The sequence below is a fragment of the Roseibium sp. genome (assembly GCF_965232425.1).
In the GTDB taxonomy this organism is placed as follows: Bacteria; Pseudomonadota; Alphaproteobacteria; order Rhizobiales; family Stappiaceae; genus Roseibium.
Window position 1 is genome coordinate 1375780 of the sequence record NZ_OZ246971.1, and the last position, 57671, is coordinate 1433450.

The 57671-nt window shown below is 60.5% G+C and carries 50 protein-coding genes (2 of these 50 only partly in view); 19 read left to right on the forward strand and 31 right to left on the reverse strand.

The window, feature by feature from the left end:
* Both ACO08A_RS06305 and cobA read right to left on the reverse strand, forming a co-directional pair.
* On the reverse strand, nt 1-238 hold the 5' end (the start) of the coding sequence (locus ACO08A_RS06305) for a cobyrinate a,c-diamide synthase (RefSeq protein WP_422040324.1). 1076 nt of this gene lie to the left of the window's left edge; the window shows 238 of its 1314 coding nt (coding positions 1-238); its start codon is at nt 236-238; its stop codon lies off the left edge, out of view.
* Entirely contained in the window at nt 228-1094 is an 867-nt protein-coding gene (cobA, locus tag ACO08A_RS06310) for a uroporphyrinogen-III C-methyltransferase (RefSeq protein WP_422040325.1), read from the reverse strand. Before cobA ends, ACO08A_RS06305 begins: the two co-directional genes overlap by 11 nt.
* 130 nt (nt 1095-1224) lie before the next feature.
* Between cobA and ACO08A_RS06315 the strand changes: the two genes are divergently transcribed.
* Nucleotides 1225-2322 carry a cobalt-precorrin-5B (C(1))-methyltransferase gene (locus ACO08A_RS06315; RefSeq protein WP_422040326.1) on the forward strand — a complete coding sequence of 366 codons (1098 nt, stop codon included), beginning with the start codon at nt 1225-1227 and terminating at the stop codon, nt 2320-2322.
* Complete coding sequence (locus ACO08A_RS06320) at nt 2309-3070, forward strand: cobalt-precorrin-6A reductase (RefSeq protein WP_422040327.1); 762 nt, start codon at nt 2309-2311, stop codon at nt 3068-3070. Before ACO08A_RS06315 ends, ACO08A_RS06320 begins: the two co-directional genes overlap by 14 nt.
* 9 nt (nt 3071-3079) lie before the next feature.
* Here ACO08A_RS06320 and ACO08A_RS06325 read toward each other — a convergent pair whose 3' ends face one another.
* Nucleotides 3080-3781 (reverse strand): WecB/TagA/CpsF family glycosyltransferase, encoded by a 702-nt coding sequence (locus tag ACO08A_RS06325; RefSeq protein ID WP_422040328.1) that lies wholly within the window; start codon nt 3779-3781, stop codon nt 3080-3082.
* A gap of 414 nt (nt 3782-4195) precedes the next feature.
* Here ACO08A_RS06325 and ACO08A_RS06330 point away from each other — a divergent pair, with 414 nt between their 5' ends.
* A complete protein-coding gene (locus ACO08A_RS06330; RefSeq protein ID WP_422040329.1) occupies nt 4196-6271 on the forward strand; it encodes a GumC family protein in 2076 nt (691 codons plus the stop codon).
* A complete protein-coding gene (locus ACO08A_RS06335; RefSeq protein WP_422040330.1) occupies nt 6249-7514 on the forward strand; it encodes a UDP-phosphate alpha N-acetylglucosaminyltransferase in 1266 nt (421 codons plus the stop codon). The genes ACO08A_RS06330 and ACO08A_RS06335 overlap by 23 nt, the downstream gene beginning before the upstream one ends.
* Nucleotides 7515-7545: 31 nt before the next feature.
* Here ACO08A_RS06335 and ACO08A_RS06340 read toward each other — a convergent pair whose 3' ends face one another.
* Nucleotides 7546-8712: a glycosyltransferase family 4 protein gene (locus ACO08A_RS06340; protein ID WP_422040331.1), complete on the reverse strand. Its 1167-nt coding sequence runs from the start codon at nt 8710-8712 to the stop codon at nt 7546-7548.
* A gap of 183 nt (nt 8713-8895) precedes the next feature.
* Between ACO08A_RS06340 and ACO08A_RS06345 the strand changes: the two genes are divergently transcribed.
* Nucleotides 8896-9942 carry a glycoside hydrolase family 5 protein gene (locus ACO08A_RS06345; RefSeq protein WP_422040332.1) on the forward strand — a complete coding sequence of 349 codons (1047 nt, stop codon included), beginning with the start codon at nt 8896-8898 and terminating at the stop codon, nt 9940-9942.
* Nucleotides 9943-10165: 223 nt separating this feature from the next.
* Here ACO08A_RS06345 and ectB read toward each other — a convergent pair whose 3' ends face one another.
* Both ectB and ACO08A_RS06355 read right to left on the reverse strand, forming a co-directional pair.
* The gene (gene ectB, locus ACO08A_RS06350; RefSeq protein ID WP_422040333.1) at nt 10166-11485 is read right to left on the reverse strand and encodes a diaminobutyrate--2-oxoglutarate transaminase; all 1320 of its coding nucleotides are present in this window, start codon (nt 11483-11485) and stop codon (nt 10166-10168) included.
* Between the two features lie 215 nt (nt 11486-11700).
* Nucleotides 11701-12606 (reverse strand): ATP-grasp fold amidoligase family protein, encoded by a 906-nt coding sequence (locus tag ACO08A_RS06355; RefSeq protein WP_422040334.1) that lies wholly within the window; start codon nt 12604-12606, stop codon nt 11701-11703.
* 168 nt (nt 12607-12774) lie between these two features.
* Between ACO08A_RS06355 and ACO08A_RS06360 the strand changes: the two genes are divergently transcribed.
* The 3 genes from ACO08A_RS06360 (at nt 12775) to ACO08A_RS06370 (ending at nt 16889) form a co-directional block, all read left to right on the forward strand.
* The gene (locus ACO08A_RS06360; RefSeq protein ID WP_422040335.1) at nt 12775-13893 is read left to right on the forward strand and encodes a hypothetical protein; all 1119 of its coding nucleotides are present in this window, start codon (nt 12775-12777) and stop codon (nt 13891-13893) included.
* Nucleotides 13894-13961: 68 nt separating this feature from the next.
* A complete protein-coding gene (locus tag ACO08A_RS06365) occupies nt 13962-15491 on the forward strand; it encodes a lipopolysaccharide biosynthesis protein (RefSeq protein WP_422040336.1) in 1530 nt (509 codons plus the stop codon).
* A gap of 204 nt (nt 15492-15695) precedes the next feature.
* The gene (locus ACO08A_RS06370; protein WP_422040337.1) at nt 15696-16889 is read left to right on the forward strand and encodes a hypothetical protein; all 1194 of its coding nucleotides are present in this window, start codon (nt 15696-15698) and stop codon (nt 16887-16889) included.
* Nucleotides 16890-17002: 113 nt separating this feature from the next.
* On the opposite strand, the gene ACO08A_RS06375 is transcribed toward ACO08A_RS06370, so the two are convergent.
* The 10 genes from ACO08A_RS06375 to ACO08A_RS06420 all read right to left on the reverse strand — a co-directional run bounded on the left by ACO08A_RS06375 (nt 17003) and on the right by ACO08A_RS06420 (nt 27415).
* Nucleotides 17003-17620, reverse strand: coding sequence for a VPLPA-CTERM sorting domain-containing protein (locus ACO08A_RS06375; RefSeq protein WP_422040338.1), 618 nt, complete (start codon nt 17618-17620; stop codon nt 17003-17005).
* A 352-nt stretch (nt 17621-17972) separates the two neighbouring features.
* Nucleotides 17973-19427 (reverse strand): aspartate aminotransferase family protein, encoded by a 1455-nt coding sequence (locus ACO08A_RS06380; protein WP_422041719.1) that lies wholly within the window; start codon nt 19425-19427, stop codon nt 17973-17975.
* Nucleotides 19428-19439: 12 nt separating this feature from the next.
* Nucleotides 19440-20453 (reverse strand): NAD-dependent epimerase/dehydratase family protein, encoded by a 1014-nt coding sequence (locus tag ACO08A_RS06385; RefSeq protein WP_422040339.1) that lies wholly within the window; start codon nt 20451-20453, stop codon nt 19440-19442.
* Entirely contained in the window at nt 20450-20887 is a 438-nt protein-coding gene (locus tag ACO08A_RS06390; protein ID WP_422040340.1) for an EamA family transporter, read from the reverse strand. Before ACO08A_RS06390 ends, ACO08A_RS06385 begins: the two co-directional genes overlap by 4 nt.
* A 169-nt stretch (nt 20888-21056) precedes the next feature.
* Nucleotides 21057-22358 (reverse strand): FAD-binding protein, encoded by a 1302-nt coding sequence (locus ACO08A_RS06395; RefSeq protein WP_422040341.1) that lies wholly within the window; start codon nt 22356-22358, stop codon nt 21057-21059.
* A gap of 5 nt (nt 22359-22363) precedes the next feature.
* Entirely contained in the window at nt 22364-23800 is a 1437-nt protein-coding gene (locus ACO08A_RS06400; protein WP_422040342.1) for a UbiA family prenyltransferase, read from the reverse strand.
* A gap of 292 nt (nt 23801-24092) precedes the next feature.
* Nucleotides 24093-24890, reverse strand: coding sequence for a hypothetical protein (locus ACO08A_RS06405; protein WP_422040343.1), 798 nt, complete (start codon nt 24888-24890; stop codon nt 24093-24095).
* On the reverse strand, nt 24887-25939 hold the full coding sequence (locus tag ACO08A_RS06410; protein WP_422040344.1) for a glycosyltransferase family 4 protein: 1053 nt from the start codon (nt 25937-25939) through the stop codon (nt 24887-24889). The genes ACO08A_RS06405 and ACO08A_RS06410 overlap by 4 nt, the downstream gene beginning before the upstream one ends.
* A 6-nt stretch (nt 25940-25945) precedes the next feature.
* A complete protein-coding gene (locus tag ACO08A_RS06415) occupies nt 25946-26344 on the reverse strand; it encodes a 6-pyruvoyl trahydropterin synthase family protein (protein WP_421981277.1) in 399 nt (132 codons plus the stop codon).
* A 57-nt stretch (nt 26345-26401) separates the two neighbouring features.
* A complete protein-coding gene (locus tag ACO08A_RS06420) occupies nt 26402-27415 on the reverse strand; it encodes a zinc-dependent alcohol dehydrogenase (protein WP_422040345.1) in 1014 nt (337 codons plus the stop codon).
* A gap of 98 nt (nt 27416-27513) precedes the next feature.
* Here ACO08A_RS06420 and mdoH point away from each other — a divergent pair, with 98 nt between their 5' ends.
* The gene (mdoH, locus tag ACO08A_RS06425; protein WP_422040346.1) at nt 27514-29337 is read left to right on the forward strand and encodes a glucans biosynthesis glucosyltransferase MdoH; all 1824 of its coding nucleotides are present in this window, start codon (nt 27514-27516) and stop codon (nt 29335-29337) included.
* 61 nt (nt 29338-29398) lie between these two features.
* Here mdoH and ptsN read toward each other — a convergent pair whose 3' ends face one another.
* From ptsN to ACO08A_RS06485, 12 genes are all read right to left on the reverse strand, one after another.
* On the reverse strand, nt 29399-29866 hold the full coding sequence (gene ptsN, locus ACO08A_RS06430; RefSeq protein ID WP_422040347.1) for a PTS IIA-like nitrogen regulatory protein PtsN: 468 nt from the start codon (nt 29864-29866) through the stop codon (nt 29399-29401).
* A gap of 61 nt (nt 29867-29927) precedes the next feature.
* Nucleotides 29928-30515: a ribosome hibernation-promoting factor, HPF/YfiA family gene (gene hpf, locus ACO08A_RS06435; RefSeq protein WP_306144390.1), complete on the reverse strand. Its 588-nt coding sequence runs from the start codon at nt 30513-30515 to the stop codon at nt 29928-29930.
* A gap of 310 nt (nt 30516-30825) precedes the next feature.
* Complete coding sequence (gene rpoN, locus ACO08A_RS06440; RefSeq protein ID WP_422040348.1) at nt 30826-32376, reverse strand: RNA polymerase factor sigma-54; 1551 nt, start codon at nt 32374-32376, stop codon at nt 30826-30828.
* A gap of 88 nt (nt 32377-32464) precedes the next feature.
* On the reverse strand, nt 32465-33220 hold the full coding sequence (lptB, locus tag ACO08A_RS06445) for an LPS export ABC transporter ATP-binding protein (RefSeq protein WP_422041720.1): 756 nt from the start codon (nt 33218-33220) through the stop codon (nt 32465-32467).
* 120 nt (nt 33221-33340) lie between these two features.
* Nucleotides 33341-33910, reverse strand: coding sequence for an LptA/OstA family protein (locus tag ACO08A_RS06450; RefSeq protein WP_422040349.1), 570 nt, complete (start codon nt 33908-33910; stop codon nt 33341-33343).
* A gap of 3 nt (nt 33911-33913) precedes the next feature.
* The gene (gene lptC, locus ACO08A_RS06455; RefSeq protein ID WP_422040350.1) at nt 33914-34564 is read right to left on the reverse strand and encodes an LPS export ABC transporter periplasmic protein LptC; all 651 of its coding nucleotides are present in this window, start codon (nt 34562-34564) and stop codon (nt 33914-33916) included.
* A 48-nt stretch (nt 34565-34612) separates the two neighbouring features.
* Nucleotides 34613-35233: a ribonuclease D gene (locus tag ACO08A_RS06460; protein WP_422040351.1), complete on the reverse strand. Its 621-nt coding sequence runs from the start codon at nt 35231-35233 to the stop codon at nt 34613-34615.
* Between the two features lie 139 nt (nt 35234-35372).
* Nucleotides 35373-35837, reverse strand: coding sequence for a c-type cytochrome (locus ACO08A_RS06465; RefSeq protein ID WP_422040352.1), 465 nt, complete (start codon nt 35835-35837; stop codon nt 35373-35375).
* 16 nt (nt 35838-35853) lie between these two features.
* Nucleotides 35854-36285 (reverse strand): c-type cytochrome, encoded by a 432-nt coding sequence (locus tag ACO08A_RS06470; protein WP_422040353.1) that lies wholly within the window; start codon nt 36283-36285, stop codon nt 35854-35856.
* Nucleotides 36282-36704 carry a Cu(I)-responsive transcriptional regulator gene (cueR, locus tag ACO08A_RS06475; protein ID WP_422040354.1) on the reverse strand — a complete coding sequence of 141 codons (423 nt, stop codon included), beginning with the start codon at nt 36702-36704 and terminating at the stop codon, nt 36282-36284. Before cueR ends, ACO08A_RS06470 begins: the two co-directional genes overlap by 4 nt.
* Before the next feature lie 9 nt (nt 36705-36713).
* Nucleotides 36714-39071 (reverse strand): heavy metal translocating P-type ATPase, encoded by a 2358-nt coding sequence (locus ACO08A_RS06480; RefSeq protein WP_422040355.1) that lies wholly within the window; start codon nt 39069-39071, stop codon nt 36714-36716.
* Between the two features lie 127 nt (nt 39072-39198).
* Nucleotides 39199-39855, reverse strand: a complete 657-nt coding sequence (locus ACO08A_RS06485; protein WP_422040356.1) for a GntR family transcriptional regulator — start codon at nt 39853-39855, stop codon at nt 39199-39201.
* Nucleotides 39856-39997: 142 nt separating this feature from the next.
* On the opposite strand from ACO08A_RS06485, the gene dctP reads away from it, so the two are divergent.
* From dctP to ACO08A_RS06515, 6 genes are all read left to right on the forward strand, one after another.
* Nucleotides 39998-40984, forward strand: a complete 987-nt coding sequence (dctP, locus tag ACO08A_RS06490) for a TRAP transporter substrate-binding protein DctP (RefSeq protein ID WP_421981263.1) — start codon at nt 39998-40000, stop codon at nt 40982-40984.
* A 67-nt stretch (nt 40985-41051) separates the two neighbouring features.
* The gene (locus ACO08A_RS06495; RefSeq protein WP_422040357.1) at nt 41052-41594 is read left to right on the forward strand and encodes a TRAP transporter small permease; all 543 of its coding nucleotides are present in this window, start codon (nt 41052-41054) and stop codon (nt 41592-41594) included.
* A 5-nt stretch (nt 41595-41599) separates the two neighbouring features.
* Nucleotides 41600-42916 (forward strand): TRAP transporter large permease, encoded by a 1317-nt coding sequence (locus ACO08A_RS06500; RefSeq protein WP_422040358.1) that lies wholly within the window; start codon nt 41600-41602, stop codon nt 42914-42916.
* Nucleotides 42913-44193: a malonyl-CoA decarboxylase domain-containing protein gene (locus ACO08A_RS06505; protein ID WP_422040359.1), complete on the forward strand. Its 1281-nt coding sequence runs from the start codon at nt 42913-42915 to the stop codon at nt 44191-44193. The genes ACO08A_RS06500 and ACO08A_RS06505 overlap by 4 nt, the downstream gene beginning before the upstream one ends.
* Nucleotides 44174-45691 carry a malonate--CoA ligase gene (locus tag ACO08A_RS06510; RefSeq protein WP_422040360.1) on the forward strand — a complete coding sequence of 506 codons (1518 nt, stop codon included), beginning with the start codon at nt 44174-44176 and terminating at the stop codon, nt 45689-45691. Before ACO08A_RS06505 ends, ACO08A_RS06510 begins: the two co-directional genes overlap by 20 nt.
* 277 nt (nt 45692-45968) lie before the next feature.
* Complete coding sequence (locus ACO08A_RS06515) at nt 45969-47489, forward strand: ABC-F family ATP-binding cassette domain-containing protein (protein ID WP_422040361.1); 1521 nt, start codon at nt 45969-45971, stop codon at nt 47487-47489.
* A gap of 3 nt (nt 47490-47492) precedes the next feature.
* Here ACO08A_RS06515 and ACO08A_RS06520 read toward each other — a convergent pair whose 3' ends face one another.
* Nucleotides 47493-48155, reverse strand: a complete 663-nt coding sequence (locus tag ACO08A_RS06520) for a L,D-transpeptidase (RefSeq protein ID WP_421981257.1) — start codon at nt 48153-48155, stop codon at nt 47493-47495.
* Nucleotides 48156-48737: 582 nt separating this feature from the next.
* Between ACO08A_RS06520 and ACO08A_RS06525 the strand changes: the two genes are divergently transcribed.
* Genes ACO08A_RS06525 through ACO08A_RS06540 form a run of 4 tightly spaced genes read left to right on the forward strand, consistent with a single transcriptional unit; the run spans nt 48738 to nt 55250 of the window.
* Nucleotides 48738-51614 (forward strand): peroxidase family protein, encoded by a 2877-nt coding sequence (locus tag ACO08A_RS06525; RefSeq protein ID WP_422040362.1) that lies wholly within the window; start codon nt 48738-48740, stop codon nt 51612-51614.
* Between the two features lie 12 nt (nt 51615-51626).
* Nucleotides 51627-53270 carry a c-type cytochrome gene (locus tag ACO08A_RS06530; protein ID WP_422040363.1) on the forward strand — a complete coding sequence of 548 codons (1644 nt, stop codon included), beginning with the start codon at nt 51627-51629 and terminating at the stop codon, nt 53268-53270.
* An 8-nt stretch (nt 53271-53278) separates the two neighbouring features.
* Nucleotides 53279-53884, forward strand: coding sequence for a hypothetical protein (locus ACO08A_RS06535; protein ID WP_422040364.1), 606 nt, complete (start codon nt 53279-53281; stop codon nt 53882-53884).
* The gene (locus tag ACO08A_RS06540) at nt 53868-55250 is read left to right on the forward strand and encodes a hypothetical protein (RefSeq protein WP_422040365.1); all 1383 of its coding nucleotides are present in this window, start codon (nt 53868-53870) and stop codon (nt 55248-55250) included. Before ACO08A_RS06535 ends, ACO08A_RS06540 begins: the two co-directional genes overlap by 17 nt.
* A gap of 35 nt (nt 55251-55285) precedes the next feature.
* Here ACO08A_RS06540 and ACO08A_RS06545 read toward each other — a convergent pair whose 3' ends face one another.
* Both ACO08A_RS06545 and ACO08A_RS06550 read right to left on the reverse strand, forming a co-directional pair.
* Nucleotides 55286-55453: a hypothetical protein gene (locus ACO08A_RS06545; protein ID WP_422040366.1), complete on the reverse strand. Its 168-nt coding sequence runs from the start codon at nt 55451-55453 to the stop codon at nt 55286-55288.
* Nucleotides 55454-55712: 259 nt separating this feature from the next.
* A protein-coding gene (locus ACO08A_RS06550) for a M10 family metallopeptidase C-terminal domain-containing protein (RefSeq protein ID WP_422040367.1) crosses the window boundary here: on the reverse strand, nt 55713-57671 show its 3' portion. The gene runs 2592 nt beyond the window's last position; the window shows 1959 of its 4551 coding nt (coding positions 2593-4551); its start codon lies beyond the right edge, outside the window; its stop codon occupies nt 55713-55715.

The window sequence follows — 57671 nt, forward strand, 5'->3', positions numbered from 1 at the left end:
AAGACAGCGTCGCCGCGTCCATCGCCCAGGCATCGAGATTGAGACAGGGGGTGCCGCTCGCAGCTTCATGAAAGCGCGGGTCGATGTAGTCAGGGCCGGATTTCGCGGAGACGACGGAGCGCCCGGCATTCCTGAGCGCCCTGATCAGGGACAGGGTCAGCGTGGTCTTGCCGGTCCCGGAGGACGGAGCCGCGATCAGGACGCCCCGGGCTGCTCCGGCATCAGGTTCAGCCGGCATCTGCCGAGCGGCTTTCGGACCTGAGGCCGAGCGGATCGGAATTCAGCACCTTGCCCGACATCGCACCCAGCCAATCGAGGCCGTCGCGCAGACGAACGACTTCGCCGACACAGACAATGGCCGGTGGCTGAATCCCGGCGGATCTCGCCTCTTCGGCACAGCGTCCCAAAGTGGTTTCGAGAACCTGTTGCCCGGCCAGGGACGCGTTGCACACGATGCCCACCGGCTCGTGCTCAGAACGTCCGGACGACATGAGTTTGCCGGCGATCGTCTCCAGATGCTTCATCGCCATGTACATCACGATGACGGGCGATCCCCTGGCGACGCCATCCCAGTTGACGGCATCCGGTGTCAGTCCGGTCTGGTCATGTCCGGTCAGGAACGTCACGGTCTGGTTGCAGTCGCGATGGGTTGCGGGAATCCCGGCATAGGCCAGGCCGCCGATCCCGGCGGTAACGCCCGGTATGATCCGGAACGGGACACCGGCCTCGACCAGGCCGAGGGCTTCCTCGCCGCCGCGCCCGAAGACAAACGGATCGCCGCCCTTGAGACGCAGGACGCGCTTGCCCGAGCGGGCATAGTCGATCAGCTTCAACGTGATGTCGCGCTGTTTCGGGCTCGGTTTGCCGCCGCGTTTTCCGGCATAGTCGGTGATGGTGCCCGGCCTGACCCAATCGAGGATGCTCTTGTCGACAAGCGCGTCGTAGACGACGACGTCTGCCTGACGCAAACCGTTCACCGCATGCAGCGTCAACAGCCCCGGATCTCCCGGGCCCGCACCCGCAAGCCATACCCAGCCGGATTCGAATTCCGGAAGCCCTTTTGGCAGAGTGTTGTTCAGTTCGGACACGCTCATTGTTCCTGTGTATCCGGCAAATCATCGCTCGCCAAGCAAATCAGCGATAGAAATCGAAAGGAATGCGACATTTCAGTCAATTACGCGGCCGGGGCGCGCGCCGCTTCAAGACTTCGGCTATAGAAGGATCATGTCGAAGACCGAGCCGAAAGAACTCAGACGAGGCTGGACCACCGGCGCCTGCGCAACGGCGGCGGCGAAGGCCGCGTTTACCGCGCTTCATTCCGGCACCTTTCCCGATCCGGTGGACATCACCCTGCCCAAGGGGGGAACAACGGATTTCGTTCTGACACGGCACGGCGTCTCGAACGGTTCGGCCTTCGCCACGATCACCAAGGATGCGGGCGACGATCCGGACGTTACCCATGGCGCGCTGATCACCTCCACCGTGCGTTTGCTGGCCGCAGGTGAAGGTGTCCGGTTCAAGGCAGGCGAAGGAGTTGGAACGGTTACACGGCCGGGCTTGCCGATCCCCCCCGGCGAGCCCGCCATAAACCCCGTGCCGCGCCGGATGATCGAAACGGCGATATCGGAGGCCGCAGCCGGGCTGGATGCCGCACCGGATGCAGAGGTCGAAATCTCGATCGAAGGCGGCGCGGAACTCGCGCTGAAGACCATGAACCCGCGGCTCGGCATTGTCGGCGGATTGTCGGTTCTCGGTACGACGGGCATCGTGCGCCCGTTTTCCTGTGCCGCGTGGATTGCCTCGATCCACCGCGGCATCGACGTGGCCCGTGCCATCGGCCTGAAACACGTCGTCGGTGCAACCGGAGCGGCGTCGGAAGACGCCGTCCGGAGCCGTTACATGCTCGACGAAACAGCTTACCTCGACATGGGTGACTTTGCCGGGGGCCTGCTCAAGTACCTGCGCAGTCACCCGGTTGAAAGGCTGACACTTTCCGGTGGCTTCGCGAAATTCTCGAAGCTTGCCAACGGAGCGCTGGACCTTCATTCCGGGCGTAGCTCCGTCGATTTCGTTTTCTTGCAGGATCTTCTCGAAGAGGCGGGGGCCTCCCCATCGCTCGTCACGGCAGCGGCGGCCGCGAACACTGCGAAGGAAGTTCTGGACAGATCCCGTGAGGAAAAGCTCGATCTCAGCAGCCTCCTGGCAAGACGCACGAAAAGAGAGGTTCGCGAGATCCTCAGGGATGCCCCGATTTCGCTGGAAGTCCTGGTCACGGACCGCGACGGCAGGATCCTCGGAGAATGTGGCTTTGACGAGGGCTGACCACATCCTGCTGCTTGCCGGGACATTCGAGGCACGGCAGCTTGCCAAACAACTCGCGGACCGTTTTACCGGCGTGCGCGTGATGGCTTCCTTTGCCGGGATCGTTAAGGATCTGCCGGATCTCGGGGTCCCGACCAGGGTTGGCGGGTTCGGCGGCATTGCCGGGCTGAGCGACTTCCTGCGCTCGGAGGACGTCACGCTCGTCATCGACGCGACCCATCCGTTTGCCGCACAGATGAGCCGCAATGCGTCCGAGGCATGCCGGACCCTGCGGCTTCCGCTGATCCGGCTCGAGAGACCAGCCTGGACAGCGCTTCCCGATGACGACTGGATACTTTTCGATTCCATGCGGGACGCGGCTCAAGCTCTGCCCGCCCATGCCAGGGCATTCCTCGCCGTCGGGCGCAAGGAGATCGGGCAATTCACATGGCGCGAGGACATCTGTTGCCTTGCCCGGATGATCGAAGCGCCCCAGCAACCGCTGCCGGCGGGCTGGGACCTGATCCTCCGGCGCCCGCCGCAATCCTCTTCGGAAGAAGCCGACCTCCTGCGGAAACACGGCATCACGCATGTTGTGACCAAAAACAGCGGAGGCGAGCGCTCCTATGCGAAGATCGAAGCGGCGCGATCGCTCAAATTGCCGGTGCTCATGATAGACAGGCCACAGCTGCCGGAGGCTGAAACCGCGCCGGATCTGACCGGAGTTCTCAAGAAAGCGCAGGAGCTGATGGACCGGAAAAAGTTCTAGAACTTTACCTCAGAGTTCGGCTTTGCCGTATTTCAGCCTGACGAGCGCAGCGAAAAACCGTGGGATCCCGACCACGTAGCGGCGGAACAGCCGGCGCGGCTCCTGCAGCAGCCGGAACAGCCATTCCAGGCCCGCGGCCTGAACCATCTTCGGCGCCCTGATCACCGATCCCGACATGAAATCGAAGAGAGCACCCACGCCGATTGCGACCGTCGCATCCAGATGAGCGCGATTTTGAACGATGAAGTACTCCTGCCGCGGATTGCCCATCCCGACAAGAAGAAGATCCGGCGCGGCACGATTGATCTCCGTGCACACGGCATCGCAATCGCTCATGTCGAAGTAGCCATTGCGTGCACCGACAACCTGATGACGGGGATAGACCCGCTCGATGTGCTCCTTCGCCAGTTGAACCCTGGTTTCGTTTGCACCGAGCAGAAAGATGCGAAGCGGCAAATCGATTTCGGACAGTATTGCCGGCACCAGGTCGGTTCCGTTCAGATTGTCCGGAAACCCCTTGCCGTTCAGAAACCGGCTGGCAAGGTCGACGCCGATGCCATCGTTCAGCAGCGTCATTTCCTGCAGCGTTGCCGCAAAGGCCGGATCATCGAGCGCGGTCAGGGTCGTGTGTGCATTGCAGATGGCAATCTCGATCGGATAGCGCAGCTTGACGGACGTCTGCACAAGCTGGACGGCTTCCTCCGAATTCATCCTCAGAATCGACAGGGGCCCTATGGCCGTCGACCCGACTCTGATCGGAAGATTCAAGTCCACCTTGTTCATTGAATGAGCGCCATACTGTATCGAATGCACTTTTTCATCTTATCTTTATTCAGGATCGTATTGTCTTAGATCGAATACAATTAAAATAGCTTAATAAGAAAAGTCTTGAGATATTTACTATTAATACTTCGTATCATTAAAGATAAAATTCGATAGATTTCGTTGTTGGTTTTTTCACACGGGTGCCGGCCTTTCCCGAAATCGGGCCATGCATTTGCGATGCGTTAATCATGTTTGTTTACCAATCGTTCTGATGACCGATCGCGCGGGGACAAAACGGACAGGGCGTGATCAATTGCAAAGCGCGCTGGCGCATAAGCGAAACCGAAGTTCGATCGCACGATGATAGACTTGTCAGAGATACCGGCGATATTGCGACGCCATGTCGTCTGGCTGATCGTGTGCCCCATCGTGTTCGCAGTGCTGGCGCTCGCCTACGCATTCCTCAAGACACCGGTCTACCAGACCAGCGCGGAATTGCTGATCCAGCCCGAAGGCGTGCAGATCATCGGAGCGGATACATCCGGATCTCGCGGCAATCAGGCCCTTCAGGGCATGGATCTCGACAGCCAGGCTTTCGTCATCTTGTCGGCCGCGGTTCTGAACGAAGTCGCCAATACGCTGAAACTGGACGGCAATGCCGATTTCATGAGACCCGGCCTGAAGGCAAGACTGCTTGGCGCTGTCCTCGGTGGGTCGGCGAACGGCTCGCGGTCATCGGTCGATGTGCGCACCGCGACGCTGGAAGGCCTGAGAGAGATCATTGACGTCAACCGGCGTGACGATTCATTCGTCTTTTCCATAACGGTCACACATCCGGATGCGGATCTTGCCGCCGCGATCGCCAATGAAACGGCAAACGCCTACATCCAGCAGACGCGCAGCAGCCGGACGGAAGCACTTGCCCGGGCCGGGTCGACACTGGGGAAACAAGCCGTGCAATTGCGCGCGCGGGTAGAAGAGGCGGAAGCTGCCGTTGAGGCCTACAAGGCGCAGCAGGGTTTGATCAGCACCTCCGGCGGGTCGATCGTCGACCAGCAGATCGAAGCGCTCAACACGCAGATAACGGATGCCCGCGTCGACCTTGAGCGCACCAAGGCGCTCTACGACCAGATGGCGCCACTGACGCTCTCCGATGTCGAAGCGGGAACCGTGCCGTCCGGTTCCGGGAACTCCGTCCTGAGTTCGTTGCGCGTCCAGAATGCAAGGGTCGCCCAGCAGGTCGCGGAAGCCGAGACCACCCTTGGTGCCAATCACCCGACGCTTCGTGAACTGCGCTCTCAGCTCGCCAATACGCAGCGGGAAATCAAGAGTGAATTGCAACGCATCAAGCAGGCCGTGCGCAGCCGCTTTGAACAGGCGCAGTCAACGGTCAATGCACTCGAACTCCAGTCCAAGAACCTGCAATCGCAAAACAGTCTTCAAGGCAAGGCCCTGATCGAATTGCGCCAGCTGCAGAGCGAAGCCGACGCGAGCCGGGCCGTCTACGAAGCCTTTCTCAAACGCTCCCGGGAGCTGGAAGAACTGCCCGACGTCGACACGAATTCGACGCGCATCCTGTCCGAGGCCCCTGTGCCGACCAACGCCAATGGCCCCCGGAAGATCGTCGTGCTCGCCGCGGCTCTGGTTTTCGGATTTGCCGTCGCTGCCTCAGGCGCCGTCGCCCTGACCGTCCTTAAAGGACCGATGGTCACGGAGCGGCAGCTGGTTGCACAGACCGGCGCGCCGATCCTCGCCAACCTGAACAACCCGTCCGCAAGAGGCGTCTCCACGCGGATCCCGTCGCCGCGCCTGTTCGGCAAGCCGCAATCCTTCGAACAGAACAAGTCCGCGATCGCACGCGCACGGGTGGCTTACGCGCTCCGGCATGCGATCGACCACAATCGTCCGGCGAACATTCTTGCGCTTTCGGTCGGACGGACCGGCAACACCGCGGGCTTCGTGCGCGGTGTTGCGGAAGAACTGCACGACATGGGCGAAGACATCCTGTTTGCGCATACATCTCCCGGACGCGGCACTGCCCAGGAGATGCAGGCAAAACCGGTTTCCCGGAATTCGCGGATCGAGGCTTTCAGCCAGGCCGTTGCCAAACTCGGCGGCACGCGGGAAACGGTACCGCCGATGCATACCGGCTACGGTCACGGACTGTCCGGCTACCTCAGCGTGGAACAGATCGACACCCGCAAGAAATACGCCTCCGGAGCGGATCTCGGATCCTCGCAAGAAGACATCCTCCTCATCGATGCCGGGCATATCGACGAGAGCCCGATGCTTCCGGTTCTCCTGCGGCACTGCGACTGCATCGTCCTGATCACCGCCGTCGGTAACACCAACTCGGCCGAATTCGAGCACGCCGCAGCTTTCCTGGAACCCTGGTTCGACCGGATCGTCGGAAATGTCGTACTCAACCCCGTATGACCAGAGCCAGTCCTGGCCGACACCACAGCTGCAGAACGCGGCGCAGTACCGTCTCTGGCTCCGTTGCGTCTATGCGGTCGTTGCCGGCACGCTGCTTTTCAACTTCGCCCTGGCCGTTGTAAACACAAACGCCTTCCGGATATCCGAGAGCCTTGTCATTCTCTGCGAAATGGCGTTGCTGTCCGCGGCCCTGTTCCTCGTCTTCAGCCGCAACAGCGTCCTGTTGCTGCTCCTGCTGCTCTACTTCAGCTACATGGGCCTGATACTGGCGCTGCGCCCCGAGCTGGATCTCAAGGCCATTCGCGATTTCCTGATCCCGATCGTGTTTTACATGATCGGGCGGAACATCAGGAGGATCGAGGACGCCGACAGGCTGGTCTGGATCTGCACGATCCTTGTTCTTGCGGTCGGTTTCTTCGAGTTCCTCTTTCTGGACATCTACACGCGCATCGTCAGCATATTCGACTACTATGTCGCGCGGGGAACGCTGACCGCCGATGCAAATTTCGTCGAAGGATCCAACCTGTTCGTTTCCAGTACGCGCATCGGCGGACGGAATTTCCTCGCCTTTCTGGGCAACGTGCGCGCGTCCTCGGTGTTTCTCGAACCCGTAACGATGGGAAATTTCGGCGCGTTCCTGTGCCTTTGGGCGCTGTTCAGAAGCGGTATGCGGCACCGCATGCTGATGTTCCTGGCGGCCTTCGTGGCAGTCGTTCTGCCCGACGCCCGCTTCGGCATGCTCGTCTGTTTTGCGCTGATCGCCGCCGCCATACTGGGGCGCATTCTGCCCCGGGTCAGCTGGTGGGCACTGCCGCTCCTGGTGCTGTTCGCCCTTGCGCTCTATGGCGGATGGTCCACGACCATTGGCTGGACGGACGATCTGGGAGGACGCCTGCTTCATGCCAGCCAGTTGCTCCAGAAGGTTACACCGGAGATCCTGTTCGGCGTGGAAAGGAACATCCCGTTCCTCGCCGACAACGGCTTTGCCTATTCGCTTGCACAGATTGGCGCCGTCGGGCTGATGGCGCTTTGGACCGCCTACATGTTCGCACCGATCGAAGATCAGCGCGCCATCCAGTTCAAGGCACTCGCGGCGACCTATATCGCGCTGCTCATGACGATTTCCAATTCGTTCTATTCCATCAAGCTGGCCGCCCTGTTCTGGGTCGCGGCAGGCGCTGCAGACGTGATGCGGGCCGGGAACCGGGCCTCAGTTGATGCCCGCGGCCGCCACAGCTCATGATGTCAGGTAGCAGGGTGCAGCTTGCCCGGGCTCAGGCCGGGATCACGGCCCTGTAAAGATCTTCATATTCGCGTGCCTTGGCGGACCAGCCATAACCGCTCGCCGCGGTGATGGCGTTCTCGCGCAGGTCAGGTTGTTCGCGCAGGTCCTGGAAGCGGGCCTTCAAGGCATCAGCCGCCCGGTGGCAGTCGGCAAAGTCGACCGTGCGGACGATTTCGTGTTTGCGTGCAACGGCGCTGAAGGCTTCGTTCGCCTCCACGACGGGCAGCAGACCGGCGCTCATTGTTTCGATCAGAACGAGCCCGAAGCCCTCGTATTCCGAGGCGCTGACAAAAAAACTGCTCTGCGCGGCCAGCGCCTTCAATCCGGCATCCGAAAGCCCGACATGAACTGCGACACTCTCTGAAAGTCCACGTGCCTCGGCCATGTCCAAAAGCTGGCCGCCGGTCAGATCGGATTCCATGCCGGCAATGTCCAGATGCCAACCCGGGTCCGTGGCGCACAGCGTTGCCATCACATCCAGCAAGCGATCCAGCCGCTTGTTGGCGGAAAAACGGCCAAGCGTCAGCAAGCGTTTCCGCGGCTTGTGCGCTGCTGCATCCCCGAATTTGCCGACGTCGACCCCGTTTTCGATCAATGACGTCTTCCGGGGTGCGATCCGGTTGAACAGCTCCAGGTCGCTGCCGCTGCAGCACACGAGCGCGTCGTACTGGTGCGTCGACAGACGCGTCAGCGTGTTGAACCAGACCTTTTTCAGCCGGGCGAACTTTCGCGTATGGAAAAACCCGCCGTGGCTTGTAGCGACGAGCGTCCTGCGGTGAATAAGTTTCGTGAGGGCAAGGAAGTCGTAAAAGAAATCGATCGCGTGAACATGCACCAGGTCGGCGTTCGAAATCTCGCCCAGAACGGAGGGCGCGATCGGATACCGCGAGCTGCCGCGATACGGGATGCGCACGACATCAATGCCGTCAATCATTTCATGGCCGGGCAGCCTGGTGGCGGGGTCGGTAAAGAGACGGTCCAGCGTCACGACCTTGACGTCTGCAAACCGGTCCTTTTGCTGAAGCGCCAGGTTCTTGACCACATCCTCCAGCCCTCCGATGCTCGGAGAGAACTGCCTGACAACATGGACGACGGACTTGCCTGAAAGGGCCGGCGCAGCGTCGTGAACGTTGCCTCGCTGACCTGTTGCGTCCATTTGAATGATCCGGTTGAGGGGTGTTGTCTGCCTGTGTCCGGATTGACATTATCACCTGCCTGTCAACAAGATCTTTATCCAACCCATCATCCGGGAACCGATAGGGCCTCCGTGCAACAGAACCATCCGACCCGACACGTTCGCTTTTTCTCACGCCGGACAGGAGCGAGCGCTCCGGTCCGCGTGCTCACCTCGTTTGCACTCATATTCGCGCTCTCCGGAACAGCGGTTCAGGCAACCGGCTGCCTGCGCGGCGTCAACATTGCAGGTGCCGAATTCGGCGGGCCGGATGCGAAATATGGCGAAGGGTACATCTACCCCTCCGATACGACACTCGACTGGGCGGCGGCTGAATCGATGACGGCGATCCGGTTGCCATTCCGCTGGGAGCGGCTGCAGCCGGCGCTCTTCGGAGATTTCGACCCGGCTGAACTCGCGCGGCTGCAGGTCACGGTTCAGGGGGCGACAAGCCGGGGCCTGACAGTCATTCTCGACTTGCACAACTACGCCGAATACCGCGGCGACAGGATCGGGAACGGCGTGGTCAGCGCGGACGCGCTGGGTGATTTCTGGCGGCGGCTGACGCCGTATTTCGCGTCGAACGACAAGGTCGTCCTCGGTCTGATGAACGAGCCGGCGGATATCCTGGCAAAGACCTGGTTCGAAGCCGCGCAAGCCGGCCTCGACGCCATCAGACAAGCCGGCTCGAACCAGCTGGTGCTCGTGCCCGGCACAATATGGACCGGGGCCTCACACTGGTTCGACCCGCAGGAGGGCGGTTCGAATGCAGAACATGCCGAGACCATTCGCGACCCGCAGGACAATTTCGCCTTCGAGGTTCACCAGTATCTCGACGAAGACTACTCGGGAACGCATGACAGCTGTCCACGCGCCGATGATGCGATTGACGCCCTGAAGCAGGTCGCGGCCTGGATGGAAAAGCATGGCTACAAGGGCTTCGTGGGTGAATTCGGCGGCACCGCATCACAGGAGTGCCTCCAGGGTCTCCGGGACATGGTGGGCTACCTGAACGACACCAGCGATACCTGGATCGGGTGGACCGCCTGGGCAGCCGGTGACTGGTGGGGCAACTATCCCCTGTCGCTGCAGCCTGTCGATGGACAGAACCGGGCGCAGATGGAGGTGCTAGCACCTTTCCTGGCCAGCGACACATCCGGGGACGCGTCTGGAGATATATCAACCGGGCAATGCGGGTCGACCGGCCGTTAGAGCTTCTTCTGGCCAATCTGGATCATTTGGCCGTGGCCCTTTGTCCTGACCCTAGGGTACGGACTCATAAATGAAGTCAATTTGGTTTGGATCGTTTTGACCAACTGCGAGGAGCGAAAGCGCAGGAAATGTGTTTCATTTTCAAGCCTTTCGCGACGATGCAGATGGTCAAAACGGCCAAATCCGAAGGACGGCAAAATGGCTTCATTTATGGGACCGTACCCTAGCCTGCCGCGGCTCTCCTGTGGCCGAGATCCGTGCCGGATTGCCGGGCGTTGAGGACGGCGCAGACGTCTTCGAGGACATCGAAACCCTGATCGAGTTCCTTCAGCGTGCTCGTCAATGGTGCCAGAAATTTCAGGACCTGGTCATGACGGCCGCATGTCTCGACGATCAGGCCGCGCTCGAAACTCATCTTCTGGATCAGGCCCGCGACGTCCGCGGAAGACCTGCTTTCCAGCCCCCAAACGAACCCCTTGCCGCGATAGCTCAGCTCAAGGGCCGGATTCTCTGCGACAAGCTGACCGAGCCTTTCCTCGATATGCTCGGCCTTTGCCTTGACCTCGTCATAAAACTCGAAGTCGCTCCAGAAATGCTCCAGGGCCACGGTCGCGGCAACAAAGGCCAGGTTGTTGCCCCGGAACGTGCCGTTGTGCTGTCCCGGCTTCCAGACGTCATGCTCAGGCTTCATGAGAACGAGCGCCATCGGCAGGCCGTATCCGCCGATCGACTTCGAAAGCACGACGATGTCGGGACTGATCCCGGCCTTCTCGAAACTGAAGAAGTCGCCGGTGCGCCCGCAGCCCATCTGGATGTCGTCAATGATCAGAAACACGCCGAACTGCCGGCACAGGTCCTCGAGGGCCTTGAGCCAGGATATAGGCGCAACGTTGATGCCGCCCTCTCCCTGGATGGGTTCGACAATGATTGCCGCGGGTGCGGTCCCGCCGTCCGACCTGGACTGAAGGATCTCGGCAATAGCCGCAATCGAGGCTTCCTGGTCTTCGGAGGACGCGCAGAAGGGCAGCCGTGTGATTACCTGCTGCTCGAGATCCGGGAGACCTTCCTTGTAATAAGGGTTGTCCGTGAGCTGCAGCGAGCCGGTCGTCATGCCGTGGAACCCGTGAGTAAAGCCCAGGATATCGCGTCTTCCGGTCACCTTGCGCGCGATCTTGATCGCAGCCTCGACAGCATTCGTACCCGTCGGACCGCAGAACTGGAACCGGAAACTCATGCCCCGCGGCTGCAGAATCAACCGGTCGAACGCGTCGATGAACCGGTTCTTTGCGACCGTCGCGAAGTCGAGGCTGTGGGTAATGCCATCGTCGGACAGGTAGCCGACCAGCGCGTTTCGGATGACCTTGCAATTGTGTCCGTAGTTCAGGGCACCCGCACCGGCGAGGAAGTCGATGTATTCGGTGCCGTCCTCGGCAACGATCGTGCTGCCGGATGCCGACTTGGCCAGGAAGGGAAAACTGCGAACATAGCTGCGAACGTTCGATTCAAGTCGGTGAGCCGGATCCACTTCAGTCAGCATGTTCATTCCATTCCCCGTCATCGCGCAAGGCCGGGTATCGACCGTCGAACTGCGTTACAGACTCACGAAGTATGCTGACCGGGTCTTAAAATTCGAAAAAAAATCAAAGTAAAAAAAATGCAATACCGTTGCGATGTATTCGTCGCCGGTCATAATACTTGATTAAGCCTGAATGGGAAAACAATCCCGGTGAAATGGGTTTCTATCTATGACGTTTGGTATTACTGAGTGACGAATTCGTCCCAGTAGCGCGCGAGCTTGAAGTCGTAGCTGTCCGGAACAAACGTCTCGAAACCGCCGCTCGGATAGAGCGTGATCTCACCCACGAAAATCCCTTCCGAGGTGTTGTAGAGATCTATTCTGGCAAATCCCAGTCCCTGGCTCAGGGACCGCGCGATCTCAAGCATGGCGTCGAACTTGCCGGGCTTCGGCAATTCTTCTGCAAGCAGGGGATAATAGTTCATGTGAACGGCAAGGCGTTCCCAATCCGGTGAATAGACACTTTCATACATGCCGTCAGGCCGGGGCGTGCGAACTTCGATATGCACGACATTGCCGTTGAAGCTGTAGAACCGGTAGTCACTCAGGAGTTCACCGGGTTCACCGATACACTTCTCGATGATGATGCGCGGCTCGACGTTGGAATAGGCCCATTCCCGGTTGATCCGCGAATGGTCGGCGGACAGCCATTCGGCTTCCGGCCTCTGCTTCATCAGGTCATCGATGTCGCTTTGCCCGCGCAGGAAAAATCCGGCACCGCTTGCGTGGGTCGGTTTGACAACCGCCGGCAGCGTCACCGTTTTCCAGTCGACTGATCCCAGATCGGTGCCCACCCAGTAGGTCGGGATCACGACCGTGTCACCGACCCGCTCGGTGATGTAGCCCTTGGCATCCGCCTTGTCGACGACCTTGGAATAGAGGGGATTGCGGTCTTCCAGCTTCCGAATCTGCTGATACTCGGAAAACCGGACCGGCGATTTCCAGTCGGGAAAGCGGCCGAAGATCGAGAAATACTTCCAGGTCAGATAGATCTTGTCCGGAAAGACGGAGATCAATCTCCAGAAGATACGCTGCATCCTGTGTTTGACACTCGCATGTTTCTTCGGACCGGCCGCAACACTATCCATCTCGATTACCTGAAACCCCACTCCTTAAACCATTGTCAACACGAACATGGTCATTGTCTCCACAGCGCATGCGGGGCGCATGCAAACGGTATGAAGCGCGTTTAAGCACACAAGCGTTAATTTCTGACTTAACGGCAAAGCCACCCGATCGTGCGCAGGGAGACATTCGTGACCGGACAGAAGATCCTCCTGATCTCAAGACACGACTACAGGACCGGTTGGCGCGCAGGCCGGCACTTCCTTGCCGATGCCTTTCGGGATCTGGGTGCAGCCGTTCAGTTCTTTTCCGTCGGCTTCAGTGCGCTTTCGATGGTGAGCGACGATCATCGGAAAAATCTCTTTGGCCGGGCCAATGCCTGGCAGACCGTGGATGGCATCGATTGCTATCTCTGGCGTTCTCCGGTGCATCCGTTCGGCAGAGGTCTCGGCAAGTTCGAAGGCCTGACCGACACCCTGTTTCGCTGGTGGATCCGATCCGCGTGCAAGGCGCTTGACGACGCGGCGCGCGATGCAGACCTGATTGTCGTGGAATCCGGGATTTCCGCGGCCCTGATCGGTCGTATCCGCAGGTCAGCGCCAAATTCGAAAATAATCTATTTCGTGGCGGATCTGCTCGAGACGATCGGAGCGCACACCTTCATATCGAAACAGCTCTACCGCGACAGGCAGGCAATCGACAGCATCGTGGTCGTGGCCCGGGCGATGGCGCCGCACTTTCAGGACTTCGGCTGTCCTGTCTATTTCGTTCCGCACGGGGTGTCGAAAGCCGACTTCGACGGAATATCCGCAAGCCCGTATGAAACGGGCCGCAATGTCGCGACGGTCGGGTCCATGCTGTTTGATGCGTCCTTTTTCGACGTCGCCGCGGATGCGTTTCCCGATGTTCATTTCCACCTCATCGGCACACCCGGCATTGAAGGCACATTCAACAATGTCACCGAATACGGCCGCATGCCCTTTCGGGACACCTTGCCGTACCTGAAACACGCGAACGCGGGCGTTGCGCCCTACAGGCAGCGCGCGGATGCCGCCTATCTCGCGGATTCAAGCCTCAAACTGATGCAGTACGAGTACCTGAGACTGCCGGCAATCTGCCCGGTCTTCGCTGTTGGCAACAAGATCAACCGGCACGGATATGAGCCCGGCGACCCCGACTCCATCGTTTCGGCAATGACGGCGGCCCTCGGGTCGACATTCACCGATGAGGCATCGGGCGTGCTTGACTGGAAGGATGTCGCCAATCATCTGCTTTGCCTCGACCAGGATCAACCGCTCATCAAATCTTAAGCGAATTCCGATATTCATCGTATCGGAGCTCCCATGAGCCGATCGCCGCGAACAGGTCCACTCCGGCGATGCAAACTCTCCGTCGCAAGAACGGGCCGCTCGTCAACAGGAGCGGAGACAGGGACACGAAGCGCGATCCAATGGCATCCATGCTGCGAATGTCGGTCATCAACACCTCCGCGGGCATGTTGTCCATGCTCATGGGTTTCGTGTGCAGCATCATTGTCGCGCGGACGCTTGGTGTCGAAGGCACGGGCATTGTCGCATATGCGCTCTGGTTCATGTCTGTCGCGACCGTGGTCTCGGATTTCGGGATGCCGCAGGCCACACTTCGCTTCATTGCCCGCGATGCGGACGCGGACGTCAGGAAGAGCCCGCTTTTCCGGAACCTGCTCAGACGTTTCGTGCTGACAACCGGGCTGATGGCAGGCGGTATCCTGCTTTACGCCCTCTGGCAGCAGAGCCAGGACAACATGCCGGGATCAATGGTCTGGATCGCGACGACCGTCCTGTTCCTCAGCTACGCTTACGCAACAATGGCCATCGGTGCCGGTCAGGGTCTCGGCCAATTCGATCGGACGGCGGCGATGACCCTTGTCGGCTGTCTCGTCCAACCTGTGCTGGTCTTCGCAGGCGCCTTCGTGCTTGGCCCGGTCGGCGCCATCCTGGGCCATGCGACCCGTCATCTGCCGCAGGCACTCGATCTCCGGCGATATATCGGCGGCCCCCCTCCCCCGGATCGCAAACTGCCGAACGACGTGGCGCTCTACGCGCGCAACAACTGGTTTTCGGGCAGCATATTCGCGCTTTTCGGCGCGCGCATCGAACTCGCGGTCATCGGCTTCTTTTTCACCTTCACCCAGGTCGGCTACTACGCGATCGGGCTGACCATGTCGGGCATGGTGGCGCAATTCGCGATTTTCAGCCTGGCATTCGTTATTCCGCAATTCGGCGTGCTCCACGATCAAAAGGACGACAGGGCCATCCGGGCTGCCTTCGAGGGCACGATACGCTGGCTCGGAATCGTGATTGCGCCAATCGCGATCGGTGGTGCCTCGATCGCGCCGGAACTGATACCCCTCGTCTTCGGCGAAGACTTCCGCCCTGCCGTCTGGCCGGCCGTGATCCTTCTCGGCTTTTCCATCGCGCAAGCGCTTTCCTCCGTGATTTCCCGAGCGATCCTTGCCAAGGATCGCAGCGCCGACGAGCTGCGCATGACGATTGCATGGTGCGCAATCACCACTGTCGCGCTCCTCCTGATCGTTCCCGCCTTCGGTCCGATCGGAGCGGCGATTGCGCGTGCAGCGGCAAGCGTGCTGCTTCTCCTGATCCTCGGCATCTATTGCAGGCGCGTGCTCCAGCTGAAGATCCCGGTGTTTGCGCTGCTGAAATGCATCTGCGCCGCCCTGCTTTGTGCCGGCACCGCCACGCTCGTTTTGTCCAGGTTCGACGGCATTGCCGGACTTCTGGTTGCCGTGAGCGCTGCCGCCGTGGTCTATCTCGGCGCGCTGGCAGCGTTTCGCACGGTTCCGAAATCCGAGTACGAACCGGTGTTGACCAGCGTCCGCGATCGTTTGCGCGGCCTGAAAGCAACGTAGCACCCGGCTTGCGTCGCCTGTCGCCCACCTGCAATCGATCCGGTTAAGGCGATATTAGGCCGCCGGCGCTATTCTCTCGCCATCGACCGCTACTTGGAGTTGTTGCCAATCGCGGATGCGAGCCGCACCAGGCTGGCTTTTGTGGCGGCGCGACGGGGGACCGGCAGTCATGCGCCCAATCAACCGGAAAGACACATTCGAGCCATGTCCTTGACGAACACCTTCGGCGATCGTTTTGAAACGGTCCTCCACGCGACGCAAAAAGTCGTTTCGAAAGAGGTGGTGAACGCCTTCTCGGTAGGCGTTTTCTCACTGATCGTGCTGGGCACGCTTGCCCTTGCCTATTTCAACCCGGTCTATAACTGGGACATTCTGGCCTATGTCGGGATCGCTGCCGAAGATCAGCTTGAAAGCCCGGACGACATTCACAAGCTGGCCTATGGCGAAGTGAAGGAAGCGGCTTCCGATCTGCAGTTCTACAAGATCACGGCCAGCATCCCCTACCGGGTCAATCAGTACGAACAGCCGGAGCATTTCGTGTCGCTTTTTCCGATGTTCCGGGTCAAGGTCGGCTACATCGAAGCCATCAAGCAGCTTGCAACCGTGACCGACCGGGTGCATGCGACAACGATCATCTCAACCGTTTCGGCAGCGGCCATCGGGCTCTTCATTCTCTTCTGGAGTGCCCGGCAGAACTTCGTCCAGGGTCTGATGATCATCGGCCCGGCCGCAATGCTGATCGGATACACCTTTTCGGCGCGCGAGGCGACGCCGGACCTCATGATGGCGGCCTTTGCGTTGCCGGCGCTTTATTTCGTCTGCCGCGAGCGGCCTCTTCTTGCCGCCCCCTTCCTGTTCATGATGTTTCTGGTCCGGCCGGACGGGCTCCTGCTTTTCTTCGCGCTTTTACTTGCCGCGCTCGCCGTCGGCAGGGACCGGCTGATCTACCTCGCTCTCTTTGCCGGGGCGCTGTTGCTCTATTTCCCGATCACGAGTTCCGCCGATCATCCGGGCTGGTGGCCGCATTTCTATTTCTCGAATGTCGAGTACCAGGACGACATGCGCGGCTTCGACCCGGCCTTCAACGCAGTCCTCTACGTCAAGGCGCTTGTGGTCAATCTCGCCCGGACCGTGCAGGCCTTCAACTGGCTGATGGTGCTGGCGATCTTCCTCCTCGGCTTCGCACTGCTCTTGCGCAACGGCGCAAACGTCACCAAGGGACAATGGACGGCGGTTATCGCCATCACGCTGTGCATCGGCGGCAAGTTCGTCACCTTCCCGCTCCCGGACGACCGGATCTACCTGCCCTACATGCTGCCGCTGCTGGTGGTCCTGATGGAGATCTGGAAGCCGGTGTTTTCACTTGAAAACGCCCGCGACAACCGGGCAGGTCCATGAGAGCACATTCACTGCATTGACAGACAAAAAAACGCCGCCCGAAGGGGCGGCGTTTTTACTTTCACTCACGGGTCGGTCAACCGACCGCGTGCAAACAACAGGTGAGCGCCGGCTCAGGCCTTCTTGCGCGACCGGAAGACCGCCATGCCACCAAGAGCCGTCAGCAACAAGATGCCGCCGGCCGGCAGCGGTACGACCGTCGCATTGACCTGCCAGTGACCAAATTCCTTCGCCGTGCCCCACGTGGTCGCATCAACGCTGAAATCGTATTCCACGTTCGGAAGCAACGTGCCGAGCACGACGCTGCCGGTTTCGCTGTTGTCGACCGTTCCACCGTTGGCCAGTGCATCCGGACCGAAGTTGAAAACACCGAACGGGGAGACAAGGCTGCCAGAGAAAGTGCCGTTCTTGTCTTCATGCGGTGCCCAGAAGAACGTGATTTCGGTCACTTTCTTCACGACCATCGTCCAGGCGTCCTGATACAGATTGTCGTTTCTGTGCTGGATCGTGCCGAAGATATTGATGTTGCCACCGTCGAGCTCAAGAAAAGCCCTGTTGTCGGGTTGGCCGAAATCACCCACGGGGGTGGCGAGGTCTGCGCCCGGAAACGTGTTGCGCGGGTTCGGGCCGCCCTCGGTGATGTCGCCTGTGACCGTCATGGCATTTGCCGCACCGGCAAAAGCCAGCGGCAATGCAACTGCAGCCGCTACGGCCAGTTCAAAGATTCTCATGTGGTACTCCTACCGATGCGTGACGTGCCCTGGATCAGTTGGGTTCGAGCCTTCTGCGAGGCTCTTTCGAATTTTTAGTTGTATCTTAACTGTTTCTTAACATAGCAACGGCGACGCGTACAGAACTCTTTGTTCTTAAAAATCATTATATTTCAAATTTTTAACTAATTTTTGTCAATATGGTTAACGACCTGGCACAATTTCGTCTTTGCGCGCAAAAGGTGTAGTTTCCGCTCCGGCTTTGGCCCGGCCTCGCAGGGAAGATGCGCGGGCATATTGCCCGGCAAAGCAAAAAACCCGCTCGCGATGGAGCGGGTTTCTTCATCTGGTTCCCAAGATGCCGACTGGCTGGTCAGGCTGCCTGCGACTTGATGAAGCCGTTGACGATGCTGACAATGCCCTTGGACAGAAGATCGTCGAGGGCATCGCAGAACGTGTCGACATTCTCTGCCGTGCACACGAGTGGCGGCTCCAGGCGGATCACGTTGCGATTGTACTCCGTGAAGGCCACCAGGATGTCGTAGTCCCGCAAAAGCTGCGCGCCGATAAAGCCGGACAGCGACCCTTTCAGCTTTTCGTCCAGCAGAGACAGCATCGGACGCAGCACGACCGGCATGGTCCTCGAGAAGTCCTGGAACTCGAGACCGACCATCAGCCCCTCACCGCGCACGTCCTTGATGATCTTCGGATATTTCTGCTGCAGTTGTTTCAGACGGGAAATCAGGTGTGCACCGACCTGTGCGGCGTTTTCGATAAGGTCTTCGTCGTAGAGAACATTCAGACCTTCTATGGCCGTGATGCTCGCCTCGCCGATCCCGCCAAACGTCGCCTGGGCGTGGATCATGGCCGTCTTCGGAGACCCGTAGGCCTTCATGTAGACGTCGCGTTTCGCGATCATCGCGCCCACGGCCGCCTTGCCGGCGCCAAGCGATTTCGCCAGCGCGGTCACGTCCGGAACCACGCCATAGTGTTCGAAGGCATAAAACTTTCCGGTGCGGCCATACCCGCACTGCACCTCGTCCGCGACCCAAAGGACGTTGTGCCTGTCGCACAGCGCGCGAACGCCCTTCCAGTAGCTTTCCGGTGCGGAGATGATGCCGCCACCGCCCTGGATCGTTTCCAGAACGACCACACCGATATCGGGATCGGCTTCAATCGCCCGGGTCAGGGCGTCCAGATCGCCGAACGGAACCTTGATGTGATTGTCGACGAGCTTGAAATCGCCCTGATACAGATCGGAATCCGTGATCGACAGAACGCCCTTGGTCTTGCCGTGAAAAGAGTTGGCTGCGTGCACGATCTTGCAGTTTTTCCGGCCTGACGCGCGTTCGGCCACCTTGACCGCCGCTTCCATGGCCTCAGACCCGGAGGAGCCCAGGAAAACCATGTCCAGTTCACCGGGCGAACAGGCGGCCAGGTTCTTTGCGAGCGCCGTGGCGTATTGTGACAGGAAGGCGATCGCTATTTCGTGGCGGCCTTCTTCCTGGAACTTCTGGCGCACCGCGATCACTCTGGGATGATTGTGGCCATGTGCCAGCGATCCGAACCCGCCGAAGAAATCGAGGATCTTCCGGCCGTTCTGATCGACATAGTACATGCCTTCGGCCGTCTCGATCTTCACCTTGTGAAACCCGAGCAGCTTCATGAAATGGAACTGGCCGGGATTGATGTGCTCCTTGAAGAGATCCGCCATTGTCGCCGCGTCAAGCGCCTTGGCCTCTTCGACCGTGATCAGGTCCGGCTTGCCGGGATCTGGCAGGTCTGCACCGGAATGCTCGAAGTCGTCACGGAGTGCGGTGTTCTGCATCATCAGGAATTCCTATTCTGCCGGCTGGGCGGTGCCCTGTCCGACGCCGGTGCCACTGTCTTTTTGCGCGCGGTATTCGTCGTAGGCTGCAATCAGCATGTCCTCGTCCCGGTACGCCGGAACCCAGCCGAGCTGCCGCTCGCCCTTGGAAACATCCAGAACGCACATCTCGTCCGCGATCAGATACTGTTCCGGGTCCATGATCGGCATGTTCAGCGCGTCGAGCAGGTCGAGCGTCCGCTTGACCGCGAAGCCCCAGGTCGGCACGAGGAGCGACCTTGAATTCGCATGCTTGACGAGATCCCCCAGGAGCTTCCTCACAGGCGGCGGATCGATCGACCCGAGGTTATAAGCCTCGTTCGGGACACCGGCCTTCCAGGCCTTGTAAGCCGCATCGGCGCAGTCATAGACGGAAATGAACTGATAGGGGTTCTTGCCCGAACCGATCATCGGGACCGGCAGGTTGAGGTCGATCAGCTTGAAGAGTTTCGTCAGGATGCCCAAACGGCCCGGCCCGATGATGAGGCGCGGCCTGAACAGCGTGATGTCCATGCCGCGCTGCCGCCACTCCTGCGCAAGCGTTTCGGTATCCAGCTTCGACTGGCCATATTCGCCAAGGGGTGAGACCGGGTGATCTTCCGTCATCGGATAGGTGACGGTGTGACCGTAGACCATGTCGGTCGTGTAGTGCACGAGCCTGCCGGCTCCGGCGCGGTCCATCGCTTCGATGATGTTCTTCGTGCCGTGGTAGTTGACCGGATAGAAGAAGTCGTGCCGCTTCGCGCGCACCTGGATCGGCGACAGCATTTTCGCCGAGAGGTTATAGACCATGTCGTCGCCCGACATCGGCACCGCGGCAATCGCCTCCGGGTCCGTCACGTCGCAGTCGATGAAACGCGCCTTGGCATAGATGTGCCTGTTCGTATCCGCGATATCGGCGACAATCACCTCTTCGCCTTCTTCAGCAAGGCGTTTCGCGAGCTGCCGGCCGACGAACCCGTCGCCACCAAAGAGGATATGTTTCACTTCGAGGTCTCCTCAAGAGAAGCTGTTTGAACCTTTGCCTGCGCCACCACCGCGTCCTGTTTCGAGCCACCCTGCGCGATGAAGACCGTGCCGACGCAGATCAGCGCGATCCCGAAAACCCGCATCGCGTTCAGGTCTTCCTGGAAGATGAAGTAGGCGTAGACGGCGACGACGACGTAAGCGAGCGACAGGAACGGATAGGCGTAGGACAGCTCAACCTTGGACAGGACGTAGAGATGCGACGCCATGGAAATCACGAAGGTACACAGTCCGAGGAACACGAATGGCGTAAAGACAACCTGTAGCAGTTTGACGACCAGATTGCTGTGCAGCGAGCTGAAGTCACCGATCTGGGTCATGCCGTATTTCAGCATGATCTGCGCAGCGGCATTTGTCAGAACCGTGAACAGAATGAAAGGCAGGTAGGTATTCATGCAAGGCCGTCTCCGCGCGCGCTGTGTATCATTCGGATTATCCCGTCAATTCGATTAGATTAGATTAATTCGAAACTCTTTTTATTTACCCACCTTCGTATGAATAACGATTCGTTACTTTAATGAATTGATTTTTATTTGATTTCAATTGTTCTTTGATAACAACCTCCTAGTTCAAGGCCGTTCTGCGCCAGAAATCCGAAAGCAGCGCCGGATCGCGCAGGGTCTCGAGCTTTTGCCAGTCGGGAAACGATGCCTTGAATGTCGCAGATGACATTCTGCGATCCTTGTAGGGATTGATTGCCCCGCCCGCCGCAAGGGTTATTTCATCCAGTTCCTGAAGAAGCCGCAGGGTCGGGCTGCCCTTGTCAGGAAAGTCCAGCGTCAGCGTGTAGCCGGCACGCGGGAAACTCATGAAGCCCGGGCTTCGGACCTGCCCGAACCGTTTCAGCACCGTCAGGAACGAACCGTGCCGGTTTGCCTGCGTGCACTCCAGCAGCTTCTTCACCGTCTCGAAACCGGCCTCTTCCGGGATGACGCTCTGGTGCTGATGCAGGCCACGCGGACCGTAGAGGCGGTTCCATCGCCCGATCCGGTCCAGCGGGAAGAAGAACTTTTCAAACCCGACCGTCCGGGTGGAAACACCCGCCGGTGCGCCGCGAAAGTAGGTTTCGTTGAACAGCCGGAGAAACGGTCCCTGCAACGGGGTGACCGGCGGCGTGAACGGCACCTTGAGCGGGGACGCACTCCCGGAAGCCGGGTGTCCGCCCTCCGTTTCATGATCGCCCGCGATCAGGTGTCCGCGTCCGAAACGCCGTCCCCTGCTGATCGAGTCGAGCCAGGCAACGGCATATTCGTGCCGGTCGTCAACTGCCTGAGCAAGTCCGAAATATTCTTCGAGATCATTGAAGCGGGTCGTCTCCTGCCTGATCGACGACGCCCCGACGCGCATCAACTGGACAGTTGCCTTGCGGATCAGGCCGGTCAGGCCGAGACCGCCAACGGTCGCTTCGAAAAGACCGGTTGCATCTCCCGGTCTGATGACGAGCGCTCCTCGGTCCGTCCGGTCCAGATGTATCTCGGTCACGTGACAGCCGAACGTTCCCTTTCGGTGATGGTTCTTGCCGTGGATGTCGTTCGCGATGGCACCACCAAGCGTGACGAATTGCGTTCCCGGCAAGACGGCGGGGAACCATCCCTTCGGAGCGACCGCATCGATGAGCTCGGAGAGCAGCAATCCGGCCTCGGCCTCCAGCAGGCCCGTCGTCTCGTCAAACGAGAGGATCCTGCGGGCTGATCGTGTGGCGATCGCGACGCCGGCAGCATTCAGGCAACTGTCGCCGTAGCTGCGGCCATTGCCGTAGGGCAGTGCACCGCCGGATGCGCGCGTGTCATCGAGGAAAGCCTCCGGCTTCAACAATCCGGAGGTTTCAACGCTCAACCCGCCCCAGCTTTCAACATGTGCGTTCATGGGGCTCACCAGACAGCGGCGACAAGAAACAGAAGCGCGCCGCACCCGATCATCAGCTGGCTGCGCCAGTCCTTCAAAATGAACACGATCGGATCCTCGTGCATCTCGTCGCGGCGGGCCAGGATCCAGATCCGCATGATGATGTAGAGGATCAGGGGACACAGCAGCCAGATCATCTGAGGCACGGAATAGGCGCGCTCGATCGCGGGACTTTGAATGTAAAGCGCAAGCACGAGAACAGCGGCGAAACCCGAGGTCATGCCGGCCTGAGAAATCGTTTCGAGATCAACGTGCCGATAGCCGCGGCCCGTAACTTCCCGCGACGCAATTTCGCCGACCTGCTGCAGTTCGGTGAACCGTTTTACCAGTGCCAGCGAAAGGAAGAAAAACACCGAAAAGGCGAGCAGCCAGAAGGAATATTCAATGCTCGCGGCAACGCCGCCGGCCAGCACACGGATCGTGTAGAGCCCTGCAAGCACGAACACGTCCAGCAGCAACATGCGCTTGACCGAAAATGAATAGGCTGTCGTGATGACCAGATACAGCGCCAGGATGCCCGCAAAACCGATCGGCAGAGCCGTGGAAATCAGGAACGCCATCGCGATCGAGCCGAAAGCCAGAGCGAGGCCGTTCGGGATGCTCAGCTCACCGCTCGCAAACGGCCGTTTCCACTTGGTCTTGTGATTGCGGTCCGCTTCAAGATCGAGCAGATCGTTGAGGATGTAGATCGCCGACGCCGAGAGCGAGAAGGCGACAAAGGCCAGGACGGCGCTCAGGAACACCGATCCGATGAAGATCTCGTGCGCCATGACCGCCGGGACGAAGATCAGCGTGTTTTTCAGCCACTGGTGCGGCCGCATCGCCTTCAGCGCCGCTTTTGCCTGGCTTCCGCCCGCGTCGATCCGGCTGGCACCCGATTGTTTCTGCCACCGGTCGGCCGCCCTGTCCGGAGCCACGACAACCGCCTCGGACGCGGCTTCGAACAGACAGACGTCATGATGCGAGTTGCCGTAATACTCGAACCCCAGGTCTCCCGCCTCGGCTTCGATCCGGGCCAGTTTGCGCCCCGAGGTCAGGTTGGTTTTTTCGTCCGACGCGAGGACGGCGTCGAACAGGCCCAGATGTTCCGAAACGGCGTGGGCGAGCTTTTCATTTGACCCGGTTGCCAGCACCAGCCGCCGTCCGAGCGCCTTCTGGCTTTCCAGCCCGGTCACGACTTCGGAGCGGTAGGGCAGAACGGTTACGTCGATCTCCGCCGTTTCGGCCAGGCGGGCCTTGGTGTAGGCGATGCCTCTGAGAATCCAGCCGAACAACGAGAACACGATCAGAGGGTTGCGGCGCAATGCCTGGAACAGGCTTTCCCAAAGCAGGTCCGTGCGAAGCAACGTTCCGTCCAGGTCAACGTAGATCGCCCTGTTTGAAGTTTCTAAGCGCTGATCCATCACGCAGTTGCCCCGAGACCCAACTCGACGTGTGACCCTCTACGGAGCCATCGGAGCGCGATCTCTTTCCCTGATTGCCTTTGTCATTTGCACACATGACGTGCTCTTTAAGGCTTGAACTACCGGAAATTTCTTAGCACGTGCTTTAGAGAATTTCGGAAGCCCAATAATTATCGGGATTTTTGCGTAATTTACGCTCATTTTGGACAAAACGATGCGCTTATACTTACTCTTTCCTTAATTTTAAGTATCTGATTTGACCTATCGCGACAGTGTCGACCATTCAGGACAGTCAGCCCGGAAACGCGGCGAAATCAATGTGTCCGACCGTACACCGGAAACGGCCGGACTTCGCATGCTCCAGGTGCCCTGTGCACCAGGCCTCGGCGTCTTCGCGCGTCGTTCCGTATTTCGCACCTAACCGGCTCCAGCCAGACAGAAACTCTTCCAGGAAGCCCGTGTCGGAAGGACCGACTTGCCAGTCGGACCGCCCCTGCACCACGCTGTAGCCGGCCGCCTTGAACAGCTCGACCGCGCGCGGTGCAGCGCCCGGTCCAAGGGCATTGCCGAAGCCCTTGTCCGATAGCTGGTCGTTGTTCAGCGCATTGCGCATTGTCTCGTCAAGAGGTGCCGCGGGTTCGAACCCGATCCGGCCGTCATAGGTCAAACTGGCAAGGAACGGCTTGCCGGCCCCGACCACGCAGTTCACGAGGCGCTGAAGAAACGGCTCGGAAACCAGATCGAGGAAGGCCGACGTGCTGAGCGCGTCGACCTCGGAAAGAGGCAGCGCCTCGACATCGCCGGCAAGATCGATCTCGAGCACGGACAAGTCTCCCGTGCTCTTTCCGCGCCAACGCGACGCCGCAACCTCAAGCAGAGCCGGATCATGGTCCGTCAGGAGCCAGCCGGTATCTTCGGGCAAGTGGTCCTTCAACGCCGCAACCGTTGACCCTGCCCCGCTCGCAAGATCAAGGATCCGGGGCGCGGCGGCGGGCACATGTTCCAGGAACGCAGCCTCGACGGACCGGTCTCTTGCGGCAACATCCAGCGGTTCTCTCAGCGCCAGCCATTGGGAAGAAAACCCGCTCATCGGCCCGCACCGTCCAGGGCAGCGGCAAACCGTGCCGCCGCATCCCTCCAGTCCGGAAGCGCTTCTGCCGCGCGCCTTGCCGCTGCAGCCATATCGAGGCGCGCGCGTTCGTCGCTCATCAGCGACTTCAGTGCAGCGCGGAGTTTCCCGATGTCCTCCGTTCCACAATAGATCGCGGCGCCGTCCGGAAGCGTGTCGGCAACGGCACCACCACCGCTGCCGATCACGGGGAGCCCGTGGGCCAGCGCTTCCGTGTAGGCCATTCCATAGCCTTCGTAGCGGCTTGCCAGCACGAAGACGTCCGCCTTTCGGTAAAAACCGGAAAGCTCGTGGGGTGCGACCGCGCCCTTGAACGTAACGCGATCGGTGAGCGCGAGCGCGGACAACTGCTCCTGCAGCGCGGCGCGGCATGCCGGATCGGCGTCAAGTCCGCCGACGATGTCCAGGTACCAGTCGAATTCCCGAAGACCATCGAGCGCGGCAAACAGCAGATCGTAGCCTTTGCGCCTGACCACAGTTCCCACCGAAAGCAGCCGAAGCCTGCCGGTGGTTCGGCGCGCCGCGAAGTCCTGCTTTTCGGTTCCCGGCAGAACGACGGTGATGCCGTCAGCCGCGACACCAAAGAGCTCCGCGACCTGCGTGGCCGTGGCATGACTTGTGACGATCACGTGTCTGGCGTGGCCCAGCGCGTTGCGCTCGCTGTCAAGTAGATCCGACGCCTGAGCCCCGGACAAGCCGGTCTCGCGGCACAGGGGATGATGCACAAGGGCGACCAGGTTGAGGCGGCCGGAAACAAGCATGGCAGCCTCCGGCATGGCACCGAAGGCGAGGCCGTCGACAACCACCAGGGCGCCGTCCGGGAGCCTGTCGAGCGTGGCCCGTGCCTCTTCAAGCGTCCCGGCATCGGGGAAGGGAAATCCAGCGCCGAGCGGCACCAGCTCCACCTGCCAGCCAAGGTCCTGCAGTCCGGCAATGATCTTCCTGTCGTAACCGTATCCGCCTGTCGGCGTGTCCAGCTCTCCGGGGTAAGCGAAATAAAGCCTGTTCATGCGATGTCAGATCTTGGCCTCGTACCAGGCGCGCGCGACGTGGGATTCCGAAATCGTGACCCGTACGGCGTCAAGTTCGTTTCCCGGACGGCCAAGACGGCCTTCGCGCGCTGCCCTGGAAAGGTGATCATGAATGTGCTTGGTCAGGAATTCCGTCGTCGTGTTGACGCCTGCGAATTCCGGAACATCGTCAAGATTCTTGTAGTTGAGCGGCTCGAGAACCTCCTTCAGGGCTTCGTGAGCCCGGCCGATATCGATGACCACACCGTTATCGTCGAGTTCCCCGGACAGAAAGGCCGCGTCGATGACAAAGGTTGCACCGTGCAGGGCCTGCGCCGGTCCGAAAAGCTCCCCCTTGAAGGAATGGGCAATCATGACGTGGTCGCGAACTTCTACTGCAAACATTTCCTGGTTCCTGAAACTGCGGGTGAAACGGGTATCTGAGAAAAACCGAGCCCCTTTCTAGCAAGGTTTTTCGTCATAGACGACAAGGGTCAGCAGCACATCTGACGCTTTGTTCAACAAATCGGGAAGCCGGTCGGGCAAGTCCGCGAAGGCGAGCCTGTGGCTGATGAGACAATCCAGAACCGGGTCCTTCAGCAACGTCAGCGCTGTCTCCAGGCGGCGCCGGTAGGTCCAGCGTGCCTGGCGTTCCACCGCTATGCTGCCCACCTGGCTGGACACAAGTTTCAGGCGGCGGCAATGAAAGTCGGCACCCAGCGGAACGGCAACATTTTCAGTACCATACCAGCTCATTTCAATGATGGACGTGCCGTCTCCGGCGCATTCCAGCGCCGTTGAAAGTCCGGCTGCCGTGGCACTTGCATGGAACACGATGTCCTGGTTCCGCGGCGCGTTTTGCGGCAGTGCAAAAGAAAGTCCGAGAGCATGCGCAGTTTTTGCACGCTCAGGGTTTGTATCGATGACGGTGACCGTTGATCCGGGCAGCTGTCCGGCAACGTAAGCTGTCAGGAGACCGACGACGCCGCCACCGACCACGCAGATGTGATCCCCAGGTGATGGTTTTCCGTCCCATATAGCGTTAATCGCTGTTTCCATATTGGCTGCAAGAACAGCACGTTCCGGCGAAACGCCATCTGGAATCGGCACACAGGCATCGGTTGGGAGAGTGAAGGCACTTTGATGCGGGTAGAGCGAAAATACGGTTTGGCCGGCAAGATCCGGATCGCCCTCACGCACCGTTCCGACCGCGGCGTATCCGTATTTTACGGGAAACGGAAAGTCTCCCGTCTGGAAGGGTGCGCGCATGCGCTGCCATTCGCTCTGCGGTACCTCTCCACGAAAGACAAGCCCCTCCGTGCCGCGGCTGACGCCGGAAAAGAGCGTGTCCACGCGCACCTCTCCGCCTTGCGGTCGCTTTGCCGCAGCCGGCTTGATTTCGCATTGCATTTTTTCGGTGTACCACAGCGCCCGAGCCTCGGCTGTGTCGCGCGTCACCACCCCTTTGTCCGTCATTCCCGTAACGTTCCGCTTGTTCACTTGGCCAGTGTCAATATCAGGACATTTTGACATGCGCACTATCGCCACGATTGCCCGGATTGGAAGTCACAAAAATGTTTCGAGTCTCTGACCCCTCCCATTCAGACATTTCAGCGCGCAAAATGACGGTCAGGCGGCTTGTCTTCGCCACACTGCTTGCAATCAGCTTTTTCGGGCTGACGGCGCTGATGGCGGTCACCCTGTCGCCCGGCGGGCTGACACCGCTCGACCTGTTCATCTTGCTCTGCTTCATGGTGACGCTTCCCTGGACGATCATCGGTTTCTGGAACGCGGTCATCGGCCTGCTGGTCATGCGGCTTTCGCGCGATCCGGTGAAAGCGGTCTGTCCGATCGATCCCGGCAACGCGACTGCACCCCTGACGAGTTCGACGGCACTGTTGTCCTGCGTACGAGACGAGGATGTCGACGGTCTTGAGAAAAATCTCAGCGCGATGGTGTCCAACCTGATCCGTTCAGGCCACGCGCCGCATTTCAAGCTGTACGTTCTGAGCGACACATCGCAGGACACGATCGCTCTCCAGGAACAGGAAATGGCGGCCCGGCTGTCTCAGAGATTTGACGGGCAAATGGACGTCGTCTACCGCCGCCGGTCCATGAATACCGGATACAAGGCGGGCAATATCGAGGACTTTTGCGAGCGCTGGGGCGATGAACACGACTTTGCGCTTGTGCTTGACGCCGACAGTTACATGTCCGCGGACGCCATTGCGACGCTTGTTCGCCGCATGGAAGCGAACCCGAATGTCGGTATCCTGCAGAGCCTCGTGGTCGGTCTTCCGACCGACAGCGCCTTTGCGCGCGTCTTCCAGTTCGGCATGCGGCTCGGCATGCGCTCCTACACGATCGGCAGCGCATGGTGGCAGGGCGATTGCGGCCCGTACTGGGGTCACAACGCACTTCTGAGGCTGAAGCCATTCAAGGAGCATTGCCGCCTGCCGGTCCTGCCCGGCAAGGGTCCGCTCGCCGGAACGATCCTGTCCCATGACCAGGTGGAAGCGGTTCTGATGCGCCGTGCGGGCTACGAGTGCCGCGTGCTTCCGCTGGAAACCGGCAGCTACGAGGACAATCCTCCGCATCTGCTGGAATTCATCCGGCGAGACCTGCGCTGGTGCCAGGGCAATCTCCAGTATCGCCGCCTCATCGGCATGAAGGGCCTGAAACCCGTCAGCCGGGCGCAACTGGTCCTCGCGATCCTGATGTTCCTCGGTTCTCCCGCGTGGATCGGCTTCATGGTCGGTGCTGCGGTGCTGGGAATGACAACGGACTATGCCCCCTATCGGGCGGATACGGGTGTCGTGATGTTCTTCACGGTGCTCAGCATGGTCTTCGCGCCCAAGATTGCGACCGTGATCGACGTGCTTGCGCGCCGCGATCTCAGAAAGGCGTTCGGCGGGCCAATCCGCATTCTGGTCAGTTTCGGGTCTGAAGTCGTCTACTCGGCGATGCTTGCGCCGATCATGGCGGTTGCGCACACGATGTTCATGGGCGGTCTCGCCATCGGCAAGACGATCGGATGGGGCGCACAGGCGCGCGGCGTCACACGCCTTCCCCTGTCCCTGGCAATGTCCAAGCTCTGGCCTCAGACGCTGTTCGGCATCGTGGCGTTCACCTGGTTCTCGTTCCAGCCTATCGAGCTTGTCTGGCCGATCCTGCCCATCGCGATCGGACCCTTGCTCGCAATCGCGATCGCGGTTGCGACCTCGACGAAGTCGCTCGGCAAACTCGGGATCCGGTCAACGCTGTGGCGCATTCCCGAAGAGACCGCGCCACCAGCGGAACTCGCCGCTTTGCACCTGGCGGCCCTGTCCAAGGGAGCCTCCAAGACGGCGGCGCAGCCGGGCATCGTGCAGGGCGACCCGGAACCCGCAGAGGTCTGAAACAAAAAAAAAGTCCGGCGTTCGCCGGACTTTTTTCATGGAGCAAAATCGCTCTAATCGATTAGGCCGCGTTGGACGAGGCGATCGGCTGAATGAGGAAATCGTAGATCTCCGCAGCGTCCACGGACGTGCGCACCCCTTGCGTGACGGATCCGTCCCGAAGCTGCCGGGCAATTCTTGCCAGGGCTTTCAGGTGGTCCGCCCCTGCGCCTTCGGGCGCGAGCAGCAGGAAAACCAGATCGACGGGCTCATCATCAAGCGAGTCAAAATCAACCGGTTTTTCCAGTTTCGCAAACAGTCCGACCAAACGGTCCAGGCGCGTCAGCTTTCCATGAGGAATGGCTATGCCGTGGCCGACACCGGTCGAGCCCAGACGTTCGCGTTGCAGCAGCGTGTCGAAAATCTCGCGCTCCGAAAGCCCGGTCAGTTCAGCTGCACGGGAAGACAGTTCCTGAATTGCCTGTTTCTTGCTTTTGGCCTTCAGGCCGGCAATTACCGCGTCTTTACCCAGAAGATCACTAAGATCCATAAGTTCGCCTACAAATCCTGGAAGCCGGCCTGCACTTGGAGGCCAGCTTCGTCCGCATCATCTATTCGGCAGCCTCGCCGGCCACCAGTGCAGGGTCTATCCACCCTATATTGCCATCCGGCCTGCGGTAAACAACGTTTACGCCACCGTTTGCCGCATTTTTGAACATGACGACCGGCGCTTCGGTCAGATCCAGTTCCATCACTGCCATGCCAACCGTCATGGTCTTCACCTTCGCCGAAGTCTCGGCAATGACGAGCGGATTGAAATCCGCCGGCAGTTCCTCGTCGTCCTCCGTGGAGGCGAGCACATAAGACGCAGCTTCAAACGCTTCCCGACCGTTGCCATTGTGGCTGTGGTGGTCTTTGAGCTTCCGCTTGTAGCGGCGCAGCCTCTTTTCGATCTTGTCCGCGGCATTGTCGAAACTGTTGCGCGGATCCTGATCCTGTGCAGACACCTGTAGCACGATTCCCGTGTCCAGATGCAGACTGCACTCGGACTTGAAGCCTGTGCCCTCCCTGCTGAGCGTAACGTGGCCAGTGAATCCACCCGTGAAATACTTCGACAGGGCATCTTCAATCCGGTCTGTGATGTGCTCGCGCAGTGCATCGCCCACATCCACATTTTTACCCGAAATCCGCAAAGCCATGGGGACCTCTTCTTTTTCTGTTGGCCGTTAGTTCATCGGCCGCAGCCGATGCCGAGACGCGAAACGCCTCACGTCCACAATGGACCAGTCAGCGCCCGAGCGCCATCCCCTCATTACGTCATGAGGGCGGTGCTATAATTGCGCTAACGCAAAGTGTCAATTGTAAATAAATAGGTGCGCGTCGACTGCGTTAGAATAGCGTATATCCAACATTTTATTTACGTGGACATCACAAAACAAAATCGAACTTGTGTGGAATTTCGGGGCGTTCCGAGAAGAAACCGCATGCGGGCAAAAACACGCCGGGAAGCTACAGTTTGGTGTTTTTCTCGCGCCGGCGCTGCACCGAAGACCCGATTTTCATGGCCTCGCGATACTTGGCCACGGTGCGCCGGGCAATGTCGACGCCGTCCTCCTTGAGAGTTTTGACAATCGTGTCATCGGAGAGGATCGCTTTCGGGTCTTCAGCATCGATCATCGTCTTGATGCGATGACGCACGGATTCCGCCGAATGGCTGTCGCCGTCACCCGTGCCGGAGATGGCCGACGAAAAGAAATATTTCAATTCGAAGATGCCGCGCGGTGTCGCCATGAACTTGTTGGAGGTGACCCGGCTCACGGTCGATTCGTGCATGCTTATGGCTTCCGCGACCGTCTTCAGGTTCAAGGGGCGCAGGTGCTCGATGCCGTAGGTCAGGAACCCGTCCTGCTGGCGCACGATCTCCGTCGAGACCTTGAGAATGGTCTTGGCGCGCTGATCCAGGCTCTTGGCAAGCCAGTTCGCGGTCTGAAGCGAGTCGGTCAGGTATTCCTTCTCGGTCTCGTTGCGCGCCGTCTTGATCACCGTTGCATAATAGGTCTGGTTCACCAGAACCTTGGGCAGGGTGTCCGAGTTCAACTCCACTGCCCATGTCCCGTCATTTGCCGGCCGCACGAAGACGTCCGGCACCACCGGCTGAACCAGCGCCGAGCCGAAGGCGCTGCCCGGCTTGGGATCCAGAGCGCGGATTTCGGCGATCATTTCGATGAGGTCCTCGTCGTCGACGCCACAGATCTTCCGCAAGGTTTGCAGATCCCGCTTTGCAAGCAGTTCGATGTTGTCGATCAGAGCTTCCATCGCCGGGTCGAAGCGGTTCTTGTCGATCAGCTGCAGCTTCAGACATTCGGCCAGATTGCGTGCGAACACGCCGGCGGGCTCGAAGGTCTGCAAGACACCGAGAACCGTCTCGACACGGCCAGGATCGACACCCAGCTGTTCGGCGGTGTCATTCAGGTCCAGGTAAAGATAACCGTTCTCGTCCAGCGAGTTGATCAGATGGCCCGCAATCAGCTTGTCGGCCTCGTCGCTGAGCGCCAGGTTCATCTGCTCTTCAAGCGATGTTCCAAGAGACGCCTCTTCGGCGACGAAAGCTTCGAGATTGTAATCCTCGGAGGCCGCGCTGCTGGATGCGTTCTTGTAGCTGTCGCCGGATTTCAGCTGGGCGGGGTCAGGAGAGGCCGGGACACCGGGTTCATCGGGAAAGACATTGCCAAGATCCGTGTCCATCCGCGACGCAATGGCTTCCGAGCCTGTCTCCAGGTCGTTCTGCATCCAGTCGCCGGCATTCGGCTCTTCTGCACCTTCTGCAGCGCCGTTGACGGTTTCAGGTGTCTGGCCGGTGGCATCCGGCGCATCGGGTGCGCCGCCGTCACCAGCGTCGCCGTCCCCCTTTTCCAGCAGCGGATTGCGCTCGAGTTCAGCCTCAACGTAGGAAACGAGATCAAGGTTGGACATCTGCAGAAGCTTGATCGCCTGCATCAGTTGCGGCGTCATCACCAGCGATTGGCTTTGCCGCATCTCCAACTTTGTTGAAATGGCCATCGAGTTCCCAGGCGCGTGTCGCTTCTAGTGGTCTGCTTTTTGCTTCTTAGTTACAGACCTGCACTATACCCTAGCTCGACACTCGTCATCAAAGCGTAAATTGTTCCCCCAGATAAAGTCTGCGTACATCGGGATTCGTGACGATTTCCTGAGGCAGACCTTCGGTGAGAACCTCGCCCGAAGCAATGATGTAGGCCCTGTCGATCAGGCCCAGGGTCTCGCGGACATTGTGGTCCGTGATGAGAACACCGATGCCGCGCTGGGTCAGGTGACGCACAAGTTGCTGGATGTCGCCGACTGCAATCGGATCGATACCGGCGAACGGTTCGTCAAGCAGCATGAAGGAAGGGCGGCTGGCGAGTGCGCGCGCAATTTCCACGCGCCTGCGTTCCCCGCCCGACAGGGCGATGCTCGGCGACTTGCGCAAATGCGTGAGACCGAATTCCGCCAGCAGCGAGTCGAGTTCCTCGCGCCGTTTCTGCCGGTTCGGCTCGATCACCTCGAGCACGGCGCGAATGTTCTCCTCGACGGTCAGTCCCCTGAAAATGGAAGCTTCCTGAGGCAGGTAGCCGATCCCCAATCGAGCGCGGCGATACATGGGCATCTTGGTGATGTTGAAGCCTTCAAGAAGGATCTGCCCCTGGTCCGGACGAATGAGGCCGGTGATCATGTAGAAAGTCGTTGTCTTGCCGGCTCCGTTCGGTCCGAGCAGACCGACGGATTCGCCCGGCTTGACGGTCAGGCTCACATATTTCACCACCTGGCGGCGGCCATAGGTCTTGCCGATACCGTCGACCACAAGTGCCTGCGACAGGTCGTCTCCGGGCCCCTCGTGATCAGGCATGGTTCCGTGCAACCCGTCGTAATCCGAAGATGAAATCTTCACTTAAGAATATCCAATCAATCGCTGCATCCAGACCGTTTCGCACACCGGGACATGCACACCGGTCCGGCACACAAAGTATCAGTTTTCTTCTACACTGTTGGGCATGATCCGCACCTTGACGCGCCCGCCGCCACCACCGGAACCGGAGACCTTCCCCTTGGCCGCGGTCAGGTTCGCCTGCCCGGTCTTGAGGTTGACCGTCAACTTGTTGCCGACCACCACATTGGGCCCCTGGCTGAGAACGACTTCGCGGCCGGTCATCACCATGATTTCCTTGTTCATGTCGAAGCTTGCCGCGTCACCCTTGGCTGTCTGATCCTTGGATGTGACGAAAACACCGCCTTCAGCTTCCAGGCGCGAAATGCGTTGCTGTACGGCCCCTTCCCCGGCGGACGCACCCGAGCCGGCGTAAAACACCTTGAGCCGTTCCGTTTCGAGGCTTGTTTCGCCCTGTATGACGACGACGTCCCCGACAAAGGTCGCCGTGTTGCTGTTGTCCTCTACGAGAAGCTCGCTTGCCTCGATCTCGATCGGCTCTCCGTCGTTCGATCCGAACCCGGCGAAGGAATCGGAGAAGGTCTGCGCCTGCGCGGCCGATGAAAGCAAAACGGCGGCAACCCCAAGAGCAAGGCGTTTCAAAACTGTCATCTGCTATTGTCCTTCCGAAGCCGGATTGATCGTCATCTTGATGCCATCCGAAAACCGGACGAGGCCATTTGCCTTATCATAGGAGAGATTACCGGACTGAACATGCCCTTGATCGGAGCGAATTGAAACCGGTTCGGATGTTTTCATGGCGCCGTTCTTCAAATTGACGTCCACAACCGACAGGTCGACCGTGTACCCTTCGCTCCATTCGATCTGGATACCGTCATAGAGGCGCAAGGTTTCAGCGGCATTGTCATAGGTGCCCTTCAGGGCAATGATTTCGGCACTTTCGTCCTTGCCGAGGACGATATCCGCGCGGATCGTCTCCAGATCGATGATCCGCGGATCGCTCAACCTCTGGATCGCGCGGCGCGCGGTGACCTTGTAAGAACGATCGCCATCATGGCCGGACAATTCGGGATGATCCATCACCAGTCCCTCGCTCGTCAGCATCACGTTGGCCGCACCGAAACCGCTCAGGACATTGAACAGCACGACAAGCCCGGTCATGCCGGCCAGGATCAGCAGACCGATCGCCGGGAAGGCCCAGCGCAACAGACGCACCAGCAGGCTGTGACGGCGCGCTGCCCGCTGCACACGGCTGAGCTGATGCCCGGGATTTGCATTTCCCAAATGTCCGCTGGTGATACTCAACAAACTCTCCAACTGCGGCAATGGCGCCGATCACACGCGCCGTCATGCTCAGGAATGCGCGAAAATATCCGTTTCTTCCCAACCCTTGAGATCAAGTTCGGCGCGCGTCGGCAGAAACTTGAAACAGGCCTCCGCGATATGGCTGCGCTCTTCCCGCTGCAGCATGAACTCCAGTTTTCTCTTCAACGCGTGCAAGTGCAGCACATCCGAAGCCGCATAGGCCAGCTGCGCATCCGACAGGGTTTCCGCTGCCCAGTCGGAACTCTGCTGCTGCTTTGAAAGATCAATCCCGAGCAATTCACGGGTTATGTCCTTCAGGCCATGCCGGTCCGTATAGGTCCGCACAAGTTTCGAAGCGATCTTGGTGCACCAGACCGGCTCGACCTCGATGCCTAGATAGTGCCGCAGCACGGCGACATCAAACCGGGCAAAGTGAAAAATCTTCGGTTTGTCCGCGTCGGTGAGCAAACGGGCAAGGTTGGGCGCCTCGCCCTGACCGCGCGCGATCTGGACGACATCCGCAGTGCCGTCCCCCGAAGAGAGTTGCACAACACACAGCCGATCGCGGTGCGGGTTGAGCCCGAGGGTCTCCGAATCGACCGCGACGGCCTCCGCCGTCTCGTAGGCCGTCAGATCAGGAAGATCTTCCTTGTGGTATCTGATGGTCATGTCGCGCGGTCTCCTGTTGCCTTGCCGGATATGTCTCAATACCGGAAATGTTTGACCGTGAGGTAAAACATGCGGCCGGTCGTGGCAAGCGCATTGCCGGACGCCGGCTTTGAAGACGCTGCGTCAGAACCGGAAACCGCTACTTTTTGATCCGAAAGGCCTCATGACAGGTCTTGCAGGTCGCCGCGACCTTGCCGAAAGCGGCGGCGACGGCCTTCTGTTCAGCTCCCTGGGCCGCCAGGTCCTTGAGCGCCAGTGCGGAGGATTGCAGGCTCTCGGCATAGGTGGAAAATTTCGGCCAGTCCGCCCAGATCTCCGGGCTGGCTTCCGAAGGGTGCTGGAGGCTGCCTTCGGGAAACAGCTCTGTCATCGCGTCGCCCGCGTGTGCGGCAATGGCCGAACCTGCCCGCGCGACTTCAGCCGGATCATACGTGGTGGTGCCCTTCAGCATCTGTCCGACAGTCTTGACGTTCTGACTGATGTCCTCCATCGCGTCCATGCGTTCCTTGACGATCCCCGTCGCACCGCCATGCGCCCACGCAGCACCGGCGGCCAGACCAAGCAGGCCGACAGCAAGCACTGCCGAACGTGTTCCGACTTTCATCTGGATGATCTCCCTCCTAGTAAATACCATTGGCTCGCTGCAGCGACCTCACATATGCAACAATCTTTCCCACATCGTCCTGGCTCACCGTATCCACGGGCGGCATGTTGCCGAAGCGCCAATGGTGCGCGCGCACACCCTGTGCAGCCGCCAGGTAAAACGAACCGTCGGAGTGATGACCCGGCTCATAGATCTTGTGAACCAGAGGCGGCCCCAATCCCTGGCGCCCGTCGGCAAGATCTCCGTGGCACATGGCGCAGTTGCCCTGGAAGAGTGCCTGTCCTTCCAGCGCAACCGCAGACAGGTCCGGCACGCGAACCTGAACCATCGCACCGCTGGCCCCGGAGGGTTGCGATGCCTGCTGATGCCGTGACAGCCAGAAAGCTGCACCGCCCAGGACCAGGGCGAGCGACACAGCGGCCGTTGTCAGGATCCGCGCCCGGCTCATCCCTGTTGCTCCGTGCTGTCCTTGTTCGGATCGCTAATGCCGGCAAGATCGTCAATGATCGGACAGGTGGGCCGGTTGTCGCCGTGACAGGCATCGGACAGCGTCGTCAGGACTTTCTTCAGGGATCTCAGCTCATCGATCTTCCGGTCGATCTCGGTGATCTTGGACTGCGTGATGGCCTTCACATCGGCGCTGGCCCTGTTGCCGTCTTCGTAGAGCGACAGCAGCTCGCGGCATTCCTCGATGGAAAATCCGAGACTGCGCGCCCGCTGAAGGAATTTCAGCGTCTGCAGGTCCGTGTCCGAGAAGTCGCGATAACCGTTTTCACTGCGAAGCGGCCTGACGAGACCGATGTCCTCGTAGTAGCGGATCGTCTTGACGGGAAGCCGGCTTTGTTCAGATGCGGTTCCGATATTCATTTCAGGACCTCAAAGCTTCAGTGTGCGCAAACGCAATGCATTCGTGATCACGGAAACCGAAGACAGGCTCATCGCCGCTGCCGCCAGCATCGGCGACAACAAGACCCCCAGCACCGGGTAGAGCACGCCAGCCGCGATCGGTACCCCGACCGAGTTATAGGCAAAGGCAAAGAAGAGGTTCTGACGGATGTTCTTTACCGTTGCGCTGGCGAGCGTCCGTGCCCGGAGGATGCCTTCCAGATCTCCCTTGAGCAGGGTCAGGCCAGCGCTTTCGACCGCAACATCCGCTCCGGTTCCCATGGCGAGGCCAACATCGGCGGCAGCCAGAGCCGGTGCGTCGTTGACGCCGTCGCCCGCCATGGCGACCCGGTGGCCGCCTGCCTTGAGGTCTTCGACGAGTTTCTGCTTGTCTTGCGGCAGGACACCGGCGTGGACCTCGTCGATGCCAAGCGCGGCGGCAACCGCCCCGGCCGTTCGCGGCGCGTCACCCGTCGCCATGACGATCTTGACGCCGTCGGCATGAAGCGCGTCAATCGCCGCCTTGGCGTTGTGCTTCACCGGATCGGCGACTGCAATTGCGCCCTGTAGGAACGGCTGGCCGGCAAGATCCTGTACAAGAAACATGACTGTCTTGCCGAGTTCGGCAAGCTCTTCGGCGCGGTCCTGCAGCGTAGCGAGATCGGCCCCCGTTTCGCTTGCGAATGCCGCATTGCCGAAGATGACGCGGCTGTTTCCGATCATTGCCGTCACACCCTTGCCCGTCACGGCCTCGAAACCGGTCATCGCCGGGATTTCCAGGTCCCGCTGGCGCGTCACCTCCAGGATCGCCTCCGCAAGCGGGTGCTCCGACCCCTTTTCAAGCGCGGCAGCAAGGCCGAGAAGATGGTCTTCGCTCACACCGTCATTCGGCAGGATGTCGGTCACAACAGGCCGGCCCTCCGTCAAGGTACCGGTCTTGTCGACGACAATGACATCGACCTCTGCCAGGTGTTCCAGGCTTTCGGCGGTCTTCACGAGCACACCGGCCTGGGCACCCCGGCCCGTCGCCGTCATGATCGACATGGGGGTTGCGAGCCCGAGCGCACAGGGACAGGCGATGATCAGGACCGAAACGGCGGCAACGATGCCGTGCACGAGTGACGGGCTGGGCCCGAAAACCAGCCAGGCGAAAAAGGCGAGCACCGCGACCGCGACAACGGTGGGAACGAAATAACTTGCGACACGATCCGCGAGGCCCTGGATCGGCGCGCGGGAGCGTTGCGCAGAGGCGACCATGTCGACGATCTTGGCGAGCATCGTGTCCGCGCCGACGAGCTGCGCCTGCATGATCATGGAACCGGTCTTGTTGAGCGTGCCGCCCGTGACCTTGTCTCCGGGCTGTTTTTGCACAGGCACCGGTTCACCCGTGACGAGGCTTTCGTCGACGGACGAGCTTCCCTCCAGCACGACGCCGTCAACCGGCACCGCTTCGCCGGGACGGACACGCAGCCGGTCGCCGGCCAGGATGTTTTCCAGCGGCGCGTCATATTCTTCGCCGTCATCCGCCACGCGCCGTGCCGTCTTTGGCGCTAGATCGAGCAGGGCGCGGATCGCGTCTCCTGTGCGTTCTCTCGCGTTCAGTTCCAGGACTTGACCGACAAAAACCAGCGCGATGATCACGACGGCCGCCTCGAAGTAGACAGGCATGTGTCCGCTTTCCGCCTTCAGTGCATCCGGGAACAGGAACGGCAGAAAAGCGGCGATCATCGAATAAAGATAGGCCGTGCCAACCCCGATCATGATCAGGGTCCACATGTTGAAATGCCGGGTGACAAGCGACGTCCAGCCCCGCTGGAAAAACGGCAGGGCGGCCCACAGAACGACCGGCGTCGCCAGAATGGCCTCCAGATAGATGGCGACACCTTCGCCGATCCAGTCGCGGACCGGCACCCCGACCATCGGTCCCATGGTCAGGACGAGGAGCGGTATGGCGGCAGCAACACTGACTCGGAGACGGCGGGTGAAATCGATCAGCTCGTGGTTGGGTTCGTCCGACACACCGCTCATCGGCTCCAGGGCCATGCCGCAGATGGGACATGTGCCCGGACCTTCCTGAACGATTTCCGGATCCATTGGGCAGGTGAAAAGCGCGCCGGAGGCGGATTTTTCCGCATCCAGCTTCTTCTTTTTGTCATTGTTGCCGGACAGGTAGAAGTAGGGGTCGGCGTCGAACTTGTCGTGGCACTTCGGATTGCAGAAGTGATAGGTCTCGCCCTTGTATTTCAGCGACGGCTTGCCCTTGCCCAGCGTCACCGACATGCCGCAGACCGGGTCGACGGCCTGGCCGGCATCTGTGGGGCTTTCCAAAGTGGCAACGGTTTCCTGCATGATCGGCGCGCTCTTCATCAAGACTGATTACACGCGTCAGTTAGGGCCTCCAGTCACTGGAAGGTCAATCTGAAAAACCACGTAGGCCTTTTTGCCGGGCAACACCTGGGCACGGGCGCGCACAGTTCTATCCGGCCTTTTGCTTCAGGCTCGACATCAGATTGTGGAACTTCTCGCCCTGCACGGCGACATGATTTCGCAAGGCGCCGGCCGCCTCGTCCGGGTTGCCACGGGCCAGGGCCTCGACGATCGCCTCGTGTTCGGCCATGGACTGGGCCATGCGTCCCCGGAACTTCAGCTGCTGCCGCCGGAACGGTTTCAGGCGTTTGTGCAGTTTCGTCGCTTCCTGCTCCAGGAAACCGTTGCCCGATTGCCGGTAGATCGTCTTGTGGAAGCGTTCGTTTTCGGCGTAGTACCCGTCCGTGTCCCGGGCCTCGACGGCCATCTGGCACCTGGCGTTCGCGTCCCGAAGTTCTTCAATCGCCTCATCGGAAATCCTGAGCGCGGCCAGGCGGCCACACACGGCTTCAAGCTCCGCCATGACCTCGAACATTTCCATCAGTTCTATCGGCCCGGGCTGGCGCACGAACGCGCCGCGCCGCGGCACGAGTTCAACCAGGCCCGACAGCGCCAGCCTTTGGAGCGCCTCGCGCAAAGGCGTCCTGGACACACCGAACTGCTCGGCGAGCCGTACCTCGTCGAGACGGTCCCCGTTCTGGAAAATGCCGCTGAAAATGTGCTCTTCGAGCGCTTCAGCAATGTTGTCGGCACGCCGTTGTTCCATGACATTTCTTCTAGTTCGGCGGGCGCTGAAACGCAAACCCGTAATTTTTGTATACAAGATTGTTGACTAAAAATACAGAACGATCTTACACTGCGCGCGCCGTCCGGGAGAAATTCCCGTTCGGGCACTTCGGGAGGAAAACATGAAATCAATTTTGAAAGGCGCGGTGGCAGCCCTTGCCGTCATGAGCACTGCGACGCTTGTTCAGGCGACGGAGCTCCGGTTGTCTCACCAATGGTCCAACAAGGATGTCCGCCATCAGGTCGCGCAGATCGTGGCTGATGAAGTCGCGGCCGCGGATGTCGATCTGGAGATCAAGATCTTCGGCTCGAAGTCCCTGTTCAAACCGCGCGAGCAATACAAGCCGCTCAGCCGCGGTCAGCTCGACATGACCGTGTTCCCGCTGAGCTATGCGGGCGGCCAGCAGCCTGCCTACAACCTGACGCTCATGCCGGGTCTGGTGAAGAACCACGACCACGCGGCCCGGCTCAGCGATTCGCCCTTCATGGACGCCCTGGAAGCGAAAATGGCGGACGATGACGTGATGGTCCTGGTGCATGGCTACCTGGCCGGCGGATTTGCCGGAACGGACAAATGCATCACCAGCCCGGACGATGTGAAGGGATTGCAAACGCGCGCAGCGGGCAAGTCCTTCGAACAGATGCTCGCAGGCGCAGGCGCTTCGATCGCCTCCATGGCGTCTTCGGAGATCTACAACGCGATGCAGACGGGCGTTCTGCAGGCGGCCAACACGTCGTCCTCCTCGTTCGTCTCCTACCGCATCTACGAACAGGTCAAGTGCTACACGCCCGCGGGCGATGTCGCCCTCTGGTTCATGTACCAGCCGCTTCTGATGAACAAGTCGACCTTCGAGGGTCTCACCGAAGCGCAGCAGCAGGCCCTTCTGGCCGGAGCCGAAAAGGCCGAGGCGTTCTACCTTGCTGAGGCAAAGAAACAGGATGCGGCCTCCGTTCAGGTGTTTGAGGAAGCCGGTGTCGAGATCGCACAGATGAGCCCGGAGGACTTCGAAGCCTGGCGCAAACTGGCAATGGAGACCTCGTACCAGAAATTCGTCGAAGAGGTTCCGGACGGGCAGGACCTGCTCGACAAGGCTCTCGCCGTAGAGTGACACGTCAGGTGGCGGCCGATGGCCGCCACTCTTTTTCTTTCAATCCCGGATCTTGAGGGAGTCGGTAATGGCCGGCCATAACTCCGCTGTTGCCGCGCGCACGGGAAACAACCCGTTCCTGCGCGGCGTCGCAGCCATCTCAACCCTGGCAGGCTGGTGCTCCTCGGCCATGATCGTCGCCGCGGTGGCAATCACCTGCCAGATGATCTTCGTGCGGTTCGTCCTCAACGGGTCGACGGTCTGGCAGACAGAGGCGGTCATCTATCTCGTGATCGCGGCGACACTTGTCGGATTGCCCTATGTCCAGCGCCTGCGCGGTCATGTGAACGTGGATCTGATTCCGCTTTCGCTCGGGCCCCGCGCGCGGTTCGGGCTCGCCATGCTCACGTCCGTCCTGTCAATCGTCATCGTGTCGATCATGCTGTGGTACGGCTTCGAATACTGGCATTTCGCCTGGGATCGCGGCTGGCGTTCCGACACGGTCTGGGGCGTCAGGCTCTGGATCCCCTATCTCGCCATTCCGATCGGCTTCGGCCTGCTCCTGCTTCAGCTGATCGCTGACCTGGTGGCCGTGCTGACCGGAACCGACAAACCGTTTGGCCTGGAGTAAGCGAGATGGATCCCCTTCTTCTGGGCGCGATCGTTGCCATCGCCACAATCCTTGTTCTTTTCTCCGGCGTTTCGGTTGCCATCGGTCTCCTGATCGTTTCCGCCGGTTTCCTGATCATCTTCGACGGTCCCCGTTCGCTGGAACTCATGCCGGAAATCCTGTTCGGCAAGCTCGACAATTTCGCGCTCCTGTCGATCCCGATGTTCATCATCATGGGCGCATCGATCGCATCGACGCGCGCCGGCGCCGATCTCTACGAAGCGCTGGAACGATGGCTGACGCGCGTCCCGGGCGGCCTGGTGGTCTCCAATCTGGGGGCATGCGCGCTGTTCGCGGCCATGTCCGGGTCGTCGCCGGCGACATGCGCCGCCATCGGCAAGATGGGCATTCCGGAAATGCGCAAGCGCGGGTATCCGGACGGTGTCGCCGCCGGCTCCATCGCCGCAGGCGGCACCCTGGGCATCCTGATCCCGCCCTCGGTCACGATGATCGTCTACGGCATCGCCACCGAGACCTCGATCGGCCGCCTGTTCCTGGCCGGCGTCATCCCCGGACTGCTGCTGGTCGGCCTGTTCATGGCCTGGTCGCTCTATTCGACCTGGCGGTCGGGCGAAGGCAAACGCCTGAGTTCAGGCAGTTACACCTGGGGGCAGCGGTTTGAGATCCTGCCGCGCGTGCTGCCCTTCATCGCCATTATCCTGGGCGTGCTCTATGCCATGTATGGCGGGGTCGCGACGCCGTCGGAGACCGCTGCGGTGGGTGCGCTGCTGTGCCTGATGATCGCAATGATCATCTACAAGCTCTGGCAGCCCCAGGCGCTTTGGGTGGTGCTGCGCGACAGCACCAAGGAATCGGTGATGATCCTGTTCATCATCGCCGCCGCCGGCGTGTTCTCCTACATGCTCAGCTCGCTTTTCATCACCCAGTCGATCGCCGAGTGGATCGGCACGCTGGACGTCAACCGCTGGGTCCTGATGGGGGCGGTCAACATCTTCCTGCTGATCGCCGGTTTCTTCCTGCCGCCGGTCGCCGTCATTCTGATGGCGGCGCCGATCCTGCTGCCGATCATCACGACAGCAGGTTTCGACCCGATCTGGTTCGCGGTGGTCCTGACGATCAACATGGAAATCGGGCTGATCTCCCCACCCGTGGGCCTGAACCTCTACGTGATCAACGGCATCGCGCCGGACATTTCACTGAAAACGATCCTGACCGGTTCCCTGCCATTTGTCGGATGCATGGTATTGGCGATCATCCTTCTGTGCCTGTTTCCGGAACTGGCGACCTGGCTTCCCGACGTGGTCATGGGGAGAGCGGTATGACGCTCCTTGCGGATCTGCTGTCAACGGTCTTCGAGCGCCGTTACCGGCTCCCCGGGCGCTATTTCAGCAACGAGCGGCCACTGGAAGACCTTGCCGACGAATTGGTCGGCTCGGCGGGCGAGACGTCGGGTCTTGCACTTGCACAGGATATCCTGTCCGGGTTCGAGAACCTGAATGACGAAGAAAAACTCGTCTTCTTCCAGACGATCGCCGGCAGGCTCAACATCGACCCGGAAAAGGTGCGGGCCGCACTCAATGCCTATGAACGGTCACCGTCCAAAGCAACCTACCGGGATTTCATGACGGCCGCAGAGCCACGCCGGCAGGAGCTTTTCCGGCGCCTCAACAAGGTGCCGGGCGCAACGGGCACGCTTGTCGACATGCGTGCGGACCTGCTCAGGCTCGGCGAACAGGATCCGGATCTGGATGCGCTCGATCTCGATCTCAGGCATCTGTTCGCATCCTGGTTCAATCGCGGCTTCCTGGTGCTCAGGCCGATCAACTGGGAAAGCCCGGCGCACATACTGGAAAAGATCATCGCCTATGAAGCCGTCCACGCGATTGACAGCTGGGATGACCTGCGCCGCCGCCTGGAACCGGCGGACCGGCGCTGCTTCGCCTTCTTTCATCCCTCCATGCCGGACGAACCGCTGATTTTCGTGGAGGTCGCCCTGACCAAGGGCATTGCCAATTCGATACAATCCCTTCTGGCTGAGGACCGGGAAGCACACGCGGCCGAAGATGCCGACACGGCGGTGTTCTATTCGATCTCCAATTGCCAGGCCGGCCTGGCCAACATTTCCTTCGGGAACTCGCTGATCAAGCAGGTCGCTTCCGACCTTGCGGCCGAACTCGGCGGGCTGAAGACATTCGTGACGCTGTCTCCCATTCCCGGCCTGACACGCTGGCTGGAACGAGAAGGCGAGGAGTGGACAGATGATCAACCGGACCAGATGAAGGCCAAGGCGGCGCACTATCTCCTGAATGCCAAGTCGCGGGGAGAGCGGCCCTTCGATCCTGTCGCCCGGTTTCACCTCGGCAACGGCGCGATCGTTCATGCCGTCCACGCCGGGGCCGACACGTCCGAGAAGGGCCAGGCCCAATCGGGCGGCACGATGGTGAATTATCTTTACGATCTCTCCAAAGTGGCGCAAAACCACGAGAAATTCGCAACGACGCAGGAAGTCATGGCCACGGACGCAGTCAGGTCGCTCGCACGATCCGCTGCGCTCAACAAGAACAGAAAAGGCGACGCCAATGCCAAACCCACTCTTTGACAGCCTCTTTGGCATTCATTCCGGCAAGACGACGCCGTTTCTGCGGTTGCTGGACGGGCACACCGTTACCCATCAGGCGTTTCTGGAAAAGGCCGCCAGGACCGCCAATTTTCTGACAGGGCTCGGCTTGACCGCCGGCGACCGCGTTGCCGTTCAGGTACAAAAGTCGCCGGAAGCGCTCGCCCTTTATGCCGCCTGTGCGCAGGCCGGTCTGGTGTTCCTGCCACTCAACACGGCCTATACGGTCGAGGAGCTGACCTATTTCATCGACAACAGCGGTGCATCCCTGGTCGTCTGCGACAGCAGAAGCGAAGCTGATCTCAAGCCGGTTGCGGACAGCCTGGGGGCAAGGCTCGAAACGCTGAATGCGGATGGCTCGGGCTCCCTAAGCACGGGGGCGAGCGGCATGGAACCGCACTTTGCCACCGTGGAGCGCAGCGGCGATGACCTTGCCGCGTTTCTCTACACATCCGGAACGACGGGCCGGTCCAAAGGCGCCATGCTCACGCAGAACAATCTCCTGTCCAACGCCCAGACACTCGTCAGGGAGTGGCGGTTCACGAACGCGGATGTCCTTCTGCATGCGCTGCCGATCTTCCACACGCATGGCCTTTTCGTTGCAACGAATGTGATCCTTGCGGCCGGCGGCAGCATGATCTTCATGCCGAAATTCGACCTGGACGAGATCATTGCCCACCTGCCCGAGGCAACCTCGATGATGGGCGTGCCGACATTCTACACACGCCTCCTTGACGATCCCCGGTTCACAAAGGATCTGACGGCCCACATGCGTCTGTTCGTTTCCGGTTCCGCGCCGCTTCTCGCCGAGACGCATGTTCAGTTCGAGGAACGGACGGGTCACCGTATCCTAGAACGGTACGGCATGACCGAAACGAACATGAACACGTCCAACCCCTATGACGGCGAGCGGCGTGCGGGAACCGTCGGCTTCCCGCTTCCTGGCGTCGAGTTGAAGATCACCGATCCGGAAAGCGGGGCAAGCCTGCCACAGGGCGACGTCGGCCAGATCGAAGTGCGCGGCCCCAATGTCTTCAAGGGGTATTGGCAGATGCCGGAGAAAACCGCGGCAGAACTGCGCAGCGACGGGTTTTTCATCACCGGCGACCTCGGCCGCATAGACGAGGACGGATATGTTCACATCGTCGGACGGAACAAGGACCTGATCATTTCCGGCGGCTATAACATCTATCCGAAAGAGATCGAGCTTGTCCTCGACGATCAACCCGGCGTTCTGGAAAGTGCGGTGATCGGCGTGCCGCATCCCGATTTCGGTGAAACGGTGCTGGGTGTGATCGTGCCGGAGAAAAACACGTCCCCGGACCTCGATGCGATGCATGATGCGGTCAAGGCATCGCTCGCCCGGTTCAAGCATCCGCGAAAACTCATCCTGCTGGACGAGTTGCCGCGCAACACCATGGGCAAGGTGCAGAAGAACGTCCTGCGCGAGGCCTACAAGGACATGTTCGCGCCGGCCTGATCCAGGGCCGCCCCACGCGTCCGCCGGTTCATCAGCGTCAACTGCTGTTCAAGGCAATTGACTGAGTGAAGCAGGCCGACTAGCTTGTCTCACGCATTCCACACGAACCGCAGGAGGATCACATGACATATTTTCGATATCATGATCGAACCCGCGGTCCCGTCCAGGCCCTGCAAACGCGTTTGTAGGGCTGATCGAAGGACATCATCAACGTCACGACGATCTGCCCAAGAGGCGGCTCTAGGAGCCGCGTATCCCGGTTTGAAAGTTGTGATTCATGTCCTTGATCAATCTGCGCAATCTCGGCGTTGTTCTCTCATCACCCCTGTTTGAAAACCTGAACCTGAGCCTTGAAAAGGGCGACCGGATCGGCCTCGTCGCGGCAAACGGCACCGGCAAATCCACCTTGCTGCGCGTTATGGCGGGCCTTGCCGAGGCAACCCACGGCGAGATGACGCTGGCAAGGGGCACCAAGGTCGGGCTCGTGTCCCAGGATGTCCCTGACAGTCTTGCGAAGCTGCCCCTTTACGACGCCGTCCTGTCCGCCCTTGCGCCGGACGAGATGGAGACGGAAAGCTGGCGTGTCGATATCGCGTTGAACGATCTTGCCGTTCCCGAAAGCCACTGGCATCAGCCCTTGAACAATTTGTCGGGCGGCTGGCAACGGGTCGCGCTTCTTGCACGGGCGTGGGCAAGCGAACCCGACGTGCTGTTGCTGGACGAGCCGACGAACCACCTGGATCTCGGCCGGATCGGCATTTTGCAGGACTGGATGGTGACGGTTGCCCGCGGCGCGCCGATGATCATCGCGAGCCATGACCGCGCGTTCCTCGATGCCGTCTGCAACCGCACCCTCTTCCTGCGCCGCGAGGAATCGCAGCTGTTTTCGCTGCCCTACACCAACGCGCGTCAAAGCCTTGCGGAACTGGACAGTGCCGCCGAACGCCGGTTTCAGAACGACATGTCCAAGGCGAACCAGCTCCGGCGCAAGGCTGCAAAGCTGAAGAATATCGGCGTCAACTCGGGGTCCGACCTGTTGCTCAGCAAGACGAAGCAGCTGAAAGAGCGGGCGGACAAGATAGAGAACGCCGCCAGGCCCGCCGAAAGAGCCCACTCTGCGGGCAAGATCCGGCTGGAAAATTCGGGCGCCCATGCGAAGGCGCTGGTCAGCCTTGCCGAATCGTCCGTGACGGTTCCGGGCGGGCGCGTGCTGTTCAAGCTTCCGCAGCTCTGGATCAATCCCGGCGACCGCGTGGTCGTTCTGGGAGCGAACGGCAGCGGAAAGTCGCGCTTCCTGTCGAAGATCATCGATGCGCTCGAGGCAGAGACTCCCGACACACGTGTCGCCCCCTCGGCGGTATCAGGTGTTTCGGATCAGAACCTGTCGCAACTGAACCGCTTCAAGAGCCCGCTGTCGGCGGTTACGGAGGCGTCCGATGTCGGCGACAACAGGGCGCGCGCGCTCCTGGCCGAAGCCGGGCTTTCCATCGACCTGCAGGGAAAAAGCATTTTGACGCTTTCCGGCGGACAACGCAGCCGGCTGGCGATGCTGCTCCTGCGGCTCGAACGGCCGAACCTCTACATACTCGACGAGCCGACCAACCACCTCGACATTGACGGCCAGGAGGCGCTCGAGCACGAATTGCTGGTTCACAAGGCAACCGCGCTGATCGTCAGCCACGACCGGACCTTTGTCCGCACCGTCGGCACGCGGTTCTGGCTGATCGACGGCAAACGGCTGACGGAAACGGACAGTCCCGAGCCGTTCTTTGACGCGCAGGTGAGCGGCACGGGCTGAGGGTCAGCCCAGAACGACGACCTTGGTGCCGACATCGACGCGCTTGTAGAGATCGATGATGTCCTGGTGCCACATGCGGATACAGCCGCTGGACGCATTGGTCCCGATGCTGCGCGGCTGATTGGTGCTGTGGATCCGGTAGAGCGTGTCCTTGTTGCCCTGCCAGAGATAGAGGCCCCGGGCACCGATCGGGTTGCCCGGGCCGCCTTCCTGGCCATCCCGGTATTTTTCCAGCTTCGGGTCGCGCTCGATCATTTCGTCGGGCGGGAACCATTTTGGCCATTCACGCTTGAAGCGGATCACCGCTTCACCATTCCAGGCAAAGCCCGCCCGGCCGACGCCGATACCGTAGCGAATTGCCCGCCCGCCCGGTTCGACGAGATAGAGGAACTTCTTTCTCGGATCGACGACGATCGTGCCGGCCGGATACCGGGTCGGATAAAACACGGTCTGGCGCAGATACTTCGGATCGAAGGACTGATAGTCGATGCCCGGCAGCGAAAATCCGCCGTCGCGGACCGGGGCATAGGCGGACGCATAATTCGGCGTGCCATCGGCCAGCGGGGTCAGGCCGGCCTGAACAGTCGATTTCTGCTGGCCCTGGCAGGCTGCCAGAAGAAAAGGAACAGAAAACACCAGGCTGCGGCGGCTCAGTTTTCGCGACATGTACGTGTCCTTTGGCTCATTCACGCTGGTGGAAGCATTCCGGCAACTCTGCCCGTTCGAAACGCCTCATGCATCCCTGACCGGCGCGTTTCCCCCAACTAGGGTCAGGACCCTGACAACAAAATCAACATCAAAAGCAGGCAACAGTATTACGGTAAATGCGACCTTAACAAGGGCCGGCCGGGTTCAGATGCGCGGCGAATTTGCCGCGTTGCACGGCCATGGCGTCCACTCCTCAGGTCAATACGTGTTCAGATTTCCACCCGGCAGAGGTCTTTGCCTGCCAGCGGCGCCGTTTTCCGGGTTGTAGACTGAAACGCTCTTTCTCCCAGGCCCCGAGCCAGACCGCGACAGCACTCACGCCCAAAACCCGTCAAGTAAATTAAACAAATTTCTCATTTTAGAATTCCTCTTTCCCCTAAACGACTTCCTCTACTTTCGTAACGTAATTTATGTATCCATCAAGCACTGACATGTAAGAGCATTGAAAATCAAATAGATCAGAAATATAATACTTTATAACAGCTTATATTCTTTTCTTGTTTTTCTGATTTTTCTCTTATTGGTTGTGAGGGTACGTGTATGTTGGAACCAGAAGACCAAACCGCTGAAGAAAAAACGGGCGATTTTGCCGGCATAACGAAGTGGGAGAGGTACAGCGACGAAAGAGGCGGAGCCGAGCAGGAGCGGCGCGACTTCGAACGGTTTGCGGCTGCCATCCTGAAGGTTCAGGACAAGGTGCGCCGTCGGTCCGGCGCGCTGCGTATCGACCGCGCCCAGCACGCCAAGGCGCTTCTTTCGGTCGACAATGCCATCCTTCACGTCTCCGAGGACCTCCCCGATGATCTGGTCGCAGGTCATTGGCAAAAGGGCGCCGACCTTGCCACCACCCTGCGCCTGTCAAACGCCAGCGGTCAGCATCAGCCCGACAGCGAACGGGACCTGCGGGGCGCAGCGCTCCGGGTCGATGCCGGGGGCGAGGTCCAGGACCTTCTCATGACCAATTTTCCCGTGCCCCATGCGCGCGATGCGGAGCAGTTCATTGCCTTCGCCAGCGCGATGGCCGGCAACCGCATCATCGGGATCGTCAAACTTCTTTTCGCCGTCGGTCCGCGCGAGGCGATCCGCATGCTGCGCAACGTTTCCGGTGGGACGGGCCGCAAGGTGCACACGCTTTCGCAGGAAAGCTTCTGGAGCCGCGGCGCGATCCTGTGGGGCGACGCCGGTCCGGTCAGATATTTTATCCGGCCCGCATCCGACGAGCCCGAAGCAGGCTCGGAGACCGACATTCCGACAGATCCGAATTACCTGCGCAGCGAGATCACGAAAAGGGTCCAGCAAGGAGAGGTCAGCTGGGACCTCTGCGTTCAGCGGTTCGTCAGCGAGGAGGTCACGCCGGTCGAAGATGCTGCCGCCGAATGGCCGCAGGACAGATCGCCGCCAATCGTTGCCGCGCGCCTCACCGTTCCAGAACAGGACGTAACGACACTCGAGGCGCAGGACAAAGCCGCGGCCATCGGCAGGCTTGCCTTCAACCCCTGGAACACGCAGCCCGGCTTCCGGCCGCTCGGCAATCTCAACCGGGCACGCAAAGCGGTCTACGCGGCCAGTGCCGCGCATCGGGCGCGCAAGAGGTTCTATGAGCCCATTCCGCTGCGCAACCGGATCGTCACCGCCGTGCTGGCACCGACCTTCGGGTTCATCAACCGCTGGCGGCCCTGGTACCGGCTTCCGCATCTGGTCGCGCTCCTGAACCTGTCGCTACTGCGCCATCAGTTGCGCAAGGAAAACCTTATCGACCGCGAACCGGTCGAACCCAATCCGCAGGCGGCACAGCCGGATGGGCCAACGCCCGAAGCGGCCTGGGACGGCCGGTTTTTCGACGGAACGCAGAATGATCTCAGTGTTCCGGAGATGGGCAAGGTCGGCGCTGTGTTCGGGCGCAATCTCACGCCGGACCCGCGTCCGGACGACATCAACACACCCAATCCGGTCGAAATCAGCCAGCAGCTGCTCTACCGGAAATCGTTCATCCCGGCGACCTCGCTCAACGTACTTGCAGCCGCCTGGATTCAGTTCCAGGTGCATGACTGGGTGCAGCACGCCCGGCGCCCTCTCGGCGAGAACGATCTGGAAGTCCCGATGCCGGAAGGCCAGACCTGGAAAAACACGCCCAAGGGCAAGAAAGAATCCGTGATGCGGATCGCCGGGGACCAGCCGATCGGAACCGAGGGCGACGACAGGCTGACCTTCGAGAACACCGTCTCACACTGGTGGGACGGGTCGGAAATCTATGGCAGCAGCCTGCAGAAATCCGACCGGCTGAGGGATGGCACCGGTCCGATGCTGCGTCTGGAGAACGGCTACCTGCCGGAAAACAATCTCGGCATGGAAGTCACCGGCTTCAACGAAAGCTGGTGGCTCGGCCTCTCGGCCCTGCACACGCTGTTCGCACGCGAGCACAACACGGTCTGCGACGCGCTGCGCCGGGAATACCGGGACTGGAACGACGAGCGGATCTACCAGACCGCGCGGCTCGTCATCTCTGCCCTGATTGCAAAGATCCATACGGTCGAGTGGACACCCGCCATTCTGGCAACACCGGAAATCGATGTCGCCCTCAATGCGAACTGGTCCGGACCGGCGGGGGCATTTACCCGCATGGGGCTCTGGCTTCAGGAAGCGCACGCGCTGCGCGGCATTCCGGAAACACTGCCGGACCATCACGGCGCGCGCTACTGCCTGACGGAGGACTTCGTCACTGTCTACCGGCTGCATCCGCTCCTGCCGGACGACTACCGTATCCATGACAGCCAGACGGGCACTTTCCGTGAAAAGCTCGAATTCAATGACATCCAGGGTATTCGAACTGACGAAGTCATGCGCCGGATCGGCCTGTCGGATGTCCTTTATTCCATGGGGAATGCCCATCCGGGCGCGATCACGCTGCACAATTATCCGCGCGCCCTTCAGCATTTCAGCCGCACGTCGCACGATCTGAAGACCGAAATCATCGATCTCTCTGTCGTCGATATCATGCGCGAACGCTCGCGCGGCATTCCGCGCTACAACAAGTTCCGGCAAGGCCTGCACAAGCCGCCGATCCGCAGCTGGGAGGAGATCACGGCCAACGGTGAGGACGTCCGCCTGCTGAAGGATATCTACGGCTCGTTCGACAATATCGATACCATGGTCGGGCTCTTCGCGGAAACGCCGCCGCCGGGCTTCGGTTTCTCCGACACCGCATTCCGCATCTTCATTCTGATGGCGACGCGGCGGCTGCAGTCGGACCGGTTCCTGACCGTCGATTTCCGCCCCGAGATCTATTCACCGCTTGGACTTGCCTGGGTCCAGGAAAACACGATGACCAGCATCATCCTGCGTCATTTCCCGGAATTCGCGAGCGTTCTGCCGACCGGGCAGAGCGCCTTTGCGCCCTGGCGTCCGCGTCAGACCTGAGGAGACACGCTCATGCCCGTCTCCGTTCCACGTCTGAACTATGTGTGGCGCGTCGCCCTCTGGGTTCTGAACGCCGTCGTGCTGGTTGCAGTTGTTGCCACCGGCTATTTGGTCTATGTCGAAAGCACATGGGCCAAGCCGAACTTGCGTGCCGCGCCCGAAGCCTTCCGGCACGGCACGATCGGGACTGAGGTCATGCCGTTGCCGGTCGCCCTTGTCTTGCCGGACCTGTTTCCGCACCACTTCCAGCCCGCCGGCCCGGAAGCGGGCAGCTGGGTGGACCAGTTCGGTTTCCTCGACGATCCCGACAACCCGAATGGCCTGCCGGTCGGCTTCACGAAGACAAACTACCGGCCCTTGACGGCAGCGCCCTCGCCTGTGCCCTTCGTCGCGCTCACCTGCGCCCTCTGCCACACCACGGAATTCGGAACCTCGGATGATGCCGAGCCGGTGCGCCTGCTTGGCCCAGGCAGCGTTTCGATCAACCTGTTTGCGTGGCTGGACGCCTTTCAATCGTCGCTCCTGGAACGCATGCCTGCACCGGCGGGCGAACCGGCAGAGACCGCTCCCTACCGCCTGACGGTGCCGGCCATCATGGCGGCCTACGAGGACAAGACGGGCGAGACGCTCTCGCTGCCCGAACGCATCATGACCGGGCTCTGGCTCCGGCAGATCAGACACCGCCTCGAAGACGGCATTGCCCGTTTCGACGAACCCTACGGCCATGGCCGCTCGCGCGACGAGGATGTCACGCCGACCGGGCCAACGCGCACGCTGGCGTTCCGCACGCTTCTGCGCAACGTGATGCACTATCCGGCCAACAATCTGCCGATCCATTCCAAGATCGCCACGATCTACAATCAGGGTTGGCGTGAGCGGGCGCAGTTCGACGGCTCGGTCGCCGATGTCAATGCCCGCAGTTCCCTGGCCGCAGTTGCGGCCGGCGCGACGGAGGTCAACCTTGCGCATCCCGAGATCGTCCACAATATCCGCGAGGCGATCGCCTATACAGTCGACCTGAAGCCTCCGGCTTTCGAAGACGTCTTCCCGGCCGCGGCCCCGGCGGATCCGGCTGCCGTTCAAAGAGGCCGGGAGGTCTACCGGAGCTATTGCCTGTCCTGTCACGGAGACAAGGCCGCAGACGGCTGGGAACCGGGTCCACGGACACACGAGGTCATCCCCCTGAGCGAAATCGGCACCGATCCGGAGCGGGTGATGTTCCGGCACTACGGCGAGATGCCGGATGCACTGCATGCCTATTTTCCCAAGGAACATCCGTTCGCATTCGACCGGGGCGATGTCTTTCCGCAGCCGGAAGACGCCGGCAACCTTGCCATTCGCGGCTATGTCGCAGGGCCCGTCGACGGCGCGTTCCTCAGAGCGCCCTACCTGCACAATGCAAGCGTGCTGACGCTGGCCGAGCTGATCAACCTGGAGCCGAGGCGGCCGGAATTCTACCGGGGCCGGAACACCTACGACACCGAGCGCGCCGGGTTTCACAGCCCTTCGGCGCGGGACGATAAACGGTATTTCCGGTTCGACACGACCGCACCGGGCAACTCCAACTCCGGGCACGACTATCCCTGGGCGATCGACGATCCACGGCGCGATCCCGCCGCCCTTTCAGACCTGCTCGCCTACCTGAAAACGCTGTGAGGTTCGACATGCCCCATGACAGACCGAGCGCGCTCACTCTCTCCCAGGTCACGCTGGTCAACGTGTCTGCGGGACTCCTCATCATCTGGTGCATGATCGCACCCGAACTCGGTGGAGACCTGGAGCTCGGGCGCACCAAGCTGACCATCTGGGCGACGACGTTTCTGCTCCTGCCTGCCCTGGCCTTCTGGCTCTTCCGAACCTCCAGCCAGGTGGCCAGCAATCTGGCCTATCTGTTCTGGACCGGCGCCTGGGTGCTGTTCGTGCTCCACGCCTACTGGGCCGTCTTCATCATCTTCGACGGTGTCGCGGACACGTTCGTGCAACAGGGCACGGTGATTGCCGGCGGCAACTTCCTCCTGCTGGGCCTGTGGACGCTGGATGTCCTGATGATCTGGCTGCTGCCGGCGCGCATGCAATCCTTCTGGTTTCAACTGATCGTCCGGCTGATCGCCTTCCTTATCTTCGCGGGAACACTCGTCGTTCTTAGGGGCGGCGCGATTCAGGTCCTGGGTTTCGTATTCACCGGCACTCTCATCGTCGCCGCGCTGGTACGCGCGATCGTTCAGGTGCCCGCGCAAAAAGTGGAGGCTCAACATGGACAAGCAGGTTAACACGCACAAGGGCCTCAACGATCTTCTCGCGCGGCCGCTTCTGGAAACGATGTGGCGGCGCCGGACGCACCGGGTGCCGCGCGGCGTGGAGGAAGTCGCCGCCGGCTCCATGACCTACAAGTCGGAGCAGGAACCGAAGCCGCTGTCTGATCTAGAGGAAGCCGTCCTGATCGCCACGACCGGGGCGACGGGCCTGACCATGCCGGACAGGCCGTTCCAGGATCCGGAAACCGGACGCCTCGTGATGGCAAAACCCAATCTGACGATGACGGGACGGACGGCGGGAAGCCCGGACAACGCACAAGGCACCCACTTCTTCCTGATCAACGACAGCGGCACCTATTTCCTGCGCCAGCTGCCGCCGAGCGGCGAGCCCTTCTCGCCGGAGACGCTGATCGCGCGCGCGGCGGAGGCAAAGGTCCAGCTTCTGGACAGGCGCCTTGACGTGAACCAGGGCGGGCGGAACTTCCCCGCCTATCTCGACAGCAACCGCCTCCTTTCCAACCTGCCAGGGACGACGATCCTGGTCCCGGTGGTCGACCTTTCGCACCAGTATATCAACGGGCTGATGTATCTCCTGACGCAGCCTGACGGGTCACGGCCGGCACTTGTCGACGACAGAAACTTCTATTTCTCCGCCGGCGTGAAAGAGTGGGTGCGCAAAAAATTCCTGAATGACGACATCAAGGTGCCGCTCGGCATCATCGGGTCTCTCAGAACGCAACTGGAAGCTCCGCTGCTGCTGCAGAACCTCTTTCTTGTCGCCGAGGCGATGGGTCTCGGCGCCTGGATCCACGCCACGATCAGCCCGCCGGTGCTGACCGGCGATCCGAAATTCAGCGACCGCTACGGGCCGATGCTGGGTTTTGAACATGCCGTGCCGAAATGGCGGCTCATGGACATCCTGCGCTGGCACGTGCCCCTGCCGCGCTTCACCAACCTGCGGTCTCACCCCATTGCCCTGCGCCACGAGGGCGAAGACCTGATCGTTGCGAAGTGTCCGCCCAACTTCGCGACCATGAGCGACGCGGTCGATGCGGTTCTGGAAAAGAAATTCGGCAGCGGCGGTGTCTACCAGGACCGAGAAACGTTCAAGAAGATCTACAAGGACGACTACGGCGAGCGCTATCTGTCGGAAGCGGCGGAGTACAATCAGGACGTCATCAACTGCGCCCGCGATGTCTGCAATTACATCTACGACACACACGGCCGCTTTCCGGCCCATTGCGAGGCCATCCACGTTCCCGGCGTGTGGCTACAGGTCCATCATGTCGAGATCCCGTATTACGAGAAGTTCTTCAAGGACGGCCTGACGGAGTGTCATCGCAACCACGATGACCTTTGGGATGGTGACGGCGGAAGCTGATCTCTAAAGCGGCAACAGCCTGCAGCATGCTCGGTTCAGGAGCCTGTTTCGGCCGAGTCCGCGTAGGACGCCTCCTCCGCCGGGCTGTCGGCTCTCCAGTCCGGATCAAAATAAAAGCTGCTGGCAACAACGAGGACAACCGCGAGCCCGACGCATCCGAACGCGAGCAAGACCGCCCCTTTTTCAAAATTCCTGTTCTCCATGGATCCCCCAATTGGCCAAGAGAGACAACAGGATTGGGTCGCCACGGATTGAGGCTTACTTAACGGCAGTGGTTAACTTGGCATTTTACGACAGCGTGCCCGGAGAATGCCAAGCAAAAGTCTTCGATGGCATGTTCCGGTGGCGATTCAATCAGGCGATCCGGAAGCGTTTCCGGCAACAGGCGCGGCACGTGCGCACCTGAAATCGAAAATCAGTATCCCCTTGAAACGCAATCACTATGTCTTTCCAAGGTCCCGGCTAAATGAACTGGAAATCATCCTGATGCAAATCGGTAACAAGCACGTCCTCAAGGACGATCGAGGTCTCCGCATCAATCGCTATGACAGTGTCCGTCCCGTCGTCGGTGGCCGCGGCCAGGACGCTTTGAAAATCCGAGAACAGGAAGCTGTCAATCGCGATGACATCATCTGAGCCCACGCCAGCGTCAAAGTCCGTGATGATGTCATGTCCGCTGTCACCGCCGGTGAAGACGAACGTGTCGCTGCCAAGGCCACCGGTGAGCGTGTCCGCACCCAGCCCTCCGGTCAGGACGTTGGCTCCGGAATTGCCGGTGAGAATGTTGTCCAACTCGTTGCCGGTGCCGTCGATGTCGTCCGTGCCGGTCAGCGTCAGGTTCTCGACACCCGAGGTCAGCGCGTAGCTGATTGAGGACCGGACAAGGTCGGTACCGGCATCGCCGGACGGAAGATCCGCAGAGACGACATCCGTCCGGGTCGTGTAGCCGCCGCCGATACGGGTCGTGCCGTCGAAGTGGTGCGCGTAGTAGGTGGACGTGCCCTCCTTGTTGTAGAGAACGTCCATCCGGCCGTCCCCGTTTGCATCCACCAGACCCACCACAGGCCAGGCCGCGTTGAAGGGAAGGTCCACCGTGGAGGCAACCTGCCAGTTCTCGTCCAGCAGCCAGAACTGAACCTGGCTCCCGTCGGTCATCAGCAGATCCGGCTGGCCGTCGCCGTCGATGTCGTGCACGCCTTTCACTTCCCAGCCGGCCGGAACGGTAAAGGCCGCCCCGCCTTCCTCCACGACAACATCGCCCACGTTGTCGACCACATAGGTGTCGTCACCCTCGCCGCCCTCCATCGTGTCCGCGCCGGTGCCGCCGTCGAGATAATCATTGCCACCGTAGCCGCGCAGGATGTCGTTGCCGCCAAGGCCCGACAGCGTGTCGTTGACAAGACCGCCCTCCAGCGTGTTCGCAGTATCGTCCCCCGTCAGGGTGAGCGGCACCACCAGGGAACCGTCGGCAAAGTCGGTCTCGGAGAGGGTGATGTTGCCGGTGAGGTCAATGGCAAAGTCGGCGACGCCATCGCCATCGGTATCGCCTTCGATCGTGGTGACGTTGCGCCCGGCATCGTAACTGTAGCGCAGTGCTCCGGTAGCACCGTCGAAGTCTGCGGTGCCGAGGAAACGGAACGCCTGGGTACCGGCAGTGCCTTCATCGGCATCGATCGCGGACAGGTCCAGAAGATCGGTTCCGGCCACGAAGTCGGTGATCAGGTCCCGGTCATCGGCAGCAGGCCCGCTGTCACCGCCGGTGAAGACAAACGTGTCGCTGCCAAGGCCACCGGTGAGCGTGTCCGCACCCAGCCCTCCGGTCAGGACGTTGGCTCCGGAATTGCCGGTGAGAATGTTGTCCAACTCGTTGCCGGTGCCGTCGATGTCGTCCGTGCCGGTCAGCGTCAGGTTCTCGACACCCGAGGTCAGCGCGTAGCTGATTGAGGACCGGACAAGGTCGGTACCGGCATCGCCGGACGGAAGATCCGCAGAGACGACATCCGTCCGGGTCGTGTAGCCGCCGCCGATACGGGTCGTGCCGTCGAAGTGGTGCGCGTAGTAGGTGGACGTGCCCTCCTTGTTGTAGAGAACGTCCATCCGGCCGTCCCCGTTTGCATCCACCAGACCCACCACAGGCCAGGCCGCGTTGAAGGGAAGGTCCACCGTGGAGGCAACCTGCCAGTTCTCGTCCAGCAGCCAGAACTGAACCTGGCTCCCGTCGGTCATCAGCAGATCCGGCTGGCCGTCGCCGTCGATGTCGTGCACGCCTTTCACTTCCCAGCCGGCCGGAACGGTAAAGGCCGCCCCGCCTTCCTCCACGACAACATCGCCCACGTTGTCGACCACATAGGTGTCGTCACCCTCGCCGCCCTCCATCGTGTCCGCGCCGGTGCCGCCGTCGAGATAATCATTGCCACCGTA

What these genes read in the sequence shown, in the direction of transcription:
- ACO08A_RS06520 (WP_421981257.1), bottom strand. Translation starts at nt 48,155, where the DNA reads ATGTCGCGAAAACTGAGCCGCCGCAGCCTGGTGTTTTCTGTTCCTTTT.
- hpf (WP_306144390.1), bottom strand. Translation starts at nt 30,515, where the DNA reads ATGGCTTTGCGGATTTCGGGTAAAAATGTGGATGTGGGCGATGCACTG.
- ACO08A_RS06410 (WP_422040344.1), bottom strand. Translation starts at nt 25,939, where the DNA reads ATGAACAGGCTTTATTTCGCTTACCCCGGAGAGCTGGACACGCCGACA.
- ACO08A_RS06470 (WP_422040353.1), bottom strand. Translation starts at nt 36,285, where the DNA reads ATGAGCCGGGCGCGGATCCTGACAACGGCCGCTGTGTCGCTCGCCCTG.
- cobA (WP_422040325.1), bottom strand. Translation starts at nt 1,094, where the DNA reads ATGAGCGTGTCCGAACTGAACAACACTCTGCCAAAAGGGCTTCCGGAA.
- rpoN (WP_422040348.1), bottom strand. Translation starts at nt 32,376, where the DNA reads ATGGCCATTTCAACAAAGTTGGAGATGCGGCAAAGCCAATCGCTGGTG.
- ACO08A_RS06485 (WP_422040356.1), bottom strand. Translation starts at nt 39,855, where the DNA reads ATGGAACAACGGCGTGCCGACAACATTGCTGAAGCGCTCGAAGAGCAC.
- ACO08A_RS06495 (WP_422040357.1), top strand. Translation starts at nt 41,052, where the DNA reads ATGGCCGGCCATAACTCCGCTGTTGCCGCGCGCACGGGAAACAACCCG.
- ACO08A_RS06400 (WP_422040342.1), bottom strand. Translation starts at nt 23,800, where the DNA reads ATGGATCAGCGCTTAGAAACTTCAAACAGGGCGATCTACGTTGACCTG.
- ACO08A_RS06480 (WP_422040355.1), bottom strand. Translation starts at nt 39,071, where the DNA reads ATGCAGGAAACCGTTGCCACTTTGGAAAGCCCCACAGATGCCGGCCAG.
- ACO08A_RS06420 (WP_422040345.1), bottom strand. Translation starts at nt 27,415, where the DNA reads ATGACGGACAAAGGGGTGGTGACGCGCGACACAGCCGAGGCTCGGGCG.
- ACO08A_RS06325 (WP_422040328.1), bottom strand. Translation starts at nt 3,781, where the DNA reads ATGAATTCGGAGGAAGCCGTCCAGCTTGTGCAGACGTCCGTCAAGCTG.
- ACO08A_RS06535 (WP_422040364.1), top strand. Translation starts at nt 53,279, where the DNA reads ATGCCCCATGACAGACCGAGCGCGCTCACTCTCTCCCAGGTCACGCTG.
- ACO08A_RS06335 (WP_422040330.1), top strand. Translation starts at nt 6,249, where the DNA reads ATGTCGTACTCAACCCCGTATGACCAGAGCCAGTCCTGGCCGACACCA.
- ACO08A_RS06510 (WP_422040360.1), top strand. Translation starts at nt 44,174, where the DNA reads ATGCCAAACCCACTCTTTGACAGCCTCTTTGGCATTCATTCCGGCAAG.
- ACO08A_RS06340 (WP_422040331.1), bottom strand. Translation starts at nt 8,712, where the DNA reads ATGGACGCAACAGGTCAGCGAGGCAACGTTCACGACGCTGCGCCGGCC.
- ACO08A_RS06525 (WP_422040362.1), top strand. Translation starts at nt 48,738, where the DNA reads ATGTTGGAACCAGAAGACCAAACCGCTGAAGAAAAAACGGGCGATTTT.
- ACO08A_RS06460 (WP_422040351.1), bottom strand. Translation starts at nt 35,233, where the DNA reads ATGACCATCAGATACCACAAGGAAGATCTTCCTGATCTGACGGCCTAC.
- ACO08A_RS06505 (WP_422040359.1), top strand. Translation starts at nt 42,913, where the DNA reads ATGACGCTCCTTGCGGATCTGCTGTCAACGGTCTTCGAGCGCCGTTAC.
- ACO08A_RS06500 (WP_422040358.1), top strand. Translation starts at nt 41,600, where the DNA reads ATGGATCCCCTTCTTCTGGGCGCGATCGTTGCCATCGCCACAATCCTT.
- ACO08A_RS06415 (WP_421981277.1), bottom strand. Translation starts at nt 26,344, where the DNA reads ATGTTTGCAGTAGAAGTTCGCGACCACGTCATGATTGCCCATTCCTTC.
- ACO08A_RS06365 (WP_422040336.1), top strand. Translation starts at nt 13,962, where the DNA reads ATGCAAACTCTCCGTCGCAAGAACGGGCCGCTCGTCAACAGGAGCGGA.
- dctP (WP_421981263.1), top strand. Translation starts at nt 39,998, where the DNA reads ATGAAATCAATTTTGAAAGGCGCGGTGGCAGCCCTTGCCGTCATGAGC.
- ectB (WP_422040333.1), bottom strand. Translation starts at nt 11,485, where the DNA reads ATGAACATGCTGACTGAAGTGGATCCGGCTCACCGACTTGAATCGAAC.
- ACO08A_RS06515 (WP_422040361.1), top strand. Translation starts at nt 45,969, where the DNA reads ATGTCCTTGATCAATCTGCGCAATCTCGGCGTTGTTCTCTCATCACCC.
- mdoH (WP_422040346.1), top strand. Translation starts at nt 27,514, where the DNA reads ATGTTTCGAGTCTCTGACCCCTCCCATTCAGACATTTCAGCGCGCAAA.
- ACO08A_RS06545 (WP_422040366.1), bottom strand. Translation starts at nt 55,453, where the DNA reads ATGGAGAACAGGAATTTTGAAAAAGGGGCGGTCTTGCTCGCGTTCGGA.
- ACO08A_RS06370 (WP_422040337.1), top strand. Translation starts at nt 15,696, where the DNA reads ATGTCCTTGACGAACACCTTCGGCGATCGTTTTGAAACGGTCCTCCAC.
- ACO08A_RS06315 (WP_422040326.1), top strand. Translation starts at nt 1,225, where the DNA reads ATGTCGAAGACCGAGCCGAAAGAACTCAGACGAGGCTGGACCACCGGC.
- ACO08A_RS06380 (WP_422041719.1), bottom strand. Translation starts at nt 19,427, where the DNA reads ATGCAGAACACCGCACTCCGTGACGACTTCGAGCATTCCGGTGCAGAC.
- cueR (WP_422040354.1), bottom strand. Translation starts at nt 36,704, where the DNA reads ATGAATATCGGAACCGCATCTGAACAAAGCCGGCTTCCCGTCAAGACG.
- lptB (WP_422041720.1), bottom strand. Translation starts at nt 33,220, where the DNA reads ATGCCTGATCACGAGGGGCCCGGAGACGACCTGTCGCAGGCACTTGTG.
- ptsN (WP_422040347.1), bottom strand. Translation starts at nt 29,866, where the DNA reads ATGGATCTTAGTGATCTTCTGGGTAAAGACGCGGTAATTGCCGGCCTG.
- ACO08A_RS06355 (WP_422040334.1), bottom strand. Translation starts at nt 12,606, where the DNA reads ATGGATAGTGTTGCGGCCGGTCCGAAGAAACATGCGAGTGTCAAACAC.
- ACO08A_RS06390 (WP_422040340.1), bottom strand. Translation starts at nt 20,887, where the DNA reads ATGAATACCTACCTGCCTTTCATTCTGTTCACGGTTCTGACAAATGCC.
- ACO08A_RS06395 (WP_422040341.1), bottom strand. Translation starts at nt 22,358, where the DNA reads ATGAACGCACATGTTGAAAGCTGGGGCGGGTTGAGCGTTGAAACCTCC.
- ACO08A_RS06465 (WP_422040352.1), bottom strand. Translation starts at nt 35,837, where the DNA reads ATGAAAGTCGGAACACGTTCGGCAGTGCTTGCTGTCGGCCTGCTTGGT.
- ACO08A_RS06405 (WP_422040343.1), bottom strand. Translation starts at nt 24,890, where the DNA reads ATGAGCGGGTTTTCTTCCCAATGGCTGGCGCTGAGAGAACCGCTGGAT.
- ACO08A_RS06450 (WP_422040349.1), bottom strand. Translation starts at nt 33,910, where the DNA reads ATGACAGTTTTGAAACGCCTTGCTCTTGGGGTTGCCGCCGTTTTGCTT.
- ACO08A_RS06330 (WP_422040329.1), top strand. Translation starts at nt 4,196, where the DNA reads ATGATAGACTTGTCAGAGATACCGGCGATATTGCGACGCCATGTCGTC.
- ACO08A_RS06375 (WP_422040338.1), bottom strand. Translation starts at nt 17,620, where the DNA reads ATGAGAATCTTTGAACTGGCCGTAGCGGCTGCAGTTGCATTGCCGCTG.
- ACO08A_RS06540 (WP_422040365.1), top strand. Translation starts at nt 53,868, where the DNA reads ATGGACAAGCAGGTTAACACGCACAAGGGCCTCAACGATCTTCTCGCG.
- ACO08A_RS06530 (WP_422040363.1), top strand. Translation starts at nt 51,627, where the DNA reads ATGCCCGTCTCCGTTCCACGTCTGAACTATGTGTGGCGCGTCGCCCTC.